Source organism: Butyricimonas sp. RTP31003st1_G1_RTP31003_210430, from assembly GCF_040920905.1.
In the GTDB taxonomy this organism is placed as follows: Bacteria; Bacteroidota; Bacteroidia; order Bacteroidales; family Marinifilaceae; genus Butyricimonas; species Butyricimonas paravirosa.
This window is the reverse complement of sequence record NZ_JBCOSQ010000002.1, coordinates 57,672-115,342: the sequence shown is the minus strand read 5'-3', so window position 1 is coordinate 115,342 and position 57,671 is coordinate 57,672. Positions and strand designations below refer to the sequence as shown.

The following is a 57,671-nucleotide window of genomic DNA, read 5'->3' as shown; positions in this document are numbered from 1 at the left end:
CCGAAAGCGTATTTGGGGAACGTGCGTCGATGATCGATTTTCATAACCCCATCCAAAATTGCCTTCACTGGCTTTAGGCCCAAAGTTGTATTCACGATCGGGGCAAACGGGGTGGATAACGTTCCGACAAGATCTGTATTAGCTAGAATATAGTCCCGGAGTTTCGGTTGTTTTTTGCTATATTTAATTCGAGCTGCTTGGATAATGTCTCCGATTTTCACGTTCGAAGGACAAGCGACTTCACATCTTTTACAGTTAATACAATATTTCAAGGATTCATCATAGAAGTTGAATTTCTTCAACCGTAGGCGTTCTCCATCGGGGCCTGCTTGTTTGGGACCCGGATAATTGGGATTTACTGCTGCTACAGGACAATAAACGGTACAGATCGTACATTTGATACATTGTTCAAAATTGTTGTCGCTGATATTATGTTGTTGGAGATTCATGGCTTCTTTATTTACTTAAAATCTGTTCTGCTATATACATGGCACTCAAAATGGAAACTCCAGCCCCGCATCCCTCTTTCAAAGGATTGAATCCCTCAAGGATTGCCCCGGCTGCATAAAGATTCTCAAAGAGTTTGCCTTCTCGGGTACAACGGAACGTGCTGTCGGTTTTGATCCCGAAAGATTGATAAGGTTGTGTGTCAAACACGTCGCTGTTATACCATTGTGTCCTATTCGGGGTAAATGTTACATCGAGATCAAAAATTGGTTCGTATATTTTTTCTGTACTGGCAATCAATCCTTGGCTGAAATAACTTCCCGTGGCAAGAATAAAATTTTGTCCAACGAAAGGAATGTCCCCATGATTGAAAGAGTAAATCTGTGAAATCCTGTTTCCTTTTATGTCTGCGCGTAAAACATTATCTCCCAGCATGAAAACTCCTCCATTTTGCTGGAAAACAGAACGAAGTTTTTGTTGTGTATGTATACCAGGAACGGAAGGAGGAAGAGTTGGCAAGAGATAGATTGGCTTGTTGATTTCTTTTCGCAAGTAATCTACCACATCTTCCCGATTCAACCCCGTGATCGCGGGTAAAATAATTGAATCACAATCTCCGCTTTCCGCTTTTAGTATTCGGGCTAATTCTTCTATATTTTCCTGCTTGTCAAATACCCGGGCAATATTAACGGAGCGCATCTCTGTCGGATTCTTGCGCAAATTTTCAAGAGCCGGGAAATTGATAGAATGAATACTGCATTTGGCTCCCATTTTTAGGAATTCATCCGCGATGAATCGCGTGTAAAAATCAAGGAATCCCGTGATGTTAAAGATGCCCGGATGCTGGATTGGTAAACATTTTTCGTTTTCGCTTATTAATAAATTTTTAAGCGTGAGCCAGGTGGGCTTCAATGTCCCCATTGGAGTCACTCGATAATGATTCTCTTCGTGATCCCCTTGGGTCGAAATTCCTGCATTTTTAAAAAACTCTTCCGCTTGTTGGGCTAATTCCTTAAACTTGGTTTCGCCAAGCTTGGCATAAGGATGCGTGGGAGCTTGTTTGACAAGTTCGCTTATCGCATCCAATGGCTTTTGGACGCTTGTCCCATCGGGTAAATTATTTAACAAATCAAATGAACCGGAAGAAAAATGCAAAGCACTTTGTCCCGATGATATGATAACACATCGCTGCCCCCGTTGGGACAAATAAATTCCACTGATTAAGCCGGATAAGCCACCACCGATGATGATTGTATCGAATTTCATGTTATTTCTTAGATGATGATGTTAAACCACAAACGCCTTCATAAATCCAGGCCGTATACTCACTCTCGCGTAACGTGTCTCCCCAGGCAATGGGCGACATCCCTTTCCATCTTTCGTTCAAGAAAGAAGCAAGATCTGCTTTGGCTCTATTCGTGCATACTTTATTCATATCGCTCATTAAACCGGCGGCACGACACGCACAAAGTTCTCCTTGGCAGGTTCCCATGCCAACGCGAGTTCTTCGTCTCAAGTCAACCAGATTGTTTACATCCAGCTCGTTTAAGGCGTATTTTGCCTCGCCAACAGAAACCTCTTCACATTCACATATCAAGCTATTGTCTAATGGCGTGTTTTCAGAAAAACGATCGGCCATATCCCCATGCCTGTAAATAGTCGAATTGCGTTGCGTAAGAGGTACGGATATAATTTTTTTGCTAATTTCTTCTATGCTCTCCCTTGAACCAGGAAGCTTTTCCGTGGCTGTCGTACAAATGGCTGAAAGGTTGAGTTTTTTACATATCAAATCTGTTGTCCACTCGGCCATCAACCGGTAGGTCATTAATTTTCCCCCCGTGATTGTGATAAATCCTTCCAACCCGTCACGGGTTGCATGATCCAAGAGCACGATTCCCCGACTTACACTTCGGCCGCTTGGATCGTTGTCAGACGCAACTAGCGGGCGCACTCCGGCATATGCTCTTAATATACGAGTTTGAGCCAGAATGGGTGCCATCTTTTCCCCTTCTCGTAACAGCACGTCAACCTCTTCCGGGGTTACTTTCATGTGATCAATTTCTTCAAAAGGTACTTTACTAGATGTTGTTCCAATGAGGCAGATCGTGTCGCCCGGAACAAGAATGTCAGCATCGGCTGGCTTGCGACACCTGTTCAAGACGATGTTGTTTACTCGGTGTCCAAAAATCAGTAATGCTCCTTTCGAAGGCAGCATATTTATATTAATATCCACAAGTTTTGCTATATTATGTCCCCAGATCCCTCCGGCATTGACAACAATAGTAGCATAATAGGATTTGATTTCGTTTGTTTTATGATCTAGAACTTTTACTCCAATCACCCGATTTTGTTCTCGTATGATCTCGATGACTTCTTGGTATGTGAGTATCGTTGCTCCATGCAGTTTGGCGTCCATCACATTGGATGCCGTCAGGCGAAACGGGTCCACGGCGCCATCCGGTACTCTTACCGCCCCGATAATATCCCGGTTTGCAGATGGTTCTAGACGTAATGCTTCTTTCGGGTCGATGATGTCCGCACGAATTCCCGCCTGCTTACATGCCTCGACAAATTTGGCCTGATAGCTGAGATCATCCTCGGGTAAACTGAGGAATAAACCATCTGTTTCTTCTACACAATGACTGGCAATTTTGCGGAGCGTCATATTCTCTTTGATACATTCTTCTGCGGACTCTTTGTCAGTCACGGCGTAACGGGCTCCACTATGCAATAAACCGTGATTTCTCCCCGTAGCACCGGTAGAGATGTCGAATCTTTCCAATAGAAGTGTCTTTATACCCCTGCGAGAGCAATCTCTGGCAGTTCCGGCGCCGGTAGCGCCACCTCCGATGATTATCACATCAAACGATTGTGTAGTTTCGTTCTGCTTCATGTGTATGAAATTTTATTTTTCACTACAAAGAAATGAATAAAACGAAATATATCAAAATTAAAAAGCAACTTTTTTACTAGAATCGAAACAAAAGAAAAGTATTTTAGTTTCGATTGAAATAAAATAATCTAGAAAAAGAAACATGTGCAGATCTTGTTTCAATAGATTCTGAATTCCATATTAAGAAAACCGAAGGATGTGGTTATTATTTAATTCTTTGTGTTATAGAAATATATGTGAGGTAGTTATGCGAAGAATTGTTACTATAAATATAGTATATGAATTTTGTGTATAATAAATTAGGTATACCTGAGAAATACAAAGAGGAGACAAAAGCATAACGGGAAAATGCTTTGTCTCCTCACATCACCAACCGATTAACATACCCCAATTGCTTGGGGATTTCACCAATAATCGCTATATTTGTAACAAACGATGTACGAAGGTAATACAAATTTGGATGAAAACAAATTTATGTTGGATTATTTTCGACAAAGTAACATAATTTATAGTAATTCTAAATAACACGATATGTCATTTTCAGAAAGATTACAAAAGGTAATGGACGAGCAGGGGTACACAAAATATAAAGTAGCGAAAGCTTTACATATGTCTGCAACAACGATTTCCAACTACTTAAAGAATAAAACAAAACCAGACACCACAAAGTTGGAAGTGATGAGTCGTTTATTGGGAGTAAATCGAAGATGGCTTCTAACAGGTGAAGGTGACAAATATCGTAAGGGTAATGCAGCAATGACGGAAACTTCTGGAGATCTTTCTGTACGGGATAACGACGAACTCACGGTTCGCCATCTTGTAGAAATTGTAGACAAACAGGCGTCCTCATTACAAGCTAGAGATGAAGAAGTCAGAAAGTTAATGACAATGAATGAAGTCTTGTTAGGAAAGTTGACTATCTTGTTGGAAAAATTGTTTGAAAAGCTTTAAGCGTCATACAATATTGGATTATATAAACTCCCTGTAATTTATCTTTGCAAGATGAAATATAGAGATTGCATTTTTGTTTCCTTTCAAATATTGAAATATAATAAAGAGTTTGTTCAGTTACTTATCCGTTACCTTGATTTAGCAAGCTGCAAATATACTTTAAACAATTCTTGTACTTTAAGTTTTACTTTTTAGAGATGAAAGAATTGCTTTTTTATATGTACTCTTGAATGATAAATGATGCAAGAGTAAACTTCATTATATCTAAAATTTGTCAAATGGGAAGTGTTTACTTTATTTCAACTTCTTATCAATTATAAAAAAATTAAGAATTATGCGTAGTACATTCAAGTTGTTATTTTACGTCAAGCGTAACGTTCCCAAAAGTGATAACAGCCTACCATTAATGGGAAGGATAACTATAAACAAGGGAATTGTTCAATTCAGTCTTAAAATGAGTGTTCCCCCTGAATTATGGGATAGTAAGGCAGGGAAAGCCATGGGAAAAAGTGAGAAAGCGAAAGATATAAACCGGCAGTTGGAACAAATTCGGGTAACAATAAACAATCGTTATCAAGAAATCATACAAGCGGGTGGAGGTGTTACAGCAGAACAAGTAAAAAATGCTTATTTGGGAATTGGTATAAAGCAAGACATGTTTCTCAAGTTGTTCGCTTGGCATAATGAATTATTTGCTCGTAAGGTAGGTAACGGTCGAACCTTGAATACGTACAAAAAATATTGTAATCTTTATAAACTAATGCAAGCTTACATTCTGAAAGAATATAATCGTGAAGATATATCATTAAAGGAATTAAATCTCTCTTTTATTAACGGTTTCGAGCATTTTTTACGTACGGTCCGGGGGTGTTGTACAAATACAATTTGGTTGTATATGATCGGAGTAAAGCATATTATCTCCGTTGCACGAAATGAAGGTTTGCTTGTTGTTAATCCATTTGCAGGTTATATGATTAGTCCTGAACAAGTGGATAGAGGTTTTCTTTCGGAAGAGGAATTACAATTGTTAATGAAAGCCCCCATGAAAAATAAATCCTATGAGCTTGTACGTGATCTATTTGTTTTTGCGGCATTTACGGGATTAGCTTATTCCGATATTAAAAATTTAACTAAGAATAACCTGCAAACATTTTTGGATGGCCATTTATGGATCATCACGCGTAGGCAGAAAACAAATGTCGATTCGAATATCCGACTATTGGATGTGCCCAAACGAATAATTGCAAAATATGAAGGCAAAACCGGGGATGATCGTTTATTTGCCGTTCCAAGTAACTGGTCATGTAATAATATATTGAAAAACATCGGTAAACAATGCGGATTCAAGATTAAACTTACTTTCCACGTGGGACGCCACACCTTTTCAACTTCGCTTACATTGGCGAAAGGTATGCCCATTGAAACCGTAAGTCGAATTCTAGGCCACACAAATATAAAAACCACGCAGATTTATGCAAAGATAACGAACGAGAAGGTGAGCAGGGACATGGAACTTCTTTCACAGAAATTAGCTGGATTAGAAAAACAACTAACAGCGACAATCTAGGCTTGTCGTGAACAACAAAAAGGATGAATAAATTTTTGAGGTTTTATCCATCCTTTTTATGATACAAAATACAAGTTAGAATAGCTACTAAGGCATTACCTCTTTATCAATCGAATTTTATTAACATACTTGTATTTAAGTTATTAGGTGGTTGTAAATGGTTTTTACAATAAAAATCTAATAACATGTGGAATTTTTTAAAACCAGCACCTCACAAGGATTTATTACCGGAAGGTAAGATCGACTCGACTTACAAGAGCCTGCGTTGGCAGGTTTTCGTCGGCATCTTCATCGGTTACGCCGGCTATTACATCGTGCGGAAGAACTTCTCGATGGCGATGCCGTTTCTAACAGACCCCGCCGGACCTTACGGGTTCGACAAGGGATCGCTGAGTATCGTGTTGTCGTTGAACGCGGTGGCCTACGCCCTGTCGAAGTTCTTGATGGGGAGCGTCTCGGATCGCAGCAACGCGCGGGTGTTCCTTCCCCTGGGGTTGGTACTGGCGGCCTTGTCCATGATGTTCATGGCCGTGCCGATCGAGCTGTTCGGGGCAAGCACGACTTCCATCGTGATCATGGCGGTGTTGAACTTCCTGGTCGGGTGGTTTAACGGGATGGGATGGCCTCCCTGCGGCCGCGTGATGACTCACTGGTTCTCCGTGAAGGAGCGCGGTACGAAAATGTCTATCTGGAATTGCGCCCATAACGTGGGTGGCGCTCTCGTGGGCCCGATGGCCGTGTACGGGGCCATGTGGTTCGGGTCGTGGTTCTACGGGGTGGACAGTTCAAAGTACTTTATCATTGGTACCTATATTTTCCCGGCGGCGGTGGCCCTGTTCGTGGCCTTGCTGGCGTACGTGTTGATTCGTGACACCCCGCAGTCCTGCGGGTTACCGACGATAGAGAAATGGCGGAACGATTACCCCAAGAATTACAGCGAGAAACAGGAAGAGGTCCTCACCACGAGAGAGATTTTCTTCAAGTACGTGCTGAATAACAAGATGTTGTGGTTTATCGCCATCGCTAACGCCTTCGTTTACATGGTTCGTTACGGTTGCCTGGACTGGGCCCCGACCTACTTGAAGGAGGCGCAAGGGTACGATATTAAAGAGGCCGGCTGGGCTTATTTCGCCTACGAGTTCGCCGCCATCCCGGGCACGCTTGTTTGCGGGTGGTTGAGTGACGTGGTGTTCAAGGGACGCCGCGCCATCACGACGATCATATTCATGGCCCTGGTGGCCTTGTTTATCTTCCTTTACTGGCAGTTCTCGGATAACTACATGATTGTCACGCTATCCTTGATCGCCATCGGTTTCTTCATCTACGGCCCGGTGATGCTTATCGGGGTGCAGGCGCTTGACCTGGCTCCCAAGAACGCGGCCGGGACATCGGCCGGGTTGACCGGGTTCTTCGGGTACTTCTTCGGGACGGCTATCCTGGCGAACGTGGTGATGGGATACGTGGCGGAAAGTTCATTCGGATGGGACGGGACGTTCGTGCTGTTACTGATCGCTTGCGCCTTGTCGATCGTCTTCGTCGGCTTTACTTACAAGGAGGAACAATACCTGGTGCAAAATAGAAAATAATGAATACCAAATAATTCAAATTTAATAAATTATGGTTAATAAATCATGGAGAATTGCAATGGCATGTAGCATAGCCTTGGCTTTCATGTCATGCGAAAATCAGAAATTTAACGACACGTTTGTTGACTCTGAGCGTGTACATGTAGACACCCTATCAACAGAATTACAAAAAGTGCGGGATTACGTTCCCCAGTATGCAGTAGTAGCTCACCGTGGTTCCACGTACTGGACTCCGGAAGAAACCGAAGCAGCTTACCGTTGGGCTCGTGAAATGGGCGCCGATTATCTGGAGGCAGACTTACAAGTTTCTAAAGATGGTGTTATTCTAGCCTTGCATGACACGGACTTAAAACGTACCACAAATATTGAAGATGTTTTTGGTGAAAGATTCCCGGAAAAAACAAGAAGGGAATATTATGACCTTTTAGGTTACAGCGCACAAAAGATCGATTCGTTGATTGACGCGGATAAAAAAGCATTCGTTCCCAACTATCCCTGTTCTTATACTTACTATGAATTGATGCTTTTGGATGCAGGAACTTGGTTCAATCAAGATGCTGTTAGTCAAGAACAAGCCCGTACAGGATTTTCTAGAAATCATCAATACATCTCTACTCTTCAGGACTTGATCATGTATTCCAAAGGATTCAAATTGGAAAGATATGCTCAAGATGCCCCACAACCCACGGGTCATGTAAATATCTGGGGAAATGCTTACCAAAATGAAAGAGTCGTAAAAACGATGGTTGCAACGAATGAAGAATTCAGTAATCCGGTAAACTTCGGTGTAAAAGATAAAGTTGTTCGTTATGGATTCGGCTATGTTAAAGATGATCTCGGCACGAGTGGAAACATCCCCGGAATTTATATCGAATTCAAAGAGCCGTGGTTAAATCCATCTAACTTTGAACAAATGGTATACAACGAGTTAAAAATGGAAAATGTAACCGGATTCGCTGAAAAGCTTAACATGAACATTATCGCCGGAGGTGAAGAACCTGAAAGCAATCCTTTCTACAAAGACGGTAAAATCAACGTTGGTAACACGAATGGAAAAGTTATTCTTCAAACTTTCTCGTTACAAAGTTTAACTCGCGTATGCGACCTATTTGATGGTCAAGTTCCGATGTGTTTCTTGTTATGGAAAGGAACCGGAGCGACAGACTTAACTTACGATGATCCTCAAGGATATGCCTCTTTCATCAACTTGGCAGTAAAATACAAAGCACATTTCATTGGACCCTGCATTGCCGGAGCCCCGAACAATTATCCTGAATTAAATTATCCGTGGCAACACAACTTGATTCACCGTGCAAAAATGAAGAACCACCCGTATTCATTCGATACTTATGACCAAATGGCTAAATATTTCGGCCAATACAACTGGGGTAGTGATGGTGGTTCCCGCTACGAAGCTCCTTACTTGGATGCATTCTTCACGAACCACACGGATATGAGTCTTCAATACATGGTTGACTTTGGTTACAGAAAATCTCCTGCACCAACAGAAATTCCTGATGCTCGCGAGGTACTGGATAATTTAGGTTACGAAAAATAATTTTTAATCGATTATTGTAATGAAAAAATACATATTATTACCTGCCATGATGGTAGCCGCAATGTTATCTACCACTGCAGTGAAAGCCCAAGAAGATGTAAATCCTTTATTGAAATATGTCAATAAAGAAAACGATCTTAAAGCAAGCATCGGTGGTCGTATGTTTGCAGACGTAGCTTATTATCACACGGAATGGACCCCGATGAAATCCGGTGCTGCCATCACGGACGCTCGTATTCATGCCTCTTTAACTTACGGGAAATTGTTTATCTACGCGGACTTCGGTTTCGGGAATGGCGAGTTCAGCCAAAAAAACCTATTCGCACAATATACCTTCAAAGAAAGTTTAAAAGGTATTCACTTGGTAAAAGCCGGTTATTATAACGAGCCGTCAAGTATGAGCATGATGACTAGTTCATATAACTATCACTTTATCAGCCGTCCGTCAGTTTCCCAAGCATTGGATCCGGGCCGATCACTGGGAGCTACTTACAAATTCTTCAACAGACATTTCTTTGCCGATCAAGGTATTTTCTCTCAACTGAAATACAACGAGCAAGAAGAGGGGTACCAGGGATTCAGCTTAAGTGGACGTTGGTTATGGAAACCCATCAACGATAACAACATCACCTTACAATTCGGTACAGGATTACGTTACCAAAGAATTAACGGTGGAGAGGTTTACCAAGATGGCGTTTATAAAACGAACATGCACGTGGCAGCCAATATGCAAACTTACGTGGATGAAACTACTAAATTTTTAAGTTGTGACCTTCCTTGGGCAAAAGATGCCTTCACCATCAGTCCCGAATTCTTATTCAAGAGCGACCGTGTATTTGCTCGCGGAGAATTCATCTGGAAAAAAGTATGGAAAGACCGTGATGATCAAACCTTGTTTGAAAGTCAATTAGGTGGCCAACAAAGTTGGACAAATGTTGAAGGATGGAGAAGTGGAAACAAATTACGTCCCACGATCATGAACGGTGGTTACGTGGAATTCGGTTACCTGCTTTGCGGTAAAGCTTATACCTACGATGACGAATACGGTTTATTAAAAGGCATGGGGGACAAAGGCGGCTTGGAACTCGTAGCTCGCTACTCTTGCACGAACTTAACAGATATTACTGACGGGGACATTTTCTTGATTGGTAATCACAAGTTCTACCCGAACGGAAAAGTTGTAGACTACCCCTATTCCTCTAGTATTGACGGGGGTACCATGCACTCGGTAACACTTGGATTGAATTATTCTTTCAATCAATACATTAAAATCATGGGAGAATATCAATATGCTAACTTGAGTAACGTATATTTCCCGGATGACGAGAATTTTCATCAACTGCAATTACGAGTAATGTTTGCATTCTAATTGTCAGGAAAATTTTAGAAAAAGAAATCACACCAAAAGAGCGTGTCCGCATGGCACGCTCTTTTATTTTAAACCCGGAACAAAATAAAGGGGAAGTAACGGGGAAATAGGCCACTCCAAATATCTCACAAATATTCTATCTAAACAGCAAAGCCAGTTGCTAAACGGGTTTAAAACCTAGGGGACACGTCAATCCCTCTTACTTGATAACTTAACTCCCCCTTAACTCTCACTTCATTCAAAATATAATCAACAAAAGGAAGGGTACGAAAGGAAATATCAAGCCGATAAAAGTATGACAATTCAAGTCATCTCACGCCAATATTTTTCTTTAGAACGGGTAACCGATCGCCAAGTGGAACCTTAAACCATCCTTGAACTTGGGGATATTATAATATCCCGACTTATCCGGATTCTTGTAAGGAGTATGCAAAGCAATTCCCAGATCACCCCGGAGTACGATAAAACCAAAGTCATAACGCAAGCCGAAACCTGTTCCCAAAGCAATCTCTTTTAACAAACCTGCTAACTTAAACTCTCCGCCCGGACGTTTCGGGTCATTCCGCAACAACCACACGTTACCGGCATCTAAAAAGATAGCCCCATTCAGTTGATACATGATTTTGAAACGAAGTTCCACGTTCCCTTCCAATTTAATATCTCCCGTCTGATCCAGATAAGCCGTTTTGTTATCGCTTTCCTGATGATAGCTACCGGGGCCTATTGACCGGATCGTGAACGCCCGGATACTATTCGCTCCCCCGATATAAAATTGCTCGCTATACGGCATCACCCGGGAATTCCCGTAAGCACAACCGATGCCCCCCATAAAGCGGGTTGCCAGAAGAGAGGTTTCCGTTATTTTACGGTACACGATTACTTCAGAGGTTAATTTCAAGAATTGCGAGTAGATATTACCGAACAATTTTTTGTTTTGCCCCTGATGATTTCCCGTGATATATTGTACGGCGGAAAGAATGTTACCTGCTGACATAATCGTATTCTGCCAGTACAATCGATTGGGATTCCGTCTTGTTGCCGCCCTGTCATAAGTGTACGAATAGGACATGGAAGGTATCAACTGATTCTTGAAACTCATCGCTATCGCCGGGTTATTCTCCATCGTTTCATCAAACTCTTTCGAAGTCTGCAACAAATGGGTGTACGTGATCTTCAAAGGTGTTATCGTATGATACACTCGCCACGAGCTTTGAAAATCATAACTGAGAGATCCCGTGAAAGAAAGCATCCGGAAAAAAGTATGGCGATTCAAAAAATCTACTCCTATTTGGAAATTCGTACGTTCGGCAAAATCCTTGCTACTTTTTAGGAAGTTAGGTACCAGCAAGCGAGGCAATGACAAACCGACGTTCACTCCTAACTCGTAAGAATTGATTAACCCGGAATTTGAATTTGTCTTTTTATCCCCAACTTCCCACTCGTAAGCCCCATTCAACTTAAAGGTCAAGTTCTCCCCGCCCCGGAATAAATTCTTATTCGTTATTCCCAACGACAAACCAGGCCCGAGCAAATTATTGGATTTAGAGGAAACATCTACTTCTATTTCCGTCTCTATCGGTAAGTCGTACACGGCATTAATACTAAAGTCTAGACTTCCGAAACCGGACTTTTTCACGCTATCCGCCCGGGTCACGTTCAGGTTGGTATATTTAAAAATTCCAAGCCGGGCCAGACTCGTTTGCGTTCGATTTTGTCGCCAGAACGAATAAGTGTCTCCGGGAAGTAAATGCATGGAACGAGCGAGAACCTTGGGCTTCACGTCCAACGGTTTCGTATATTTCACCTCTATCCCCTTATAAGACAAGGTATCTTGAGTTTCTGACTGATCGGAATTTTCCAGTACAAGTTCCACGTTTCCCACCTTGTACGGTTGCAAGGCTACCGCCGGGATACCATGTTTCAAAGCAATACGAACATCTGCGACCCGCCTTTCCCGTGTCGTGTCGACCAAAAATTCGATATAATCCGATTGGAAATAATAATACCCACTATTCCGGAACATTTTAGTTATCCGGGTTCGCTCATCTTCCATCGTGTACAAATTATACTCTGCCCCGGATTTTAGCAAGCAACCCCGTTGCGTTCTCTGTATCAGACTATCCATTCTCCCCGTCCAGCCCCAAAATTCAACAGTTCCCAGCAAGTAAGCTTCCGGCACGTAAACATTATAACTGATTTTCGCTTTCTTGGGATTCCGTTTGTTCGGAATAATCTCGTAGCTGGATTTCACCCCGAAATAACCGTATTCACTGGCAGCATTCTCCACCACTTTCAAACGTAGTTCCGGTTGTACATCAGAGATTAACACGGGTTTCTTGGCCAATTTTTTGTATAACCAATGTTTTAATCCCTTCTCTTTTTTCACGTTCCAATTATACACCCACAACCCAACCGGAAACGGGGAACGTATGTAAGGAGCATACAACGGGTTATTAGGCGGGAAACCTAACGGCCCGGAAATAGCCGAACTTTTCGGTCCCTCCAACTTTACCCCTTTGGCAGTCTCTATATTCATCTTTTTCACCCCGGTGTATAACACCTCGCCTTCGGTCAACCTCTTCGTCTGAGAACAAGAGCTAACCAATAGCATGAATACTATAATAACAAATAAACTATTTCCCAGACTTTTCATTTTCTATCGGTTCTATTTTGGATTCTACTTGTACTTTCTTTTTACGGCGGAATATATCCATGAATTTTTGGAAATTTTTTCTTAATACCACACCGATACCGGTTTGTGTCACTTCTCCCTCCAAGACGCTCTCGTAGCCCGTGTGCCGGAATATCTTCAGAAAAAAGTTCGGATTCTTTCCAAACACGTACTCGATGGCAATGTCATCCACAAGATTCTCCTCTACTCCCCCGGCCGCGGGGTCATTATCCGTGGAGATTCGCCCCCCGACTTTCACCCGTACCTTATTATTAAACAGTCGTTTCGAAAATTGATAAGAATAATCCGTTTTCTTGGATTCTCCTGCCTCTGACACTTGATTATAGGTATTAATACCAAACGTCAGATCCATGTTCTTCAAATGTTTCCGAGACCATTGATTCAATTCGTTTTCCACGAAATTATTCAGGGCATTATCAGAGGCATTGGACTTTGCCACCGTCCCCGGCCCGGAATAAGTTCCGTAAATCATCATGTTCATCGCCTCCTTTGAACGCTCCTCGGCAGTCATCGCTGCCAATTGGTTCTGTATCGTTATATCCCCTTCCGCAGCAAGATCAAACGTGATGTCCAGCTTCTCCAACGTGTTTGAAATCTTGATCATGGCATTGAACGTCACTAGGCGGGATTTCTGGCTATCATCCGTCACGCTAGCCGAAATTGTCTCCGCGGCCGTTATATTCAAGGTCGGGTTAGCCAGGTCCCCGGTCCATTCCACGAAACTACCGTCTTGTATCTTGAAATCCTTCTGCCCGATCACCGGCAGACCGTAAGAAACGATTCCACTCGTCAGAACGTATCTTCCCACGAGGCGGGTCTCTCCCACCGGATTCAATGTATAAGTCAGATTTCCCCCGCCATTTATTGCTACCCGGTTCTGCCCATTCGACGACAGCAACACATTCAACCCAACTAACGGTGCGATATTCACGGACATGAGCAAATCCAGATTCACGGAACTAACCTGCTGCAACTCATCGGCCGCAGCCAATTGAGTCGTGTCGCTGAACGAAACGAAACGTACAACATCCGCACTCCGGTCCGTCAATTCCAAAGGCGAAGATTTCAACGTGTAATAGACTTCACTATTATCCAACAAGTTAATATTTCCTCTGACCTTCAGATTATCCAGCATTCCTTTCAAGGTTGCAGAGAGATCAACAAACACTTTCCCGTAAACCATGGTCTCCGTATTTTCTTTCACCTTCATGGCTTGGAAATTCTTCGCTTGAACAGAGGCATCCATCTTTATGGCCGAGAAGGATGCGAAATCAACCGTCCCCAATAGTTCTAATCGCTGTTTATTAGGAGCAATCAACCCGAAATGATTAAAATCCAAAAGATTATCATGAATCACGATAGCCGAAGAATCTATCTTAAAAATAGTCCCGATCATCAAAGCTTCTATGGTTCCGTCCTTGAAACGCAAATCTCCATTTATCAATGGTTGATCCATTTGTCCCTTCACCTGAAAAGCCCCGATCATGTCTCCATCCAATTTCATTATACCCGGAGGAGTAAAGGCTCCCGTAACCCGCAAAGGGAATTTAGGGATGTCTATATCCAATGCAATATTTTTATCTTCAACCCCTGTCATTAATCTACCTTTGGTCAAAAGCGCCTTTACCCCATCCACCGACAAGGAAAAATCCACGTCATGCTCTGTCTGTTGCGACAATCGATATTTAATACCTAATCCCAAATCTCCCACACGCTCTTTCCCGTAATAAAATTCATCCACATTGACCGTCCCGTTAACATCAATCACGTTATTTTTGCTATACATCTGCACATCAATCCCTAGCAAACCGGATATATCCGGGATAAATGACAGCGCTTTAGACAAACCGCCCAAATCAACACCTTTAATATCTACAATCAAGGAGGCCGGTTTGTGATCTGCACCTTCTTCCGAAATCAAACGAATCCGCTTGTCTCCATTCAGCAATTGTAAGTTAGCTGCCGGAATTTCCCCTTGTTTCAAACGAATAAAATTGCCCCGGTTTATCTGCCATGAAACATACCCCAAGATAAGAGGATCGGGAGAAATACTCACGCTAAAAGCACTATCCTGCAAAGCAATATTAGCCCCGATATTGAATATTTCCCCTTCCTCGTTCGCGTGTTCACGTATTCTCACGTTTATCTGATCATACTCCACGTTTCCTTCCACGGTCAGTTGGGCCAATCCTTCCAATTGATCTTTAGCCCCGAAAACATCCACACCATAGCGTAAAGCCACATCCTTCTGCTTTGCATACATCAACACACTATCCAGAACGATTCCCTCGATATTCAATCCATAAACCTTCGAACTTAACCCGAAATCATGGGAAACATCTGTCCCTAAATCTATAGCCATTCGTTCAAAACGAATTCCGTTACTTTTCAGGTAACCATTCAATAAATTTTCTTGCTTGGCATCTATGGTTAACCGAAAATCAGGTAACAGTTCGTTCAATCTCACCATGTTAAAATCATGTTTCTCAATCTGCTCAACCAACAATCCGCTAGCTGCACTAAAACGATCGACTAACGTGTAGCCTCCACCATCCCCTTCAAACTTCATGGTCAAGTCTCCCGCCTTGACATCCAACAACGTCTTGTTTCGCAGACCGGAGAAAGTAATATCCAGATTTCCCAACTTACGAGTAACAAGATCCTGCAAAACAATATTCGAAAAATTAGCCCGTAAAGACGATGTACTGTCCGCCTTCAATTCTGCATCAACATTCAGTCCCAAGGAAAAAGCCATATTTTCCGACATAAAATGTAATCCTTTCAGATCTACATTTTTAATATCTCCATTCAAATTTATCTTGTACGCGTTCTCATCTGCCCATAACCGGAATTTCATTCCCAAATTCAATTCCTGATTATCACTCCATAGTTCCCCAGTTAACTCCCGATCCTTCAATGCCGCATCCAAAACGACATTTTTATAATCGTACCCGTTATAATACAAGGAGGCTAATTCAAAATCCACTTTCGCCATTGCCTCTTTCCAATCAAGGCCCCGGCCCGATGCCAAAAGATTAGCCGTGATCGCCCCCAACGAATCATTCGGCATGAATTTATCCAAAGCAAAATCTTTCAAATGAACTTCTGCACGGTAGGTATTTTCTTTCCAACCATAGCCCGCAACAGCACGTAATATCCCATGTCCGGGATTCAACTCCATATCCACTTTTGCCGTCTGATCCGCAATATTAACACCGGTCACTAATGACAGATGATCCGGAATAACCAATCCGGCCTCCCCATCCTCTGACAATAAAGGTGCGAAATACTCTCCCCGATCAACAACAAACGCTATATCTAATTTTCCCGCAACCTTTTCCATATCTGTCACGAATGCCACATTCCCCTCACTCCTCAAAGAAAAACCTCCCGTTGCACCAACATCAAAATGAGCAATATTCAACTGATCGACCTTACCCTTTATCAATCCTGACAAAGAAAAAACTTTATCCGATAACCAATTATTTAACTGATCATTGGAGTCCGGCATAAATAATAGCACATCCCGCCCGGCAATATATCCATCAATCGATAACTGAAAAGGAGTTTCCATGCCGAAATCACTTATCCCGGATTCCGCCCGAACATTCATTTTCAATTGACTATTACTCGTTTTTAAAATCAGATTCGACACGGTAGTCTGTTCACTTTCCAAACTGACCCGACAAGACAAATCTCTCAAATCTAATCCATTTCCTTCCTTGAAACGTAAATTTTGAACAATTGCCGCCACCTCAGTTCCCCGATTGAACACGCTATCCACCTTCAACGAAAGCGCTGATATACGAATTGTTTCCGGAAACCGCTCCGCATCAACAGGAACACTCATCGGTTTCATCAAAAAACGATTATCCTCCAACTCGACCGTCCCTACCCGAACTTGCCAAGGCATACTTTCTTCCGTCGCCACCCCTGCTCCACTTTGCTCCCCAGTAGATTCTGCCATCAGTAAATCGCAAAAACCACGAACCAACATGATTTTCTCCAGCTCAACAGTCTGTTTTTCCAAACCGACATCCATTCCTTGCAGTCGAGCCTCTCCCACCCCAGCATGGAATTCCCCCATAGGCAGCCCCTGTAACTGATAATCAACGCTATCGATTGTTACCTCTCCAACCTTAAAACGCCAGCGAACCGGCTCACTTCCCCCGGTTGTATCAACCACAGACTCCCCATCGCCCAAATTCATCCGGATTTTTCCTCCTTTTAAAGCAACGAAAGGGATCTCTGCCTCCTGTTGGGACAGATTCAACCGATCTACCCGAAGATTCAGTTCCTTCAAAACGACATTCATTTTCAATCCGGAAAGAGAGTCTCCGAAATTAACCGCTGCATTCTCCACGACTAAACGACGAACTTCAACTTCCTTCTTTAAAAGTTTTGTCAATGCAACATTCACCTGAATCACATCGGCATACAGCATCGTGTCTTTTTCCGTCTGTCCCAGATAAATATTTTCAACAGCCAAGTCAAGTGGAAATTTCAACAGAATCCGACCAACCGACAGTTTCATGTCCAAATTATTATTCACGTACTGCTCCGCCTGCCCTTTCACAAAATTCTGGACAGCAGGAACATATAAAAGAATCATGACAAGAACTATCAAAGAAAAAAGAACCAGGATAATTCTCAATATATATTTAAAAAGCTTTCGCAAAAATCTCATTTTCCTTTCTTCATCAAAGATTAATTAATTACAAAATTACAATTATTTCTCCAATTCGACCACTAGGAATAAGGCTTTTACCTCACATTTCCCAATAATACTTTTCCTCTACCCACAAACTGAATGCTTAATTTAACGAACAACTAAACCATAGAGTTACGGAGTTGTGCAAATTTATATGCTGAATATCATTCCCTAAAACACTATCCGACAACACCTTATTCATAACCATTCGAAATAGTGTTTTTTTCTTCATTTTTTTTTCGTAATCTTGCATTTTGGTAGGCGGAATCTAACATTGAATAGAACCTATCATTTATAAATAAAAAATAATACTTATGTCACTTAAAAGAAATGTTCTTGATTTAAGAAAGAGAAAAGAAATTGTTCTTCAAGGAGGTGGCGAAGAGGCGATTAAGAAGCAAGCTGCAATGGGGAAATTGACAGCCCGGGAGCGTATTGAAGCAATTTTGGACAAAGACTCTTTCCATGAGTACGACATGTTCGTTGAGCATCAGTCCAAAGATTTTGATATGGATAAGAAAGTTCTTCATGGTGATGGTGTCATCATCGGTACCGGAACAATCTATGGAGAACCTGTATGTATTTACGCGCAAGATTTCACCGTAGCCGGTGGTTCTCTTGGTTTGATGCATGCTCGTAAAATCACTAAAATCATGGATCATGCCTTAAAAATGCGAGTACCCTTGATCGGAATCAACGATTCTGGTGGAGCTCGTATTCAAGAAGGTGTTGACTCCTTAGCCGGATACGGAGAAATTTTCTTCCGTAACACCCAGGCATCCGGAGTAATTCCTCAATTATCTGTAATCCTCGGTCCTTGTGCTGGTGGAGCCGTATACTCTCCCGCCTTGACCGACTTCGTGTTCGTGGTTGACAACATTTCCAAAATGTTTATTACCGGACCTGAAGTTGTAAAAACGGTATTAGGAGAAGTCGTGACCATGGAAGAACTCGGAGGAGCTAGAGTTCACAGTGAAATCAGTGGTAATGCCCATTTCTTCGCTCATTCAGAGTATGAATGTTTCGAACAGATCAAAAAATTATTGACATTCATTCCCTGGAGTAACGAAGCAAAAGCTAAACCTTTCCCCTCCAAGCCGCCAAGACCGGAATACAAGATCGAGAAAATCATTCCGTCTGACCCCACCCAGCCTTATGACGTGCGCGATGTAATCCGTGCTGTTGCCGATGATTCTGACTTCTTGGAAATTCAACAAGAATTCGCAAAAAACATCGTTGTCGGATTCGGACGTATCGACGGGGAAACTATCGGTTTCGTGGCTAATCAGCCTTCTGTACTTGCCGGAGTGTTAGACTGTGACTCTTCTGATAAAGCCGGACGTTTTATCCGATTCTGCGATGCCTTCAATATTCCGATCGTAACATTCGAGGATATGCCGGGATACTTACCGGGTGTTGAACAAGAGTATATGGGTGTTATTCGTCACGGGGCGAAAGTTCTTTATGCATATAGTGAGGCTACGGTACCTAAGATTACCGTAATCCTTAGAAAAGCATATGGTGGTGGTTATATCGCTATGAACTCACGTCACTTGAAAGCAGACTTTATGTTCGCATGGCCAACTGCAGAAATTGCAGTAATGGGACCGGAAGGTGCTGCCAACATCATCTTCAAAAAAGAGATTATGGCTGCCGAAAATCCGGAAGAAATGCGTAAAATCAAAGTTGCCGAATATCGTGAAAAATTCGCCAATCCTTACGTGGCCGCCTCTAAAGGCTATATCGATTCCGTGATCGAACCCGAGGAAACCCGGAAGATCCTGAAACACTCCATCGAGGTATCCAGCAACAAGTCGGTATTAACCCCGGCTAAAAAACATGGAATTCCTCCATTTTAAACTAAAATTATACCACGATGAGTACACCAAAATACGATTTATTAGAAATCGACGGCTTAAAATATAAAACCCAGTTTACCGAAAAATTTATTAATCGGAAACAATGGGAAAAACCCGATCCGGGAGCCGTTATCACATACATACCGGGATCTATCATCGATTTGTATGTAAAAGAAGGTCAAGAAGTTAAAGCAGGAGATCTACTTTGCCTCTTGGAAGCCATGAAAATGCACAATAAAATCCTGGCTCCCATAAGTGGTACGATCATGAAGATCCATGTCAACAAAGGAGATAAACTCCCTAAAGACGCTTTAATGTTTGAAATAAAATAACTTCAAAGGCTGCCGAATCGGCAGCCTTTGACAAATATCCGATTATGAGTTTCTTCAAAGCCTTGAACATCGTCAAAACCTATGCAAACCACAAGGCATTGGATGACGTGTCAATCAATATCCCGGAGGGAGCCATCTACGGGCTACTAGGCCCTAATGGAGCCGGAAAGACTTCCTTAATTCGAATTATTAACCAAATCACAGCCCCTGATTCAGGAGAAATATTTTTCAGAAATGAACATCTGAAACCGTCTGATGTCAACCGGATTGGTTACCTTCCTGAAGAGCGAGGACTCTACAAAAAAATGAAAGTCGGAGAACAGGCCGTTTACTTGGCTCGCTTAAAAGGAATCAGTAAACACGAGGCGATCGTCCGTCTTAAAATGTGGTTCGAGAAATTCGAGATTGAGGCTTGGTGGGATAAAAAAGTAGAAGAACTATCCAAAGGTATGGCACAAAAAGTACAATTTATCACCACGGTACTTCATGAACCGGAATTGCTGATTTTTGACGAACCCTTTAGCGGTTTCGACCCCATCAACGTTGAATTACTGAAACGGGAAATTCTCGAATTACGCAAGAAAGGAACAACCATCATCTTTTCCACACACAACATGGGATCGGTAGAAGAAATCTGTAGCCATATCGCCTTAATCAACAAATCACGCAAGATCATCGAGGGACCAATCAATCAGATTCGTGAAAAGTATGCCAGTAACACATACCAGCTCAGCTGTCGCTACAACCCGGAATTCTCACCCGCACAAACAATCGGCTCAGAATTCGAGATAGTATCTCAACGTGTCGAAGGAGACCGTCAGGATATTATTTTGCAACAAAACACTTATTGCCCGGCAAACACCCTTTTGTCAAGAGTCCTGCCCCAAACAGACATCATCTCTTACCAAAAGATCATTCCCAGCATGAACGATATCTTTATAAAACTCGTAAAAGAGCAAGCCTAAATAATTTTTAGATTTATGATTTCAAATTTTAAATTAAAATAATTATCCCAGATTGAAAATCAGAATGACGTTTCCAAAACCTCATTTTCAATTTTCAATTTTCAATTTTCAATTAAAATGAACAAGATACTCATTATCATAAATCGGGAATTTACCACAAGAGTCCGTAAAAAGACCTTCCTTGTCGTCACAATTTTTGTCCCGATCCTGTTCGCATTATTCTACGCTTTCCTCATGTGGATGTTACTACGAGACGACAGCCAAGAGCGTACAATTGCCGTTATCAACGAATCAACGTTAGAAACCCCGCTTCAAAAAATCAATAACACGAGTTTCACATATATCGATCAGGAGATACCGGAAACAGACTATATTGATTTTCTGAAAAAGAACGATTTTTACGCCATTACCCGTATCCCGGCCAATGTCATGACCCATGCCGAAATCCCGGTATTCTCAACGTCTCAAGTTCCCATGGAACTGAAAAACGAGATTGCATCACAATTACGCCAGAAAATAGAAACTGTCAAACGTGCTGAAGTGATTGCTAAAACCCAGATGCCGAATTTGGAGACGGAATTGGATGCCACCAAAACCCCCGTACTGGTGAGGACATTACTCGTCACGGACACCGGAGATGCCAAAGAAAGTTCGTCCGAAATCACGTCAATCATCGGACTGGTTGCCGGGCTAATCATCTACTTCTTTATTTTCATGTACGCCTCTCAAGTCATGAAAGGTGTTATCGAGGAAAAAACGAATCGGATTATTGAAGTGTTAGTTTCTTCGGTAAAACCCTTCCAGTTCCTATTGGGAAAGATTATCGGTGTGGCAGCCGTGGGACTTGTACAATTTTTGATATGGATTGTTTTGGGAGGAGGTATTATTTTAATTTCTCAAGCTTTTTTCATGCCGAATCTTGACTTGGAAGCCTTAAAAAATGCCAACGACCTAAATATGTTTGCTCAAGGAACAGAAATTAACCCCGAGCAATTGGCGATCATCCAAAATCTCGTAAAAACTATTGATCCCATGTTTATCTTGAAATTCGTGGGAGCCTTCTTATTCTATTTCATCGGAGGATATTTATTATATGCATCATTATTTGCCGCCATTGGTGCTGCCGTTGATAATGAAACGGACTCCCAGCAATTCATGACCCCTCTGTCTATCATTCTGGTTGTCGCTCTCTACATCGGTGTTGCTGCCATGAAAAGCCCCGAATCACCCATGGTATTCTGGAGTTCTCTCATCCCTTTCACCTCTCCGGTCGTCATGCTTGTACGTATACCGTTCGGTGTTCCTGCATGGGAAATCATCACTTCAATGGGTTTACTCGTCGGATCCTTCCTTTTCTTCACGTGGTTATCCGGTAAGATTTACAGGGTAGGTATCCTCATGTACGGGAAGAAAGTCACCTGGAAAGAATTATACAAATGGCTTCGCTATAAAGCATAAGAAAAGCGACTCGAAAGAGTCGCTTTTTTATTGAGTCCAAGTCTTATTAGATCTTGTGGATTACCATTCCAGAACGAAGTTTCGGCTCGAACCAAGTCGTCTTCGGAGGCATGATATTACCGGTATCGGCAATATTGATCAATTGCTCCATAGAAACAGGGTACAAAGCGAAAGCCACTTTCATCTCGCCATTATCAACACGACGTTTCAATTCTCCCAATCCGCGGATACCTCCCACGAAATCAATCCGTTTAGAAGTACGCAAATCCTGAATATCCAAAATGTCAGCCAATACATGGTTAGAAAGGATTGTTACATCCAATACCCCGATCGGGTCATTGTCATCGTAACTTCCCGGTTTAGCCGTCAGCTTATACCATCTTCCACCTAAGTACATGCTGAATTCATGTAATTTAGCCGGGTGATAAATCTCCGTACCCATATCTTCAACCGTGAAATGTTCGCCCAATTTAGCCAACAATTGCTCTTCAGTCAAACCGTTCAAATCTTTTACAACACGGTTGTAATCAATGATTTTCAACTGATGATCCGGGAAGTGAACAGCCATGAAGAAATTATATTCTTCCGTACCGTCGTGGTTCGGGTTCTTTGATTTGAACTCGGCACCGATACGAGCAGCAGCAGCAGTTCTATGATGTCCGTCAGCAACATACGTGTAAGGAACTTTTGTTGCAAATAATTCCTCCAAACGTTTGTTGGTCTCCGGGCAGTTGATTGCCCAGAAATGATGACCGAACCCGTCTTCCGCCACGAAATCATAGTCAGCTTTTTTGCTCTTCACGATATCTTCAACGATAGCATCAATTTCCGGAACAGCCTTGTAAGCAAAGAATACCGGTTCCAGGTTAGCTTTTACATAACGGGTCAAGATCATACGATCCTCTTCTTTATCCGGACGGGTCAACTCGTGTTTCTTGATAATTCCGTTCATGTAATCCTCACAAGCAGCACAACCTACGATACCATATTGAGTTCTTCCGTCCATCGTCTGGGCGTAGATATAAAATTTAGCATCCTCATCCTGAACCAACCATCCCTTTTCCTGGAACATATTAAAATTCTCCACGCTCTTGTTATAAACAGTCTCGGAGTGAATATCAGTTCCTGCAGGGCAGTCAATCTCAGCTCTGGTAACATGTAATAATGAACGAGGTTTTCCTGCAGCCATTTGTGCGGCTTCCTCTGAATTCATTACATCGTAAGGTAGACACGCCAGCTCCTCACAAACTTCTTGAGATGGTGTACGTAATCCTTTGAATGGTTTTACTATTGCCATAAGTATATTTATGATTTAACGATTTACGATTTAATGATTCCAACCACACAGATCCACGCTTCAAATAGCGTCGTGAAAAATCACAGAATCATAAATCGTAAATCTAAAATTGATTTATTTGTTTACTCTGAATTTCTCGTCACCTTTCTCTATGAAGTTCACGATCTGGTGAGCAGCAGCCAATCCTGCGTTAACGTTAGCCTCTTCTGTTTGAGCACCCATCTTTTTCGGGGTAGCGAAGAAACGGCCTTCGAATTTGCTGAAACAATCACAATCCGGAGCGATATCCGTGATATAGTGGAAATCAGCTCTTTCTTCCATCAATTTAGCCAAACCTTCCTCGTCGATAACTTCCTTACGAGCGGTGTTCACCAAAACAGCACCCTTCGGCATATCTTTCAACAAATTATAATTGATTGATTTCTTGGTTTGTTCTGTTGCCGGGATATGCAAAGAGATGTATTGACACATCTTGTACATTTCCTCAGCTGAATGTAACGGGGTTGCCCCGGCATTTTTGATTTGCTCATCCGTCATGAACGGGTCGAAAGCGTAAACTTCCATTCCGAATCCGCGAGCGATACGTCCAACGTTTTGTCCAACATTTCCGTAAGCGTGGATACCGATCTTCTTACCTTTCAATTCGGAACCTGATTTTCCGTTGAAGAAGTTACGAGCCATGTAAACCATCATACCGAAAGCCAACTCGGCCACAGCGTTTGAGTTTTGTCCCGGAGTGTTCATAGCCACTACATTGTGAGCAGTACAAGCAGCCAAGTCGATGTTATCGTATCCTGCACCGGCACGAACGATTACTTTCAAATTCTTAGCAGCCTCGATTACTTCTTTGGTAGCTTTGTCTGAACGGATGATCATAGCGTCAACATCAGCAACGGCAGCGATCAACTCGTCTTGTGAAGTATATTTTTCTAATAAAACTAACTCATATCCTTGAGCTTCTACGATTTCTCTGATTCCGTTAACGGCAACCGGAGCAAACGGTTTATCTGTAGCGATTAATACTTTAGTCATGATAATTACAATTTTAAATGAAAAAAGATTTACGATTTCAGACCATCATTGCCTTCATTTTCATGAAAGACAATTCAACATCCGAAATCGTAAATCGTCAATTATTAGATATGTTTTGCTTCAAATTCTTGCATTGCAGCAACCAAAGCTTTCACGTCTTCGATTGTACAAGCGTTGTAAGTAGAAGCACGGAATCCACCTACAGAACGGTGTCCTTTCAATCCTACCAAGTTTTTAGTCTTAGCGAAATCAAGGAATTCTTTCTCCAATGACTCGTATCCTTCTCTTAACAAGAAAGGAATGTTCATTCTTGAACGAGAACCTTCTTTTACAACCGGACGGAATACTTTGCTTCTTTCCAATTCAGCATAAAGCATATCAGCTCTTTCGATAGCTAATTTCTCCATAGCTTCAACACCACCCATTGCTTTTACCCATTTCAAGGTTTCTTTCACCCCGAAAATATTGATACATGGAGGAGTGTTGTACATTGATTCTTTATCCACGTGAGTTTTGTATCTCAACATAGTCGGGATCATTCTGTCAGCTACCACGTTGTTCAAGAAATCATCTTTAATGATCACGAAGGTAACACCGGCAGGTCCGAGGTTCTTCTGGCATCCCCCATAGATCATGGCATATTTAGACACGTCAACCGGACGGCTGCAAATATCAGAAGACATATCACAAATCAAAGGTACCGGAGAGGTCGGATCATAGAAAATTTCCGTACCGCGGATCGTGTTGTTTGAAGTGATGTGCATGTAATCCACGTCTGAAGGAATCGTGAATTCAGGATAATAAGTAAATCCGTCAGCCTCAGAAGAAGCAACGATTTCAACTTCACCCCACATTTTAGCCTCTTTAATAGCTGCAGTTGACCAAGTTCCGGTATTTACATAGGCAGCTTTCGTTTTCAAGAAGTTGAAGGGGATCATGCAGAACTGCATACTAGCACCACCACCCAAGAAAAGAACCGAGTATCCTTCCGGAATATTCAATACTTCTTTGAACAAGGCAACAGCCTCTTCGTAAACAGCTTGAAAATCTGCAGAACGGTGAGACACTTCCATGATTGATTGTCCCGTGTTACCGAACTCTAATACTGCTTTTGATACATTTTCCAATGTAGAATCCGGCAATTTACATGGTCCGGCATTAAAAATGTGTTTTCTCATCTCTAAAATATTTAAGTAGATAATTAATTAAAATCTTGTTTGCAATCGCGTTACAAAGATGCAAAATAAGTCCATATAAAAGACTTTTTTCCGTAATTTTTATTCGTTTTTCTTACCGCCTAATAATCAACAGTTTCAACATCTTCGAAAACGTTTTTGCTTCTATAAAAAGACTAAGCACCCGTTCCCGGGTGCTTAGTTATCGTCTAGCTCAAAAGCACCCGACTAAAAGAACGGGGTCTTGACAATTTTAGCTTTCAAAGCTTTGTTTCTTACACGAATGAAGATCTCCGTATCCAGCTTGTGGAAACCACTCTTCACGTATCCCGTACCGATTGACTTTCCGGTCCAGGGAGAAACAGTTCCGGAGCAAACAACCCCGATCTCGTTTCCTTCTGCATCCTCGATCACGTATCCTTGGCGAGCAATACCCTTATCTTGAAGTTCGAACGGTTTCATGTAACGGCTCGGCTTATCTGCTTTCATTTTTTCATGATAAGCACGGTTAATGAAATCATTTCCCGGCACGAATTTCGTGATCCAGCCCAAACCAGCCTCGATAGGAGAATGATCATCGTCAATTTCGTGTCCGTACAAGCAGAAACCTGCTTCCAAACGCAAGGTATCACGAGAACCTAACCCGGCAGGTTTGATTCCGAATTCAGCCCCAGCCTCAAACACGGCATGCCAAAGTTTCTCGGCATCTTTCACGTATGCATAAATCTCGCAACCACCCGCTCCGGTATATCCAGTCGTGGAGAAGATCACTTTATCGATTCCTGCAAACGGGATCTCTTGGAAAGTATAATATTCCATATCTACCACGTTAGCCGTGGTTAATTTTTGCATTGCCTTCAATGCCAAAGGACCTTGAACGGCAAGCTGGCAAATATTATCAGAAGCGTTTTCCAAATCGGTATCCACGTTCATACCTAATTCTTTTGCCCATTTCGTACACCATGCCCAGTCCTTCTCGATATTGGCAGCATTCACAACCAACAAATATTTTTCGGCACTGAAACGATATACCAAAAGGTCATCCACGATACCACCCGTTTCATTCGGAAAACAGCTATACTGGATTTTACCATCCGTGAGAGCTGCCACATCGTTAGAAGTAATCTTCTGTACCAATTCGAAAGCTTTCGGGCCTTTTACCCAGAATTCACCCATGTGAGAAACATCAAATACACCCACTTTTTCACGAACCGTGTTGTGTTCGTCTTTAATACCGGTATATTCAATCGGCATATTGTAGCCGGCAAAAGGAGCCATTCTTGCCCCAAGCTCCTCATGGAAATGTGTAAATGGAGTAGTCTTCATTTTTATATCGTTTAAATATTCATTATATTATAAAGTATAACTATAACACTCCGCAAAGTTAAAACTTTTATTGTTCTTGCCTACCCTTTCTAAAAAAATATTAGCACGTCAATTGAATCTTCGAAATCAGAAACAAACCGCCCGTTAACTTATTTGCAATCTCGGTAAAAATGATTACTTTTGTTCAATTCAACTGTGAATAAATTTACTACATATTAATCCTTAGAAACTAATTGAACAATGATTCTAAAAGTAACAGAACAAAATGGTATCACCATTGTCGAATTCGTAGACGTGACTCGTTTCACGTTAGCGTCGGCTGACGAAGTGAAAACGGAACTCAGACCTTTGTTAAATAATAAAGATTGTCGAATGCTCTTCGACTTTCACGACATTGAATTTGTAGATAGTAGTGCCATCGGTTGCATCATCGCCCTTTTCAAAACAGAGAAAAGCGTCGGCTCCAGCCTAAAACTTTGCAACCTCACGCCGGAAGTGTTGAAAATATTTGAGCTCTTGCACCTGCAAGTGATCTTCGATATCACCGGAACTCGTGAAAGCTGCATGGCAGACTACGTAAAATAAAAGATAAAGCCTCCCTTTCAGGAGGCTTCACTTTTTTATTAAGCTATCGTCAGACAAACACTATCCGATGCAGCCTTTCCATTTTTCGTGGTAGCAAAAGCATACCCTTTCACATTCGTGGAATCCCACTCTTCCGGTAAGGATTCACTCGTGTTCCCGTTCTCTCCACGAGCTCTCAACAAAATAAGCTTACTTCTCTTCAACACGGTTTCGTACAACACGGCATACACCTGATCGTCAGCAGAAGAATAACCTTCCTCGGCCATTTGCATCTCCTGTTCGAAAGAATACATCTTATTCTCCTCACTATACGTCACCGTAACTTTGGGCGTGTACATCAATCCTGATGCCATCCGAAGTCGGGCAAAATCAATCGTTACCATATAACTCTCATCCGCACTCGTAGCTCCCAAGTTCAATGATACGAAGGCATTGGACGTGGTCCCACTCCCGATTCCAATGAATCCTTTACGAATCACGGGAAGCAAACGTCTGGATAACTCGATCAAAGCCTTCATCTTCGCCCGTTGTGCAAGCACCTCCGGCGTAGGCTTATCCTTTCTTGAAAAGATTTTTGCTCTTGCGATATTTTGTTTGTTCATGTAACACATCGTCACGTTACCAACCGACTTCGTTACTTTACCTAATAAATAAGAATTAAATTTTGCCATAACATTAAAATTTAAAAATGAATAAATCAGAAAACTTAAAATGATCCCGCACTCTCCGCATGGGCCCTACACGAAGAATGGAATTTAGAATGTAGAATTAAAATTTAGAATGAAAAGTTTCCCCAAAACAGCGAGTATTCCAACTCTCCCTCTGTTTATAGAGGGAGTACGGCGAAGCCGGGAGGGAGTTCAATCCAAAATTTAAAATCTAAAATCAATAATACCGAATCCAGTCCGCCACCCTCAACGCCGGTCCCGGGTCCACTTTCCTCGACGTCACGTCCGAATGTCCCACGATATCCCCGATCGGGTAAGTAGCTACCAGCAAACCACACACCTCGTTCAACACCCGCATCTGCACGTCCGTGTAGTCATGCCAGTACGTCGGCACCTCTCCCAAATCCTCCGTGTACACCTCCTTCACGGGAACTTCACGCCCACACTCCGCCACGAACTTTCCCCTTTCCAGTCGCAACTGCCCCAAGTTATCCAGCTCGATCCCGATCGAGTAATGATTCAGCTCGTTCCTTCCCCCGTAACTGCTCTTCCCAGCATGCCAAGCCTCGATATTAAACGACACCAGCTGTATCACCTGCCCGTCCCGTCCGATCACCACATGCGCCGAGGACTTCACGTCCTGCCTTACCAAGAATTTTGCCGAAGACATGGCACTAGTACCTCCCGTGTAATGTAAAATAATCATATCCGGCTCTCCTAGCCCCCGTCTATTCTTCGGGCATTCCAGATGAATCACCCCACCACCCATCAACCTGTGATTGACAATTGAAAATGGTGAATTAGAAATTGAAAATACATCCATAATAAAAAATTTAGAATGAAAAAGATTCCGTGATTGCCGATTCGATAATTGGGTGATTAAAATCACTTAATCGAAAATCATTAAATCACTTAATCGATAGGATCTACAATCATCAAATCTAAAATTAGCGTGGCTTTCGTGCGAATGCCTGCATGATTTTTTCCCCGCTTCTCCCCACCACGTACCCGCCCAACCCGATCTCCAGCAAATCCCAAAAACGAGAAGTATCTGAAAGTATCGGTACATTTATAAATGTCCCGACCAAAACAATCGTGGCAAAAGTCAGCATCACCAAAGGTCGCCAAGAACGCTGCAACCAATTTCCCCTCGTCTCCTCCACCACGATACTCGCACGAGCCTGCACCAAATCCCGTTCTATCTCTTGTATCAACTTTTGCAAGTCAGTTTCCAACTGTTTCTTTTCCCTCGCAGGGAGAGTCAGCCGATCCACAAACCGGCTAACCGCATCGACCACATTCGTCACCGGATCTACTCGCAACGTCATAAACAGATGTATTGAGAATTCGAGAACGTCGCTCCATCCGGAGAGGCAAAAAAGCAATACAAATGAGCTTTCACGCCCTTCTCCCGGTCCAACCGAAACTCGGCTCGTCCTTCTTTCCGTGTTGCCACCAAATCCGCCACACACCTCGGCATAAACTCCCGATCCCCGTAAATCACGATCACCCGTAACCGATCTTCCATCTCTTCCAATCCCACGTTCTCATCATTCTGCCAACTCAACTCCACTCCATCACTCGTATCCACCCTTCCTGCCAAATCATAAGCCTTTTGTCGACTTCCCACGGTAAAACGCATCTGAGAAAAATCCCCGACTCTCCCGTTTGCCTTGAACACCTTCAAATTCAACTTCATGAATAAAGCATACCCGTTAGTAGTGACACCTCCCGCTGAAATATTCAGCACCGCACGAATTGCCACCTCTGGGATCCTTTGATAAAACCGGACTGCCGTCCGAAACCTTGATCTCACCGCCTGTTGCTTGCGGGTCTTCGGGTTATGCACGACCATCGGTTGGGCCCGCACGTAAGACTTTCCTTTCCGCTCGCAGAAAACGACATTTCCGACTCGTCCTCTCAAATTGAATAAATTGTCAATTGATGCCATAATTCAAATTTTTAATTCATACTACATTTACTCGTAAACACGTGTTTAATTTCTGAATGCAATATTAGTGCATCCCAAAGACCTGATTACTAGACGTAATAATTATGTCATAAATAATACCTACAAATACCTCATTATCAGCATCCGTTTTTCAGAGACTCGCAAACACACAAATATCCTTTCTTATTCCGAAATAATATCTCTTTTATTTTGCAATAAACTAAGGAATACCTTATCTTTACACTTACAATGCACGTTGTAACAATACACGTTGTAACTCTAAACTATCAAATATGAAATTTTACAATCGCACACTCGAACTAGAAGAATTAAATAGAATCCAAAAACTTTCATTTGAAGAAAACTCACGATTAACCGTGGTCACAGGACGTAGGCGCATCGGAAAAACCAGCCTAATCACAAAAGCCTTAAAGAATCAGATCACAGTATACCTGTTCGTATCACGAAAAAGTGAAGGCATTTTATGTAAAAACTTCGCAGCCACCATCGAAAGTTCCCTAGGAGAAAAAATTGCAGGAGAACTTAACGATTTCAATTCCATTTTCCTATACCTCATGCAACTAGGTACGAGAAAATCTTTCAACCTCGTCATTGATGAATTTCAAGAATTCTATAAAGTAAATCCATCTATATATAGTGACATGCAAAACATTTGGGATGCCTATCGTAAACAATCTCACGTGAACTTAATTGTTTGTGGTTCCATCTATTCTCTAATGCACAAAATATTCTTCGACAAAGAAGAACCGCTATTTGGCAGAGCCGATAACATAATCAAATTATCAACTTTCAGTATTGAAGTATTAAAACAAATCATGCAAGATTACTCTCCAAAATATCACAACGATGATTTATTAGCACTTTACGCATTCACAGGAGGCGTTCCTAAATATGTCGAACTCTTCTGTGACAATCATGCATTAACAAAAGATCAAATGATAGAATTCATGATCAGGGATAATTCTCCATTTATAGAAGAAGGAAGCTTCTTATTAATTGAAGAATTTGGGAAAAATTTCGGGATTTACTTTTCTGTCTTATCTGCAATATCCTCAGGCTTTAACACTCAATCACAAATAGAACAACTAATTGGGGTGTCCAGCGTTGGCGGGTATCTAATTAAACTGACAGAAGACTATAGCTTGATACATAAACAACGCCCTGTCATGGCAAAACCGAATTCCTTAACCGTAAGATATACCATTGAAGATAATTTTTTACGCTTTTGGTTCAAATATATTGACAAAAACAGATCCATCATTGAACTAAAAAATTACGTCGGTCTACGTGAAATAATCAAAGAAGATTACGCCACTTATTCCGGGCTGATCCTTGAAAAATACTTCATTCAAAAATTAGCTGCCACCCATAAGTACCGAGAAATTGGTTCTTGGTGGACCTCAAAATCAGAACAAAATGAAATAGATATTGTTGCTATTGAACTAAAAGGGAAAAAAGCACTTGTCGCTGAAGTCAAAAGACAAAAGAAAAATTTCAAACCACAACTGCTAGCCGAGAAAGTACAACATTTAGCAAACAAAACCTTACCCCACTATTCAATTGAAACAACTTGCTATACGCTAGATGACATGTAATAATAAACGATTGCCGATCTGATCATCCTTCACAAGAATCATCAAATCGGCAATCCTTACCTATCAGAATCCCTCAATCAATCATTTTTTCTTCCCCTTCCATTCATTTCTCTTATCTGCCTCCAGCCGAATCGCCATCACCATCTGGTCTAAAAATGGCGTGACACCTTTCTTTCGGGCAAAAAGTTGATCGATCAACTGTCTGCAATTCGGGAACTCCACCCCAAAAACATTCGCCACCATAGCTGCCAACATCTCTTCATCAAGTAAATTCCCCTGTGGAGAATAAAGTTCCTGCACGAGCGTCAACCCCTCAATCATCTCCAAGATCATCATCTTGTAGGCCTTCGACTTCCAACGAATATCCACCTGTCCCCCCTTCAAGCAACCGAAATCCTTCATTAAAGACATACGCTTACGTAACGAACGCTCCTCTGCCACCACCAACTTCAAAGCCACGTTGATATAACACCGCACCCGTCCATTTTTTTTCAGTCTCGCTATCTCCCGAAACACGTTCCAACCAATATTCCAGACCAATGCGAGTTTGCTCCAACATTCTAACCAACCCCACGTAATCCTTCTCCGTGTCACATAACATCCTGATCTCACTCGTGAATTCCCGGATAGCATCCTCGTACACCCTCGGCTCCAAATTCTCCTTCCAATCCTCCGCCAGCAAAGCGAAAAATCTCGTCATCAATAAATTTTTCATCATTAAACATTTTAGGTATAAAAACAAAAAACCTCGGACACTCACTGCCCGAGGTATATTTTGATTCACAAATGAATCACTAAATCATATATTTTTTAATCGTTCAATTTTAAATCGTAAATCATAAATTAGAAAGTTGTTTCACAACTTTCGCCACTCTCTCCACATCTTTATCCGTCAATGTCGGCCCCGACGGCAAGCACAATCCTATCTCGAACAACCGTTCACTTGTCCCGTTACCATAGAATGGTGCATCCTTGAACACCGGCTGCAAGTGCATCGGTTTCCACAACGGACGGCTCTCTATATTATCCGCATCCAAGGCTAACCTGACATCTTCTCTCGTGAATCCGGCCTCTTCCGGTTCCACCGTGATACACGTCAACCAGTAATTCGAATTAAAACCTTCCCCTTCCGGCTGGCACATCACTTTCACCCCTTTCACCCCGGCCAGCAACTTCACGTACAAGTCATGAATCTCCCGTCTCCGGGCAACGTGTTCATCCAACACGAACATCTGTCCTCTTCCGATTCCCGCACAAATATTACTCATCCGGTAATTATAACCGATCTTCTCGTGCTGGTAATGCGGGGCCTGTTCCCTCGCTTGCGTCGCGTAAAACAAAGCTCTTTTCGCTTTTTCCTCGCTAGGACATATCAAAGCTCCACCTCCCGACGTCGTGATCATTTTGTTCCCGTTAAATGACAGAACCCCGTACTCCCCGAACGTTCCACATTTCCGTCCCTTGTATTCCGACCCCAAGGCCTCCGCCGAATCCTCCAGCACCGGAATCCCGTAACGATTCGCCACCTCCATCACCTCGTCCATCTTCACAGGCATCCCGTACAAATGCACCGGAATAATCGCCTTCGGCAACCTCCCCGTCTTCTCCAACCGATCCTTGATCGCCTCCTCCAACAACACCGGATCCATATTCCACGTCTCCTTCTCACTATCCACAAAAACCGGAGTCGCCTCCAAGTAAGCAATCGGGTTCGCCGATGCCGCAAACGTGAACGACTGGCAAATCACTTCGTCTCCCGGCTGCACTCCAAGCAAAATCAATCCTAAATGCAATGCTGCCGTCCCTGCGCTTAATGCCACCACTTGTTTCCCTGTATTTTTTAATTCTTTATTTTCAATTGATTCGTTTTCAATCAAAAAATCTCCAAGAGATTTTTCAAAAGCATTGACATTCGGTCCCAAGGGAACGACCCAATTCGTGTCAAATGCCTCTTGTATAAATTCCTGCTCCCGCCCACTCATGTGAGCAAGAGATAACCAAATTCTTAACTTCATAAATCTATGTTATAGTATTCCTCTAAATTTATCACCGATCAATTTACATTCATCTCCATCAAACACAATATAGGTAGTATATACTCAAAAAATCAATAGTAACACATTCAAAAAGATACGTTACTTCACAAAATGTCCTTATTCTTTTTTCTTAACTATCCTAACAAAAAATGCAAATGTTTTCATCAATTACAATTTAATCGCAGGATTCCCATACACTGTTGTTCCCAGCTTAACTCTTTTAATAACAAAACTCCCAGCACCTACACAAGCCCCATTCTCAACAACAACATTGTGATTGATAACAGCATTTGTATGCAATGTAACTTCCTCACCAATAACAACACCCCCGACACAAGTCACGTGAGTATCAACACGGGTCCAATTTCCCACACAAACATCATGTCCGATTACGGCAAACGATTGTACTAATACATTTTTACCAATCAAACAATCAGTCCCTAAAATAGCATAAGGAGCAATTATTGCCCCCTCTCCTATTTTTGCATTTTTACCAACAACTGCATTTTTACTTACTAACGTAATAAATTTTCCTCCTTTATGTAGAATTTTTGAACAACAGTTTTTTTTGGTTGCGACATTACCAATCGAACATGTAAAAACATCATCCATCTCTGGGATATAATCAACGATCGTCCCCAAAACAGGAGGATAATTTTCAAACGTATCTAGTTGATGTATATTATCATCCAAAAAACCTTTGATACGAAATTCTACCATATAGCCGATACAATTAATTGCTATATCAAAAAAAGAGCGTCCCATACCTCCCGCTCCAACAATAATCAAATTCTTCATCTATTTACAATTAATTACTTCCATCAAAAGCACTTTCCTCCGCAGATTTATTAAAATTGATATCATCTTTTCGGAAAACTTTTATGATCGTTAACAAAAAGATTTTAATATCTATTTTAAGAGAACAATGATTTACATACCAAACATCCAACTTAAATTTTTCAGTCCAAGAGATTCCATTTCTTCCATGTACTTGAGCCCAGCCAGTAATCCCCGGCCGAACCTCATGACGACGTTTTTGTTCTAACGAGTAAAGAGATAAATATTGAGGCATCAGAGGACGAGGACCAATCAACGACATATCACCTTTAATTACATTTATCAGTTGTGGTAATTCATCCATAGAAGTCATACGAAAAAAATATCCGATCTTTGTCAAACGGTCAGCATCCGGTAACAAATTTCCTTCTATATCTCGTTCGTCAGTCATCGTCTTAAATTTTATCACCTTGAATATCTTTCCTTTTTTACCCGGGCGTTCTTGAAAGAAAAAAACGCCTCTCCCCTTATTGACGAAATGGAGACAAACAATAATGATTAACAGAAACGGCCAAATAACAAAAAGAGCGATTAAAGCAATCGTGAAATCTATTAACCTTTTGAAAAAATACCTATACATAATGTTCCTTACTAGATTATTCTTGCTCTAACACTTTTTTCAATTGTTTCGAAAGCACCTCAAAATCAAAACGTTTTGCAACTTCACGAACCCGTCCACACATCCTATCGTAATTTTCTTTATCAAGGTGATATATCTTCAAAATAGCATCTGCATATTTCCTAGGAGTGTTTAATCCTCCAGCAATTCCAAGTTGATTATCCGTAATTATGTCATCGTAAGCTATGTTAACATTACATACTATCGGTTTCCCTGCTGCCAATGATTGAAATAATTTCCCTGAAGAGATTCCATAATCTCCGAATCCTTTCTGATAATTCAAAATATTCAAATTGGAATGTGACATCACATACGGGACATGACTTAACGGGATACACTCTTGCTTAAATACTACATTTGATATTTCTCTATCTTCACAATATTTCACTAAACGTTTGCGTTGATCTCCATTACCATAAATAAACAAACATATATCCTTATAATCGCTCAATAAAGATAAAGCATCAATAATTTGTTGAACATCATTCACTAAACGTATTGATCCCAAATATACAATTTTGAACAAATATTCATTTTCTATATCTTCATCATTCAGTGAATAGGCTACCTTATTTCGGTCAAAATCGTCAATTGACATTCCATTGTTAATATAATGCACTCTAGATTCATCAATTTTACCTCCACTGGATTTCGTCCAGTGCTTTCTTTTCAGATAATCTATACCACCAGCAAAGGAAAATATAATATCACTTCCTCTTTCATACATTTTACGTTCTTTTGCATAAGCCCATTTTAGCATTGGGTTTCGGACAGAGACAAGATTAAAAATGACAAAAGCTTCTGGCCATAAATCCCAAGCTTCGGCAATATATCGAACTTTCAATTTCCTAGCACAGGTACTTATCCAATAATCAAACGGAGCATGCATATTTTGCAATATCACATCAGGTCGTTCAAATTCATTTCTATGTCGTAATATTTTCCAAGCAAATTCAACAATAGACAACATTCGATCTATCCCATTACCTTGATAATGTCTTACTTTGATATGTACAAAATTATATTCCCCATAAGTCACTCTTTTGTATGATCTTCCATTATCAACAAGATCAATATCATTAACACGCAAGTATCCAGATGAAAAAATTGTAACCTTATACCCTGATTCCTGCAAATAATGCGCAAACTTAAGATGCCTTTCATTAAACTCGAATTCAGGAGGACTTGTATAATAATTTACAATCCAGATATGTTTCTGTAATCCCATATTAGAAGCTATTTAATAATTCCACAACCCTTTTTACATCTTCTATTGGCATAACTGGACTTATTGGTAAACTTAATTCTTCACAATGTATTTTTTCTGTAACTGGCAAGCTAAGTGTACTCCACTCTTTATAACACTCCTGTTTATGAGGAGGAATTGGGTAATGAATAACCGTCTGAACTTGATTTTCAATCAAATATTGCTGCAATTCATTTCGTCGTGAAGTACGGATAGGGAATAAATGAAACACATGACTCTCCCAATTACTAATTTTGGGGGTTACGATATCTTTGTGTTTGATGTGATCGATATAATATCTAGCAATCTGCCTCCTTTGCTCAATATCCTCATCTAAATGTTTTAACTTAACATCCAAGATAGCAGCTTGGATTTCGTCCAATCGACTGTTTCTACCAGTATATTTGAATACATACTTCTTCGATGAACCATAGTTTGCCAGAATCCTTATTGTCCTAGCTAAGACTTCATCATTCGTGGTCACTGCACCAGCATCCCCCAATGCTCCTAAATTCTTTCCAGGATAAAAACTATGCCCAGCTGCATCACCTATAGAACCTGTTTTCATTCCATTATAAACACATCCGTGCGCTTGTGCGTTATCTTCAATTAACTTCAACTTATACTTTTCACATATTTTCCCGATCTCATCCGTGTAAGCACACTGCCCATAAAGATGCACAATTAATATCGCTTTCGTCTTCGAAGTAATCGCTTTTTCAATCAAACTATCATCTATCTGAAATGTATTCAAATCAGGCTCAACCAATACTGGTTTTAATTTATTTTCAGTGATGGCAAGAATTGAGGCTATATAAGTATTAGCAGGTACAATTACCTCGTCATTGGGTTGCATCACACCTATTTCCAAGTAAGCTCGAAATATCCAAATTAAAGCGTCCAAACCATTAGCACATCCAATGGCATATTTTGTACCAATATAGTCAGCATAATCAGCTTCGAATTTCTCATTCTCTTTTCCTTGAAGATACCAACCGGAATTTACTACCCGCAAAATAGCCTCACAAATTTCATCAGTATACTTTGTTGTTACTTTCTGTAAATCTAAAAACTTTACCATACCTCTTTCAATTTAAATAATTCTCCATGACCAGGATAAACTTGTGTTTCTCGATGATAAAGACGTTTTATATTTGCAACACTCTCTTCAAATAAAACTATAGAACCATTCTTTTTATTTATATGTGGTTTATATTGCATGATCGTATCTCCTGTAAACAATTTATCATCGATAGAAAAACAAACAGAACCAGCACTATGCCCAGGAGTAGCTACAAACAATATAAAATAGTTCAACCACATTAACTTATTACCTAGCTCTTCTATTGTATAATCGACCTTCTTCACCACATAATGATACTCTGGATTATCATAATAGAAACTAAAATAAGATTGTCCTTCTTTCGGCAAAGCGATCTTACAGGCTTCTGAACAAATCACTTTAGGCTCATATTTTTCTATAAGTATATTACATCCCCACGTATGATCTGTATGCTCATGAGTTAATAGAATATAATCAACCGTTAATCGATTATTATCTATAAATTCTATTTCATTCAAACACTTTTCACTTGCCGGATCAACAACAATACTTCTTTTCAAAATATCATCATAAATAATATAACAATTCGATGACATTAATTCATTGATAAAACGCTGTACTTTAATCATTTCTCTTAAAAATACAAAAGCATCCCTCCCCATGAATAACCAAGTCCCTGTGCAACAGACAACACTCGAAAATCTTTCTTGATAATTCCGTTTCTTTGAGCTTCGTATAATGCAATAGGGATCGTCGAAGATACCGTATTACCAACTTTTTCAAAATAATGATAATACTTTTCTTCAGAGATTTTTAACTTGCGACGCAAAAGATTAGCCAAATATATATTAGCTTGATGATAAACATGTAAATTTATATCATCCATTACTAAATGATTCTTTTCTAAAACACTCTCAACCAATGAAGGGATACACTCAAGCGAATAATTCAAAATAGCGGGCCCATCCATATAAAGATTATCCGAAGATCGAGGATTTCCAAAATCATCAAACTGCAAATCATTCATTAGAGAACGGTGACGAGCTGCTCCCGTTTTAACAATAAGATTATTAGCCCCCTTGCCGTCTGTCCCAAATACAAAATTTCCAATCTCAGCTATCCCATCTGTACTTATTAATGTAGCTGCTGCTGCATCACCAAAGATTGTACGATTTCCTTTATCACGAAAATGTATATATTTAGAATAAGTTTCTGCAGTTAACAACAATACATTGGTTGCCATACCTCCTAGTATCATACCTTTGGCTATCGACAAGCCATATACGAATCCAGAACAACCTAAATTCACATCAATTGCAGCTATATCATGCGATAACCCCAAACGCTCTTGAACAAGACAAGCTGTTGTAGGTAAAAAATAGTCTGCACTTTGTGATACAAAAATAACATAATCAATGGATAATCGATCTATTCCACAATCTCCAAATAACTTCGATGCTGCATGAACAGCCAAATCACTGGCGGTCTCATCATCTGCCACGACATGTCTTTCTTTTATTCCTATCTTTTTATCAATCTTCTCTACTGTCCACTCAGGAAACTCCCGTTCAATCTGAATGTTATCCAATACTTTATGAGGCAAATAATAAGATATTGCTTTTATGTAAGCTCCCATACTATAACTCGTTTAATTTTAGAATTTCACAATTAGCTATATTAAGAAGTACTGTCCCATAAGCAAAACCGGCTCCTATTGCATTCATAAGAATTAAATCATTCATTTCAATTTTATCTCGATTTTCTACCATGCATAAGGGAATTGACGTGCCAGCCGTATTACCATACTTGTGTATAGAACGTAATAATTTCTCTGGATTAACTTTTACTTTTTTGGCTATAAATCCCATCATAAAATTGTTCGCTTGATGAAAAGCACATTTATCAATCTCATTGATTGATTTATTTGCGAACTCTAAAAGATGTTTAATATCCTTAGGTAATTCTGAAATTGCAAAGCTAAAGACATCAGATCCAACCATTACAACTTGTTCCAAATTACGAACACTTCCATCCTCGTATTCCCTCAATTTAAGCGTTTCTTCAGAACTCGGCATACGACTACCTCCGGCTGGAATAATTACAGAATCAATATTTGAACCATCAGTACCTATAGAGAAATAACTTTCCCCATATTGCACTCCTTTTCCGACAACCGTCACAGTTCCGGCATCACCTAATAACATTCCCGTTGACTTGTCACGTAATGATACCATCTTAGACAAAGAATCTCCAACCATTATCATCACGTTATTAATCGTCGGTAATTGAAGAAAAGAATACGCCATTAATAAACCGTGTATAAAACCAGAGCAAGACATATTTATATCATATACTATTGTCGTTTTTTTTAAACCCAGTTTATCCTGCAAAATAATTGATGTACCTGGAATTTTATAATCAGCAGTTTGACTAACAAAAAGTAAGACATCAATATCTTCTGGCTTGATACTTGTTTCTTCAAATATTTGACAAGCAGACTTATAACATAAATCAGAGGCACACTTATCATTATCCACAAAACGACGTTCTTCAACGCCCGTCGCTTCTATGAATTTTTCAATAGCTTCTTCACTGTAAAATTGGGTCAATGACCTCGTTTTTACAACATGATGAGGTACCGTCGCACTAATAACTCGAATACCTATATTACAAAATTTCAATAACCCCATACTCTTAAGCTAAACAATAACCACCATCAACAAGTAAATTAATTCCGGTTACCCAACTAGATGCATCTGATAACAAATAAATCGCACCATTTGCAATATCTTCCGGAGTACCTACACGTTTTAAAGGGTAACGCCCATACATCGTCTCCTTTAGCTGTTCCTCCGAAAACATCTCATTTGAAAGACCTAAAATGCTAGTAGGTACAAGCCCCGGACAAATAGTATTCACTCTCGTACCTTGGGCCGCAAGCTCCAAAGCTGCTCCTTTCACAAAACCACTCAATGCACCTTTCGTGGTTGAATAAGGAGCCTCTCCAATATTTGCAATATACACACCTGACATCGAAGCGATAAACACAATGGATGCTTCTTTTGACAATTTTTTTTTCTTTAGCAAGGAAGAGGTCAACAAGATCGGAGCAATCTCGTTTATATTAACAATCTCCTCTAATAAAACCCTATTAATATATTTTACACCACATATTTTAGGAATTCCTGCACTATGAACACAACCATTAATAACCGGACAATTCTCAACCAAAGAGTCAATTTCATCTTGTTTCGAAAGATCTGCTTGAATAGCCAGATGACCTGTACCTTCAAGCAGTAATAACGTTTCATTCAAACGTTCTTTATTTCGGCCGGAAACGACAACCCTTCCTCCCATCTTTGAGCATTCGACAGCGATGCCTCTCCCGATTCCAGAAGAAGCACCTGTCACAAGTATCGTTTTCTTTTCCAAGGAAAATGGATTGTATGCCATTATTTTGAAATAACTAAATTATACAAATCCTCAATCGTTTTACTATTACGAATATCTGTTCCTGTTACTCGTTTATCAAATTCTTCATCAACCATGGCGATAATTGAAAGTGCTGTTAACGACCCCCATTCTTCTAGACTTTTAAAGTCCGTTGATGACTGAAATTGTTCAACTGGAGTTTCATCAAACTCTTCTGCAAATCTTTTTACAAATTCTTCTAGTCTCATAAATTAATTATTTAAAGGGTTAAAATTATTATATGTAGGAATTTCCCAAATTGTAGTCACTTTTTTATCGGGATACATGCGATGCACTATTTTTTGAAGTGTATCATCTGTACCAACTTCATAAAACTCATTCACACCATCTTTTACCATATTATGCGTCATATCTGTCCATAACACAGGATGTGTAATATGTTGAATTAAATTATTTTTGATTTCCTCTGGATTCATGTGAGGCAAGGCATCAACGCATTGATAGATTGGAACTCTGGGTTTATTAAATTTTGTCTCCATAATAATCTTACCTAACTCCTCTCTTGCTTCATCCATGTATGGCGTATGAAAACTACCACCAATAAGAAGTGGTACTGCTTTCTTTGCACCTTCTTTTATAAATGCTTTACAAGCGTGCCGTACTCCTTTTTTAGAACCCGATATCACGACTTGCCCGGGACCATTATAATTAGCAAAATAAATAGGTTCTCCTGTTTCCTCCCAAATCTCTTTAATTCGACGAGTCACGTATTCATCTGAAAGACCAATAATTGCTCCCATACTCGTAGAATTCTTCTCACATACTTTTTGCCCAATTAAAGCCCTATTCAAAACTAAATTCAATCCATCTTCAAAACTAATTGTTTCGTTCACAACCAATGCTGCAAATTCTCCCAAAGAGTGCCCTGCAACAATATCCGGTTTTAATTCTTGTTGAGTTATTGCTAATATTACCTCGTACAAGAAAACAGCAGGCTGTGTATTTCTCGTTTCCATTAATTCGTTTTCATCCCCTTCGAACATTACATCGGTTATTCGACGACCAAAAAAATCATTTGCCCTTTCAAACAAAGCTTTCGCTTTTGGATAATTAATGTAGAGTTCTTTTCCCATTCCTTGCTTCTGACATCCCTGTCCAGGAAAAATAAATGCTTTCATACTAATTATTTTTCGTTTATAGGTAATAGTATCAATTCCAATTTAGTTTTCACATCATTAAATACGTTTCGACCATATTCATAATAGAAATTTAAATCATCACTTCCTGTAAAATCAACCTTCAAAATTTTATGAAATTTAACCACTTTCCGATTCCGTTTTCTTATATCACCTAACATACAATCAATTCCTAACATATTAAAAGCGATATCAAACTGTATTAAAGTAGCTAAGATGGGAAGCTCTATTAAACACCCTTTCTTGAACACAAAACTTCCTCCCACAGCTTCTCTTTTCATATCATCAATATTATAAATTCTGTTCACCCCCACGGACTCGCCTTCGTAACTATAAATAAAATAGTACTCTTTGCCACGTTCCTCTCTCAATTTATAATTCCTTATCCATTCAACTTGTTGAAGTACATCTAATGATGTTTCACTTATATAGCGCCCCAATCGAGAATCCGTACGCAAGCCTAAAATAAATTGGGCATCCTTCTCTTCAACAAATCGAACTTCCAATCCATATTTTTCAAGTTTAAAATTTGAATTTAACTTATTCATATTCTCACCTTATATATTATTTTTTAATTTTGTTATTATGTTCATTTTGTATCTTAGATAAACATCATAATCATGAATATAATCATTTGCATCATAAACCATTGAAGCTAGCACGAGACAAACAGCACCAGAAGAGAAGTTGCGCAATTCTCGCCATACACCCGGAACAACAAGCAATCCTTGGTAAGGACGATTCAGTGTAAAGGTTCTTTTTACATTACCATCATCAAGTACTACATCAAAACTTCCACTAGTAGCAATAATAAGCTGCTGTAATTCTTTATGCGCATGCGCCCCTCGTTCCTCTCCTCCTGGAATATCATATAAATAATACGCTCGCCTAATTTCAAAAGGTATGGTATTATTATTTTCAACAACTGTAATATTTCCTTTCCGATCGCTATGATGTTTATCTAATTCAATAATGGTACAATCGTAAACATTACTTCTTTTCATTAGTTATATAATTAATGTAATTGTTATAATTTCGGACATAGTCATTTTCATCGTATTTACTCGATGATAATATTAATGCCAATGAATTGGTTGAAAAATTATTCATTTCTCGCCATAAACCATTTGGCACATACAAACCATAATAAGAACGGTTCAAAGAAAAAATTTCTTTCTCATCCCCATCATCTAACAACACGTCAAAACTCCCTGAAAGTGCTATAATAAATTCTTGATTATCCCTATAAGCATGCCCTCCACGAACTTCTCCTCCCGGAACATCATAGATCCAATAAGCTCTTTCAATCTTGAACGGCACATGTTTAAATTGTTCAACGAATGAAAGATTTCCTCTTTTATCAAGAAATTTTGGCAATTCTATTACTCTACAATCCGATACTTTCATTATTATAATCTATTTAAAATTTTCACATACACATCTGCCTGCTTTTCCCAATTATATTCTTCTATAACGGCACGTCTTCCGTTTTGTCCCATTTGATAGGCTTCTTCTTTATTTTCTATCAAGAAACGAATAGCATCTCTTATCTGTTCGACATTATTAGGATTCACACAAATACCACAATGATATTTCGCAACCATTTCTCGATACATGGGAACATCTGCCAATAAAACTGGTAACGCAGCTTCCATACTTTCAAATATTTTAATTACGCCCCAAGAACCATCGTTATTACCAAAATCACGAAAAACATTAGCAATAGTTGATCTAGCAAATATCTTCTCTAAGTCCTTTAATGTAAAACCATCTATAAATTCAACATTTTTCCAATAGGGCATTTCTTTTATCCACGAATAATTATCATCTATTTTACCTGCCAAAATGTAATGTACCGAGGGAAGATTCTCCAACGCTTCAAAAACATTTTCCTGCCGACTAGTTTCATATACAGTCCCCTCGTAACACATAACATCTTTTCTAAGAAGGTAATCTTCACGAGAAAGATGATAATCTATATGAACTCGAGGAAAGTTTGTTAATAAATATGATTTTGATATACCCCATTTCTTTTTTACAACATCCAAAATCCAAGGAGTTACGATAAAAATAGCATCGTATTTTTTTAAATACGTTTTCATCATGTACTTATAAAACACAGAAACTCCCCTTCTCAAAAATTGTGGAATGTAATTCTTATCCCTAATCATATCAGGATAATACTCCCGCATATTAAACACCACTCTCTTCCCATGCTTTTTCAAAGCTCCTACAATCAAAATTAATTCCGGATCCGAGATCTGGTACACATCTGCATTGACATTCAATGCCGATTTTAATAATATTTTCCTCGTATGCAAAAAACGAGCAAATCGATTTTTGGGTTTAAAACCAGTAGCAATAATTTCGATCCCATCAAGAAACTCATTAGGCTTATTGTCACAAACAATATACGTCACTTTATACCCGGCACTTACAAGACTTTTGCCTTGCCTCTCAAACATTAACACATCATACCGGGAGTACAATCCTGTTAGAAAACAAAAATGTTTCATTTACTCAATTAAAAAAGAAAAAATTATACGGAAGATAACAATTTCGACGTCCAACAAAATCTGGATGGGAAGCATTTACGGTCAACGCATATATATATAAAGCTAAACCAAGTAAATAAAAAATACATCTATAGTTTTTTACCCTTTTGTAATAAGGCACGATCAAACAAATATACAACAAGAAAAAAACAGAAAAACGTGAAGCCATATTCTGTTCAAAAGAAAATAATTGCATCAAACAACAACCAATATTAAAAATTGAAAGATAAATGTTTAATCTTTCATCATTAGTGGGAAATAATTGTTTATAGCACAATAAGTTTATTACATTTATTGTATAAAACACTATCGGAATCTTATTCATGCCAGAAGAACTCCCCGTTTCTGCATATTTAACAAAACTTTCTGCACTACTACTAAAAACGTCTGAAGCACCAATCAATAATGAAAGATTAGGAATAAACAAATCAATTACAATTGAATTCAATACAAAAGAAAATGCAAAAAAAACAATATTAACTTTATTACTTACATGAACAAAACATGGTATTATAAATAAAATTGCAAATAAAGAGGCTACATGAATATTAAATGCAATAAATAACCCTATAAAAAATGGAACAATTTTTTTCTCCTTTATTAAGAAAGTTGAACAATAAACCATAATAGATAATGCCAGAAAGAAACGGTCGATTACTAAGGAAGTAAGAAAAAATAACGGAAAAGTTAAGAATATATAGATCGATATAGGAAAATCATCAGATAACCTTTTTAATGCCTTTATCGAAAAAAACATGGAAAAAAAACCAACAACAAGAAAATACAACTGTGGAAACTTAATCTCATGAGCGAAAAAACCTAACTGCCTTGGAATCCATTCAAATCTCTCTAATCCATAATCTGCATTCTGAATTAAAGAAGTATAATTCCAATAATCCCATCCCACTGAATATCTGCATCCTACAAAAAAAGCTAAAAGTGATATTAAAATAAATGACGCTTTTCGTATATTAGTACTAATACTTATCACCCATACTATCAATAACAACAATAAATATGGAAAAAGCTGTAATAATATCATCATGCTTTCAAATACCTTGTTTTGATTATTTCTTTATAAATCTTGAAACCTTCAAAAGCGAATATTCCAGAAAAAACTAAATAAGTCATCCCAAACACAATGCTAACAACTAATATTGTTAAGATGTGACCAATTGCTAGTTGAGACATGATTAAATATAATACCAAACCAAGAAAAATCGACAAGAAAAATGAAGGAAATAAATCCAGCATTTGTTTTTTCAAGCCGTAACCTATTGTTCTACCACTCAGAAATGATAATATCCCGCTGCCAATATAATTACCCACAACATGACCACCTAACACTCCCATAACTCCAAACTTAATTCCTATGATCATTAACAACAATTTAATAAAATTTATAACTACTTGAGAAAATAAAAACAAATTACCGCAACCTACAGACTTCAAGACACTGAAATTAGTATGTATTACAGAATTAATAAGTCCTGCAATACATACTAATTGTAAAAAAGGAATGGCCGGAGCCCATTTTTCTGAATACAGTAAAATAATAACTGGTTTTGATAAAATACATAAGAGTGTTATTAAAGGAAATGCTATGTATGTTATTGCAATTAAACTCTTCCTTGTACTATGAACTAAAGCACTATTTTGATCTTGAAGTTTTGATAATACAGGAAAAAGAACTTGGTTTACAACCATTGAAATTGAATAAATCGGAATCTGCCCCAATGATTTTGCTTGTGAATAATAACCTAATGTCTTTGCTGTATAGCATCGACCTATCACGAAAGACTCAACATTGGCAAAGATACTTTCTACCAAATTAGATAAACCAACTAAACTTCCATACTTAAACAAAACTTTAAAAGATTTGAAACTAAATTTGAAATTCATTTTCCAATTCCCATTAAACCAATACAAAAGACACAAAGAACATTGTAAAACAATATTTTTAATTACCAAACTCCAGACACCCAAACCTCCATACGCACAAATCACGGCAAACACGACACTTATAATGTTGGAACTTATAGTTATTATTGCTAATTTTTTAAAAGATAACGCTCTATTTAAAAGCGCAGAAGGAATAATATACAACGCCTGTAACATTATAACAATACACTCTATTCTCAGCATTGGTCTCAATATAGGGATATCAAAATATCTACTAATATTTGGTGCCAAAAGAAACAACAAGCAAAATAAACCGATTGATATAAACAAGTTCGTAGTAAAAACTGTTGAACAATCTATATCTTTAATTTCCTTTTTTTGAATCAACGCAACCCCTAAACCACCATCTATTAATATATCCGCAATAGAAGTAAAAATCAATAAAAGTCCTATACAACCATAATCATCTGGAGATAACAATCTTGCTAAAATGATATTACCGATAAAACCTATAATTAAAGCACCTCCCTTCTGAAATGCAGTCCATACTATTCCAGTTATCATTTTATATTTCAAAGATTGTTCTTGCATACTACTTACCGATTCTTATAGATCAATTCATAATATTTTTCATATTCACCACTCGTAATACAATCAATCCATTCTTGGTGTTCCAAGTACCAACGGACAGTTTTTTCAATTCCCTCCTCAAATTGTAACGATGGTTCCCAACCAAGTTCACATTTCAACTTAGTCGAATCAATGGCATACCGTAGATCATGCCCGGGCCTATCCGAGACATATGTGATCAGAGCATCACTTGTACCTTTGGGATTCTTTAATAATCTGTCAACAGTCTCAATAACAACTTTTATCAAATCTATATTTTTCCATTCATTAAAACCTCCAATATTGTAAGTATCAGCAATCTTCCCCTCGTGGAATATCAAATCAATTGCCCTAGCATGGTCTTCCACAAATAACCAATCCCTAACATTTTCTCCTTTACCATAGATAGGAAGCAATTTACCTTGACGAATATTATTAATAAATAACGGGATAAGCTTTTCAGGAAACTGATAAGGTCCATAATTATTTGAGCAATTAGTTACGATAGTTGGCATACCATAAGTATCATGAAAAGCTCTAACAAAATGATCACTTGATGCTTTACTTGCTGAATAAGGACTATGGGGATCATATTTATTCGTCTCTTTAAAAAGAACTCCATCAAAATCTAAGGTTCCATAGACTTCATCCGTTGAAATATGATAAAAGCGTTTCCCTGCGTATTTTTCTGATAATGCTTCCCAAGTTAATTTAGCAGCTTGTAATAAAGAAAGAGTCCCCATCACATTCGTCAAAGCAAAAGTAAATGGATCCCTAATACTACGATCTACATGACTCTCTGCAGCCAAATGAATTACACCATCAATTCGATATTTCGCAAATACCCACATCACTTTTTCAAAATCACATATATCCGCTTTTATGAAAGTATAATTGGGTGCACCTTCGACGTCTTTGAGGTTCTCTAAATTCCCAGCATAAGTCAATTTATCTAAATCAATAATATGATAATCAGTGTATTTATTAACAAACAAACGAACAACATGACTTCCTATAAAACCAGCACCGCCACTAATTAAAATACTGCGTTTATAACCCATACTCATACTAATTCATTGATTACTCTTAAAAGATATTGACCATACTGATTTTTTTTCATGGATTCCGCCATCTTTTGCAATTTATCGGCATTTATCCATCCTTTCCGGTAAGCTATAGCCTCTAAACATGCTACTTTTAACCCTTGGCGCTTTTCGATAACTTCTACAAAAATAGAGGCATCTGCCAGAGAATCGTGAGTTCCAGTATCCAGCCAAGCAAATCCACGCCCTAATAGTTGAACCTTCAATTTTTTTTCTTGCAAAAATTTCTGATTTACAGTCGTTATCTCCAGCTCCCCACGATCTGAAGGTTTAATATTTGTTGCAATATTTACAACTTCATTTGGGTAGAAATATAATCCGACAACGGCATGATTCGATTTTGGATTTAATGGTTTCTCCTCAAGACTTAATACATTTCCCTCTTTATCAAATTCTACAACACCATAACGTTCCGGATCATTAACATAGTAACCAAAAACAGTAGCTTTTTGTTCTTTCTCAGCCCTGAGTACTGCATCTTCTAACACAGGAGTGAACCCTTGTCCATAAAAAATATTATCACCCAAAACCAAACAAGCACAATCTTCACCAACAAATTGTTTTCCAATAATAAATGCTTGTGCAAGTCCATCCGGACTTGGTTGTTCAGCATATTCAAAGCGTACACCATAATCAGAACCATCTCCCAATAATCTTTGAAATCCGGGTAAATCTTGAGGAGTTGAGATAATTAATATCTCTCGAATACCAGCTAACATCAGCACTGATATTGGATAATAAATCATCGGCTTGTCATAAATCGGTAATAACTGCTTGCTTACCCCTTTGGTTATAGGATATAACCGAGTTCCACTTCCTCCTGCTAATACTATTCCTTTCATCATAAAATTCTTATCCGTTAAAAAAAGACATCTCTGTTTTGCTATAATTATCAAATACCCACTCTGCTAATACCTCAAAACTATTTATTAATAAATAAGTATCAACATTCGAAACTCTATCTATATACAAACTAATTAATTCATTTTCGACTTGCATATTACAGGCTTGCAAATATTCTCGCTCTCCTGCCTGATAATACTCCGGATCATCACTTAAAACATTTTCATAAAACAACATCGCCTGCCAATTCTTACGAGGAAATTTTCCATTTTCACGCCCCTCTTCCAACCACCGTCTCACGATATTCCCTGCAGCCACCTTGCATTCCTCATCATTAGCAAAATAGAAACAATGACATAACAAACGACATATATTTGATGTTCCACCTAAGCAAATAAGTTTTTTCACGTCTTCCGTAGCCAACAAGGCATACGCAACCTCCAACCCCAAATCCACCAACGGCATATCATCATATATCTGATAGGCATCCAACAAATCGGAGACATACCCGGCACGTTCATCACAGGGTAACGTTGCATCCCTCACTAACTTTTCTAATTCTCTCGCAATCTCCTGTATCCGCAAATAATTATCCCACCACGTCCCATATTCTTCTTCCAACCAAGGATAAACCCGGACAATTGAACAAACAGACAAATATCCATGTAATAAACCGGACAGAGCCGAAGGCGGACACGAGTTCACACGAATCTTTCCTACCCGCTTGTACAAATCAATAAAAACATTCATGTCCATAACTACTCAATTTTCTCCAAAAAAGATCCCGGAATATAAGAAGTTGCGATAGAGACAACTCCTTCCAATCGTACAATCACTCGTTTATGCCCTTTGATGCGAAGTAATTCCCCTTCAAGCCCGGTTAAGGGACCTTTGATCACTCGAACTCGATCACCATGTTTCAAGTTCTTATTCACCAATTCAATAGATTCCGGGGAAAAATCCAACAAAAACATGAAATCTTCCATTTGTTTATCAGGAACAATCAAAGAATGCCGATTTTCCCGATCTTTTATATAACAGATATTCAAAGCATAATCATTAATTAGGGAAAAACTCATTGTACGACTTACTCGAATAAAGATTAGCCCGTGAATAAGAACCACCCGTATTTTCTTTTTCCCACCCGGAGTATCCCGAACCTGTTCATTCATGGGTAGAAAATTTTCTATCCCAAGTTCATCTAATCTTGATTTTATAATTAATTCCTGGTTTACACGAACATAAGCCGCATACCAGTGCAATTCATGACTTTCATCCATTGAAATGTTCTTGATTTTACAAGGTCTGATTAGAACCTCATTTTTCGAATATATTTATGAAACGATTAAATACGCTTCGCGCACAAACCCTTAATTCGGGTTCTAATTAGTTCCATGCGTTCCGGACACCACACTTAAACAGTCGTAATGCTGCGGAAACTGTCCCGTGTAAAAACATACACTCATCAAAACTTGCATTAGCAAGTAATCGAACAAAAAACGACAGAATTGATATTATATTAGAATCAAATAACGATCGTTTAATAATACGCAAATTTAACCAATAAACTCAACAAATACAAACAAACACTCATTTATTAATCACAACTGTTAATCAGCTAGTTGCGCTTATTCCTTCTTGGAGAAAATTACATGCAGAAAAAATGTCAACAAACGATCAATTTATGATGGGAAAGAAAATTGCATACCTTGACCGCAATGAATACAACTACGGTCCCGCCCCGGAAATTGAAAAAGTCTTAAGAAACTTTGATCCGGACAAATTATGTTTTTACACAAGAATTTACGATGAAGGCAAAAAGAGTATTCTATCCGATTACATCGCCGAACTATATGATATTCCGGAAAAACAAGTCATTTTGGGATATGGTGGAGAAGATATATTAAAACAAGTCGTTCACTACTTCCTATCCGGTGGCCAAAAACAAAAAACACTATTAATCCCTAAATTTTCATGGTGGTACTACAAATCCATCGCGGACGAGGTAAACGGACGAACCGTCTTCTACCCGCTATTCGAGGACGGAAACACGTTCAAATATGATATTCAGAGCATCCGGGAAACGGTAGAACGGGAAAACCCGGAAATCGTGTTAATTGCCTCCCCGAACAATCCGACCGGAAATTCCTTGTCAAAAGAAGAGTTACACGAAATCCTCTCCTTTATTCCCCGGGAAACAGCCATTGTCATTGACGAGGCTTACGCATCTTTTAGCAATAAAGACACGTCATACATAAAACCACTCATTGAAGAGTTTCCGAATTTACTGATCATCCGGACCCTCTCCAAGTTCTACGGACTTCCCGGATTACGTCTCGGCTTTGCCTTTATCGGGAAGAATTTGTCCTCGTTCTTGAATTACAGCACGAAATATTTAGGTTATAACCGACTTTCCGAAGAAATCGGTATTGCCGTATTGAAAGCAAACGATTATTACCAGAACGTGGCAGACCTCATGGCAGAAGACCGGGAAACCTATATGCGGGAAATCGGTGCCTTGGAAGGATTCAAAGTGTATCACTCGGAAGCAAACTTTATTCTGGTGAAATACCCGATTTCATTAAAATCCCAATTACAGGATGCGTTCAAAGCGAAAGACCTAATCATCAAATTCATGAACGAGGAAGATATTAACACGCACATGCGGATCACGTTGGGAACCCAAAAACAAAACCGTTTGGTGATAGACACCATCAAAGAAGTCGTGTCAACCCCATCCTAACCCGGCAACGTGTATGAAAGCTATAATCCTTGCCGCAGGCATTGCCTCCCGGTTACGACCGCTCACAAACGATCGGCCGAAATGCCTGTTAAAAATAGGCAATCGTTCTTTGTTGGAAAGAACGATTGATGCCTTATTGGAAAATAATATCCGTGAAATTGTTATCGTTACCGGATACTTGCATGAAATGCTGGAATCTTTCGTGCAAACTCGCTACCCTTCTTTAAGCGTCAAATTCATCCACAATGAACTTTACGCCACCACCAATAACATATATTCCTTGTGGCTGGCATTACCCGAAGTTCAACAGGAAAAAGAAATTATTCTACTTGACAGCGACATTTTATTTGATCCGCTCATGATAAAAATATTACGGGATGCCCCTCATGCTAACTGCCTGGCACTGGACAGTCATAAACTCGGGGAGGAAGAGATCAAAGTCATCGTAAACGGGAAAAATCAAATCACAGAACTCAGCAAAACGTGTTCCATAGAAAAGGCCATTGGTGAATCCATCGGCATTGAAAAAATATCTCATGCCTATCTCATTGCCCTACACGAAGAACTGGAACACATGATCCTACACGAAAAACTGGATAATGTTTTTTATGAATTAGCCTTCGAACGCTTGATTGCACGAGGACAATATTTCTATCCGGTGGACACGAGCGCCTATTTCTCCATGGAGCTTGACACTCCCGAAGATTTTCACGATGCCATCAATCGAATACCCAAACACCTACAAGCATGAAAATTGTACTATTTTGCGAACAAAAATACGCGATAAATATTTTACAACCTCTCGAAGTCGAGGCCAATAAAGAAGGGGGACATTCCGTGATATGGTATGTTCAACCCAAAAATATCCCGGACTTTCCGTTAAAAGACGAGGTGAAATGGACAAACAGCATACAGGAAATCTACGATTTTTCCCCGGATGTCCTATTCGTTCCCTGCAACATCGTTCCCTACTATTTACCGGGAGTGAAAATACAAATCTTTCACGGCTACGCTGCCGAGAAAAAGGATCATTGGGTAATCCGCCGTTATTTTGACACCTATTTTACCCAAGGCCCATTCTTCACGGAAGGCTTTAAAGCACTTGCCAAAAAATACAAGGATTTTGAAGTTGTAGAAACAGGATGGCCTCGCCAAGACTGGATTTATGAAAATCTCCACACTTTTGACACTGAAAAAAACGCACTACTCCGAAAGCACCAGAAAAGCAAATTGGCCTTGTATGCCCCAACCTTTTCTCCATCGTTAACTTCACTGCCATTCATAAAAGAGGGACTGGAAAAATTAGCCCGGGAAAAAGATGTCTTACTTATTCTGAAATTTCACCCGTTAACCCGGAGTGAATGGATGGAAGAATACAGGCAATTGGCAGAGGAACATGAAAATATGCTTTGGGTAGAGGATCACAATATCACGAAATACCAGATCATGGCCGATGTCATGATTAGTGACACCTCTTCGACCGTGTACGAATTCCTGCTACTCGACAAACCAGTCATCACGTACAAGACCATTGCCAAAGATATTTACTGGCTGGATATTCAACATCCGGAAGATCTTCCCGACGCCTTCGATCTCGTACTTCAAGATACCGTACTCGCCTCAAAACGCAAATGGATCATCGACAACTACGACCCCTATCTGGACGGGAAAGTTTGCCACCGTATGCTTGACGCCGCCAGAGACTATATCTCCCGCCACGGAGTACCCAAGAAACGAAAATTAAATCTTTGGCGTAAATACACCAGTATCAAGAAGTTCGGCAAAGTCAAAAGAAGATAAACTAACTCTTCTTCTTGGCTTTCCGTTTGAGTACCAGCTCGTCGTGGGCATGAGTCCACTCTTTCAACAAACGGGTCATTTCCATCGCGTCCGAATGTGTCAATCGGGCATATTCGTCCGCGATAATATCAATCATATCATCTGTTGCATTCAAGCGGTAAAAGTTCTTCAATCCCACCAACGGGGAAATCGTCATGAACTTGATCCGGTTCAAGTCAACCAACATAAAATGAACCCGTTCACCCTCTCTCCGGATCAACGTGTTCCCCGGTGAATGGTCGATAAAATAGATAGATTGCGTGTGAAAATGATACGTGAACCGAGTGAACTCCCGTAAAATAAATTCCAGATCAGCCGGACGTTTCACCCGCAAATCCCGAAAAGTATAATCATACTCTTCCTGCCGGGAAATATAAAAACTACGGGTTACCCCGAAGATATTCCGATAAACGATATAAGCAATCGGTTCCGGGGTATCCACACCCCTCTCCAACAACGTATTCGCATACTCGAACGAGCGTTGAGCCTTTCCCTTCCGCACGTAAGCATATGCGAATTGATTAATGACATTGGGTTTCTTAAAGGATTTCACGTTAAAACGTTCTCCTTCCACGTCCAATATCTTAATCACGTTCCGCTTGTTATCAATGACCTCTCCTTCCCGGTCAAAACGACGAGGAATATCCAGAATGGCCTTTTCCAATGACTTATATTTCGGATTAATTTGGTAATCAATCATTTTACCCGCTCGTAATTTATAAACGTGTAATCACATTCATTTTTCTCATCCGCCTTCCCCACTTCTCTCGCAACCTCTCTCCAAACTTCGGGGTCAACAGACGGAATCACTGTATCGCCCTCACATTCCTGATGGACAACGGTAAGATACAACCGGTCTGCTTTATCCCACAACTTCTTGTAAATCGTCCCGCCCCCGGTCACGAACACCTCGTCTTCATTTTTCGTTAACTCCAAAGCTTCCTCCACGCTATGCACGACCTCGCATCCAGCGGCCTCAAATTCCGGATTCCGGGAAATAACAATATTCCTCCGGTTAGGCAATGCCCGACCGATCGACTCGAACGTCTTCCGTCCCATTAATATCGTATGCCCCGTGGTCAAAGCCTTAAAACGTTTCAAATCAGCCGAAAGTCGCCATATCAACCCGTTATCCCTTCCGATAACATTATTCTCTGCCGCTGCTACTATTATTGATAAAACCATCGAATTAATTTTAGATTTAATGATTTATGATTTTAGATTCCAACCACACAAAGCCAATGCTTTTTGATTTCCAACTTTAAACTTTTAGTTTTTAACTTTTACCTTTTAGCTTTCTCTGGCAGAGGGAGAGTTCGAATACTCCCCGCCTTCAGGAATCTTTTCATTCTAAATTTTAAACTCTAAATTCTACATTATACCGATATCGCCCCCTTTATATGTGGATGCGGGTTATAATCGCACAACGTGAAATCTTCGTATTTAAAATCGAATATGCTTTTCACATCCGGGTTGATTTCCATCCGGGGTAAAGCACGGGGTTCACGTGTCAACTGCAATTTCACCTGTTCGATATGATTCAAGTAAATATGCGTGTCACCCAAGGTATGTACAAATTCTCCCGGTTTCAAACCGCACACTTGCGCCATCATCATGGTCAACAAAGCATACGAGGCAATATTAAACGGCACGCCTAAAAAAGTATCGGCACTACGCTGATACAATTGGCAGGACAATTTCCCGTTAGCCACGTAAAACTGAAATAACGCATGACAAGGGGGCAATGCCATATTTTCAATATCCCCGGCATTCCATGCACTCACGATCAACCGACGGGAATTCGGACTATGCTTGATGTCATGCACCACTTGGGAAATCTGATCCAGAGAAGTCCCGTCCGGCTTAGGCCATGAACGCCATTGGTAACCATAGATATGTCCCAATCCACCCTCTTCATCTGCCCATTCATCCCAGATACTCACCCCGTGATCGTGCAAATACTTCACGTTCGTATCGCCGTTTAGGAACCACAACAACTCGTATATAATTGACTTCAAGTGCAATTTCTTCGTGGTCAGCAAAGGGAAACCTTCTTCCAGGTTAAACCGCATCTGGTGACCGAACACGCTAATCGTTCCCGTCCCCGTCCGGTCCTCCTTCACCGTCCCCTCCGTCAAAATTCTATCCAGTAAATCTAAATATTGCCTCATAATAATTGAAAATTGAAAATTGAAAATTGAAAATGCGCTATTCAATTTTCAATAGATGATAGAACAAAGATAGCCTTTAAATTTTAAATTCTAAACTTTTCTCACGATCATTAGCCCGTGACGAACAGGCAACAGGATATTCTCCACCCGGCTATCAGCCTGCACCATTTCATTAAAGTCCAATATACCTTTCGTTTGGGCATCCGGTTTCACCTGCGGGTCCGCCACCTTGCCATCCCACAACACGTCATCCGCGACAATGATTCCCCCGTGACGAACCTTATCAAACACCAAACGGTAATATTCCGAATATTCCCGTTTATCGGCATCGATAAACACCAGATCAAACATTTCATCCAGCGTGGGAATAATCTTGCAAGCATCCCCCACGTGAAAAACGATACGCTCCTGCAAACCGCTTTTTTCAATATATTGGCGAGTGAAATCTTCCAACTCATCGTTCACGTCGATCGTGTGCAGCACTCCCCCTTTCTCCAACCCGGAAGCCATCGAAATAGCGGCATACCCCGTGTATGTCCCGATCTCCAGCACCCGACGGGCGCCAATCATCCGGCATATCATTTTCAGGAACTGCCCTTGCAAATTCCCGGATAACATTCTCGGACGCAATACATTCAGATGGGTCGCCCTTGACAACTCGGCCAACACCTCCCCCTCCGGCTCGCTATGCGCCAGTATATATTGTTCCAATTCAGCATCCATTTCCAACATGACAGTCTCTATTTATATAGTAATACAGATTGCTTCTCCACGTCGAAGACCTCCTTCGCCACCCGGATCAGCAACTCCGGTGTAATTTCCTCGATCTGGGTATAAATATCTTCAAGACTATCCACCTTATCGTAAATCAAGAAACTCTTCCCGATCGACAACATCAAGTTCTCGTAATTCTCCGACGAGATCGCCAGTTGCCCCACCATCTGAGCCTTTGCCCGTTTCAACTGCAAGGGTCCCAACTTTTCTTCATACAAGGCCCGCATCTCCTTCTTGCACAAATTCAGACACCATTCGGCATTTTCCGGGTCACAACCGAAATAAATCATGGATACCCCCGTGTCCGAATAAGGCGTGTACGACGCCTCGATATTATAAGCCAAACCGTACTTTTCACGGATATTCAAATTCAAACGGGAATTCATCCCCGTCCCTCCCAACAAGTTCATCAACAGCGATAAGGCCAATCGGTTATCCTCTGTGTAATCGTAAGCGATATTCCCGATAATACAATGACTTTGGTGCGTGTCCCGATCCATCTCCACGAAACGGGGAGTGTAAATCTCCGGCTTAATCCGAGCCTTCAACGGAGTTCCGGCCTCGTAAGGCGAAAAATACTTTTCCACCAGACGCACCAACTTCTCGAACGGGATATCCCCGACCGAGCTAATCACCATCCGGTTCGGGAAATAATTACGTCTCAC

At 40.0% G+C, this 57,671-nt stretch carries 55 protein-coding genes (2 of these 55 cut by a window edge); 14 read left to right on the top strand and 41 right to left on the bottom strand.

The window, feature by feature from the left end; translation table 11 throughout:
* The 3 genes in view from glpC to glpA are tightly spaced (at most 7 nt apart) and all read right to left on the bottom strand, a layout consistent with a single transcriptional unit that may run on beyond the window.
* A protein-coding gene (glpC, locus tag AB5542_RS01220) for an anaerobic glycerol-3-phosphate dehydrogenase subunit GlpC (RefSeq protein ID WP_087421612.1) crosses the window boundary here: on the bottom strand, nt 1-449 show its 5' end (the start). It extends 769 nt beyond the left edge of the window; 449 of the gene's 1,218 nt are visible here — the first part of the coding sequence; its start codon is at nt 447-449; its stop codon lies off the left edge, out of view.
* Nucleotides 450-456: 7 nt separating this feature from the next.
* A complete protein-coding gene (gene glpB / locus AB5542_RS01215; protein WP_118305836.1) occupies nt 457-1,713 on the bottom strand; it encodes a glycerol-3-phosphate dehydrogenase subunit GlpB in 1,257 nt (418 codons plus the stop codon).
* Nucleotide 1,714: 1 nt separating this feature from the next.
* Nucleotides 1,715-3,340, bottom strand: a complete 1,626-nt coding sequence (gene glpA, locus AB5542_RS01210; protein ID WP_118305835.1) for an anaerobic glycerol-3-phosphate dehydrogenase subunit A — start codon at nt 3,338-3,340, stop codon at nt 1,715-1,717.
* 531 nt (nt 3,341-3,871) lie between these two features.
* Between glpA and AB5542_RS01205 the strand changes: the two genes are divergently transcribed.
* The 5 genes from AB5542_RS01205 (at nt 3,872) to AB5542_RS01185 (ending at nt 10,371) form a co-directional block, all read left to right on the top strand.
* On the top strand, nt 3,872-4,291 hold the full coding sequence (locus AB5542_RS01205) for a helix-turn-helix domain-containing protein (RefSeq protein ID WP_118305834.1): 420 nt from the start codon (nt 3,872-3,874) through the stop codon (nt 4,289-4,291).
* A gap of 334 nt (nt 4,292-4,625) precedes the next feature.
* Nucleotides 4,626-5,858 (top strand): site-specific integrase, encoded by a 1,233-nt coding sequence (locus AB5542_RS01200; protein WP_118305833.1) that lies wholly within the window; start codon nt 4,626-4,628, stop codon nt 5,856-5,858.
* 185 nt (nt 5,859-6,043) lie between these two features.
* On the top strand, nt 6,044-7,444 hold the full coding sequence (pgtP, locus tag AB5542_RS01195) for a phosphoglycerate transporter protein PgtP (protein WP_087421611.1): 1,401 nt from the start codon (nt 6,044-6,046) through the stop codon (nt 7,442-7,444).
* A gap of 31 nt (nt 7,445-7,475) precedes the next feature.
* Nucleotides 7,476-9,002 carry a glycerophosphodiester phosphodiesterase family protein gene (locus AB5542_RS01190; RefSeq protein WP_087421610.1) on the top strand — a complete coding sequence of 509 codons (1,527 nt, stop codon included), beginning with the start codon at nt 7,476-7,478 and terminating at the stop codon, nt 9,000-9,002.
* Nucleotides 9,003-9,021: 19 nt separating this feature from the next.
* A complete protein-coding gene (locus tag AB5542_RS01185) occupies nt 9,022-10,371 on the top strand; it encodes a porin (RefSeq protein WP_027201626.1) in 1,350 nt (449 codons plus the stop codon).
* A 331-nt stretch (nt 10,372-10,702) separates the two neighbouring features.
* On the opposite strand, the gene AB5542_RS01180 is transcribed toward AB5542_RS01185, so the two are convergent.
* Nucleotides 10,703-13,024 (bottom strand): BamA/TamA family outer membrane protein, encoded by a 2,322-nt coding sequence (locus AB5542_RS01180; protein ID WP_279040681.1) that lies wholly within the window; start codon nt 13,022-13,024, stop codon nt 10,703-10,705.
* Nucleotides 13,005-17,675, bottom strand: a complete 4,671-nt coding sequence (locus AB5542_RS01175) for a translocation/assembly module TamB domain-containing protein (RefSeq protein WP_279040679.1) — start codon at nt 17,673-17,675, stop codon at nt 13,005-13,007. The genes AB5542_RS01180 and AB5542_RS01175 overlap by 20 nt, the downstream gene beginning before the upstream one ends.
* 413 nt (nt 17,676-18,088) lie before the next feature.
* Between AB5542_RS01175 and AB5542_RS01170 the strand changes: the two genes are divergently transcribed.
* The 4 genes from AB5542_RS01170 (at nt 18,089) to AB5542_RS01155 (ending at nt 22,388) form a co-directional block, all read left to right on the top strand.
* Nucleotides 18,089-19,633, top strand: a complete 1,545-nt coding sequence (locus AB5542_RS01170; protein WP_087421607.1) for an acyl-CoA carboxylase subunit beta — start codon at nt 18,089-18,091, stop codon at nt 19,631-19,633.
* A 17-nt stretch (nt 19,634-19,650) separates the two neighbouring features.
* A complete protein-coding gene (locus AB5542_RS01165) occupies nt 19,651-19,965 on the top strand; it encodes a biotin/lipoyl-containing protein (RefSeq protein ID WP_087421606.1) in 315 nt (104 codons plus the stop codon).
* Nucleotides 19,966-20,009: 44 nt separating this feature from the next.
* Nucleotides 20,010-20,930, top strand: coding sequence for an ABC transporter ATP-binding protein (locus AB5542_RS01160; RefSeq protein ID WP_118305549.1), 921 nt, complete (start codon nt 20,010-20,012; stop codon nt 20,928-20,930).
* A gap of 117 nt (nt 20,931-21,047) precedes the next feature.
* Nucleotides 21,048-22,388 carry an ABC transporter permease gene (locus tag AB5542_RS01155; protein ID WP_279040675.1) on the top strand — a complete coding sequence of 447 codons (1,341 nt, stop codon included), beginning with the start codon at nt 21,048-21,050 and terminating at the stop codon, nt 22,386-22,388.
* Nucleotides 22,389-22,434: 46 nt separating this feature from the next.
* On the opposite strand, the gene AB5542_RS01150 is transcribed toward AB5542_RS01155, so the two are convergent.
* From AB5542_RS01150 to gcvT, 4 genes are all read right to left on the bottom strand, one after another.
* Nucleotides 22,435-23,685 (bottom strand): DUF1015 domain-containing protein, encoded by a 1,251-nt coding sequence (locus AB5542_RS01150; RefSeq protein ID WP_087421603.1) that lies wholly within the window; start codon nt 23,683-23,685, stop codon nt 22,435-22,437.
* 114 nt (nt 23,686-23,799) lie between these two features.
* Nucleotides 23,800-24,717: a 3-phosphoglycerate dehydrogenase gene (locus AB5542_RS01145; RefSeq protein WP_279040673.1), complete on the bottom strand. Its 918-nt coding sequence runs from the start codon at nt 24,715-24,717 to the stop codon at nt 23,800-23,802.
* Between the two features lie 104 nt (nt 24,718-24,821).
* Complete coding sequence (gene serC, locus AB5542_RS01140; protein WP_087421601.1) at nt 24,822-25,895, bottom strand: 3-phosphoserine/phosphohydroxythreonine transaminase; 1,074 nt, start codon at nt 25,893-25,895, stop codon at nt 24,822-24,824.
* Nucleotides 25,896-26,120: 225 nt separating this feature from the next.
* Entirely contained in the window at nt 26,121-27,218 is a 1,098-nt protein-coding gene (gene gcvT, locus AB5542_RS01135; RefSeq protein WP_087421600.1) for a glycine cleavage system aminomethyltransferase GcvT, read from the bottom strand.
* A 240-nt stretch (nt 27,219-27,458) separates the two neighbouring features.
* Here gcvT and AB5542_RS01130 point away from each other — a divergent pair, with 240 nt between their 5' ends.
* A complete protein-coding gene (locus AB5542_RS01130; RefSeq protein ID WP_368242957.1) occupies nt 27,459-27,803 on the top strand; it encodes an STAS domain-containing protein in 345 nt (114 codons plus the stop codon).
* Between the two features lie 38 nt (nt 27,804-27,841).
* Here AB5542_RS01130 and AB5542_RS01125 read toward each other — a convergent pair whose 3' ends face one another.
* The 4 genes from AB5542_RS01125 to AB5542_RS01110 form a co-directional block, all read right to left on the bottom strand.
* Nucleotides 27,842-28,474 carry a hypothetical protein gene (locus AB5542_RS01125; RefSeq protein ID WP_279040671.1) on the bottom strand — a complete coding sequence of 211 codons (633 nt, stop codon included), beginning with the start codon at nt 28,472-28,474 and terminating at the stop codon, nt 27,842-27,844.
* Between the two features lie 214 nt (nt 28,475-28,688).
* The gene (locus tag AB5542_RS01120; RefSeq protein ID WP_118305553.1) at nt 28,689-29,294 is read right to left on the bottom strand and encodes an N-acetylmuramoyl-L-alanine amidase; all 606 of its coding nucleotides are present in this window, start codon (nt 29,292-29,294) and stop codon (nt 28,689-28,691) included.
* A 124-nt stretch (nt 29,295-29,418) separates the two neighbouring features.
* A complete protein-coding gene (locus AB5542_RS01115) occupies nt 29,419-29,799 on the bottom strand; it encodes a 3TM-type holin (protein WP_279040669.1) in 381 nt (126 codons plus the stop codon).
* Complete coding sequence (locus AB5542_RS01110; protein WP_118305555.1) at nt 29,796-30,422, bottom strand: DUF6266 family protein; 627 nt, start codon at nt 30,420-30,422, stop codon at nt 29,796-29,798. The genes AB5542_RS01115 and AB5542_RS01110 overlap by 4 nt, the downstream gene beginning before the upstream one ends.
* A gap of 293 nt (nt 30,423-30,715) precedes the next feature.
* Between AB5542_RS01110 and AB5542_RS01105 the strand changes: the two genes are divergently transcribed.
* Complete coding sequence (locus AB5542_RS01105; RefSeq protein ID WP_279040667.1) at nt 30,716-32,038, top strand: ATP-binding protein; 1,323 nt, start codon at nt 30,716-30,718, stop codon at nt 32,036-32,038.
* 81 nt (nt 32,039-32,119) lie between these two features.
* Here AB5542_RS01105 and AB5542_RS01100 read toward each other — a convergent pair whose 3' ends face one another.
* The 23 genes from AB5542_RS01100 to AB5542_RS00990 form a co-directional block, all read right to left on the bottom strand.
* A complete protein-coding gene (locus AB5542_RS01100; RefSeq protein ID WP_147344506.1) occupies nt 32,120-32,515 on the bottom strand; it encodes a hypothetical protein in 396 nt (131 codons plus the stop codon).
* Nucleotides 32,454-32,753: a hypothetical protein gene (locus tag AB5542_RS01095; protein ID WP_118305558.1), complete on the bottom strand. Its 300-nt coding sequence runs from the start codon at nt 32,751-32,753 to the stop codon at nt 32,454-32,456. The genes AB5542_RS01100 and AB5542_RS01095 overlap by 62 nt, the downstream gene beginning before the upstream one ends.
* 121 nt (nt 32,754-32,874) lie before the next feature.
* Complete coding sequence (locus AB5542_RS01090) at nt 32,875-34,053, bottom strand: DegT/DnrJ/EryC1/StrS family aminotransferase (protein WP_279040663.1); 1,179 nt, start codon at nt 34,051-34,053, stop codon at nt 32,875-32,877.
* A gap of 189 nt (nt 34,054-34,242) precedes the next feature.
* The gene (locus tag AB5542_RS01085; protein WP_279040661.1) at nt 34,243-34,872 is read right to left on the bottom strand and encodes an acetyltransferase; all 630 of its coding nucleotides are present in this window, start codon (nt 34,870-34,872) and stop codon (nt 34,243-34,245) included.
* A gap of 10 nt (nt 34,873-34,882) precedes the next feature.
* Nucleotides 34,883-35,491, bottom strand: coding sequence for a sugar transferase (locus AB5542_RS01080; protein ID WP_279040659.1), 609 nt, complete (start codon nt 35,489-35,491; stop codon nt 34,883-34,885).
* 16 nt (nt 35,492-35,507) lie between these two features.
* Nucleotides 35,508-36,758: a glycosyltransferase family 4 protein gene (locus AB5542_RS01075; protein ID WP_279040658.1), complete on the bottom strand. Its 1,251-nt coding sequence runs from the start codon at nt 36,756-36,758 to the stop codon at nt 35,508-35,510.
* Nucleotide 36,759: 1 nt separating this feature from the next.
* The gene (locus tag AB5542_RS01070; protein WP_279040656.1) at nt 36,760-37,857 is read right to left on the bottom strand and encodes a DegT/DnrJ/EryC1/StrS family aminotransferase; all 1,098 of its coding nucleotides are present in this window, start codon (nt 37,855-37,857) and stop codon (nt 36,760-36,762) included.
* A complete protein-coding gene (locus tag AB5542_RS01065; RefSeq protein ID WP_279040654.1) occupies nt 37,851-38,468 on the bottom strand; it encodes an MBL fold metallo-hydrolase in 618 nt (205 codons plus the stop codon). Before AB5542_RS01065 ends, AB5542_RS01070 begins: the two co-directional genes overlap by 7 nt.
* A gap of 5 nt (nt 38,469-38,473) precedes the next feature.
* Entirely contained in the window at nt 38,474-39,475 is a 1,002-nt protein-coding gene (locus AB5542_RS01060; protein WP_279040653.1) for a ketoacyl-ACP synthase III, read from the bottom strand.
* Between the two features lies 1 nt (nt 39,476).
* A complete protein-coding gene (locus AB5542_RS01055; protein WP_279040651.1) occupies nt 39,477-40,529 on the bottom strand; it encodes a 3-oxoacyl-ACP synthase III family protein in 1,053 nt (350 codons plus the stop codon).
* Nucleotides 40,530-40,533: 4 nt separating this feature from the next.
* Entirely contained in the window at nt 40,534-41,271 is a 738-nt protein-coding gene (locus tag AB5542_RS01050; protein WP_340279917.1) for an SDR family NAD(P)-dependent oxidoreductase, read from the bottom strand.
* A 20-nt stretch (nt 41,272-41,291) separates the two neighbouring features.
* Nucleotides 41,292-41,519, bottom strand: coding sequence for an acyl carrier protein (locus AB5542_RS01045; RefSeq protein ID WP_279040648.1), 228 nt, complete (start codon nt 41,517-41,519; stop codon nt 41,292-41,294).
* 3 nt (nt 41,520-41,522) lie between these two features.
* Nucleotides 41,523-42,449 (bottom strand): ACP S-malonyltransferase, encoded by a 927-nt coding sequence (gene fabD / locus AB5542_RS01040; RefSeq protein ID WP_279040646.1) that lies wholly within the window; start codon nt 42,447-42,449, stop codon nt 41,523-41,525.
* Nucleotides 42,450-42,454: 5 nt separating this feature from the next.
* Complete coding sequence (locus AB5542_RS01035) at nt 42,455-43,015, bottom strand: GNAT family N-acetyltransferase (RefSeq protein WP_279040644.1); 561 nt, start codon at nt 43,013-43,015, stop codon at nt 42,455-42,457.
* Nucleotides 43,016-43,024: 9 nt separating this feature from the next.
* Entirely contained in the window at nt 43,025-43,471 is a 447-nt protein-coding gene (locus AB5542_RS01030) for a sugar 3,4-ketoisomerase (RefSeq protein WP_279040642.1), read from the bottom strand.
* Complete coding sequence (locus tag AB5542_RS01025) at nt 43,458-43,874, bottom strand: sugar 3,4-ketoisomerase (RefSeq protein WP_279040640.1); 417 nt, start codon at nt 43,872-43,874, stop codon at nt 43,458-43,460. Before AB5542_RS01025 ends, AB5542_RS01030 begins: the two co-directional genes overlap by 14 nt.
* A gap of 2 nt (nt 43,875-43,876) precedes the next feature.
* Entirely contained in the window at nt 43,877-44,983 is a 1,107-nt protein-coding gene (locus tag AB5542_RS01020; protein WP_279040638.1) for a glycosyltransferase, read from the bottom strand.
* Between the two features lie 4 nt (nt 44,984-44,987).
* A complete protein-coding gene (locus tag AB5542_RS01015; protein ID WP_288215313.1) occupies nt 44,988-46,067 on the bottom strand; it encodes an EpsG family protein in 1,080 nt (359 codons plus the stop codon).
* Nucleotides 46,064-47,515: a lipopolysaccharide biosynthesis protein gene (locus tag AB5542_RS01010; protein WP_279040634.1), complete on the bottom strand. Its 1,452-nt coding sequence runs from the start codon at nt 47,513-47,515 to the stop codon at nt 46,064-46,066. The genes AB5542_RS01015 and AB5542_RS01010 overlap by 4 nt, the downstream gene beginning before the upstream one ends.
* Nucleotides 47,516-47,520: 5 nt before the next feature.
* Nucleotides 47,521-48,594 carry a dTDP-glucose 4,6-dehydratase gene (rfbB, locus tag AB5542_RS01005; RefSeq protein ID WP_279040633.1) on the bottom strand — a complete coding sequence of 358 codons (1,074 nt, stop codon included), beginning with the start codon at nt 48,592-48,594 and terminating at the stop codon, nt 47,521-47,523.
* 2 nt (nt 48,595-48,596) lie between these two features.
* Complete coding sequence (gene rfbA / locus AB5542_RS01000; protein ID WP_279040683.1) at nt 48,597-49,478, bottom strand: glucose-1-phosphate thymidylyltransferase RfbA; 882 nt, start codon at nt 49,476-49,478, stop codon at nt 48,597-48,599.
* A 10-nt stretch (nt 49,479-49,488) separates the two neighbouring features.
* Nucleotides 49,489-50,235 (bottom strand): hypothetical protein, encoded by a 747-nt coding sequence (locus AB5542_RS00995; RefSeq protein ID WP_279040631.1) that lies wholly within the window; start codon nt 50,233-50,235, stop codon nt 49,489-49,491.
* A 2-nt stretch (nt 50,236-50,237) separates the two neighbouring features.
* On the bottom strand, nt 50,238-50,759 hold the full coding sequence (locus AB5542_RS00990; protein WP_279040630.1) for a UpxY family transcription antiterminator: 522 nt from the start codon (nt 50,757-50,759) through the stop codon (nt 50,238-50,240).
* A gap of 407 nt (nt 50,760-51,166) precedes the next feature.
* Between AB5542_RS00990 and AB5542_RS00985 the strand changes: the two genes are divergently transcribed.
* From AB5542_RS00985 to AB5542_RS00975, 3 genes are read left to right on the top strand one after another with little or no spacing between them, the layout of a single operon-like run.
* Nucleotides 51,167-52,222, top strand: a complete 1,056-nt coding sequence (locus AB5542_RS00985; protein WP_279037893.1) for a pyridoxal phosphate-dependent aminotransferase — start codon at nt 51,167-51,169, stop codon at nt 52,220-52,222.
* Between the two features lie 13 nt (nt 52,223-52,235).
* On the top strand, nt 52,236-52,973 hold the full coding sequence (locus AB5542_RS00980; RefSeq protein ID WP_279037875.1) for a phosphocholine cytidylyltransferase family protein: 738 nt from the start codon (nt 52,236-52,238) through the stop codon (nt 52,971-52,973).
* A complete protein-coding gene (locus AB5542_RS00975; protein ID WP_118304370.1) occupies nt 52,970-54,022 on the top strand; it encodes a CDP-glycerol glycerophosphotransferase family protein in 1,053 nt (350 codons plus the stop codon). The genes AB5542_RS00980 and AB5542_RS00975 overlap by 4 nt, the downstream gene beginning before the upstream one ends.
* Before the next feature lies 1 nt (nt 54,023).
* On the opposite strand, the gene AB5542_RS00970 is transcribed toward AB5542_RS00975, so the two are convergent.
* From AB5542_RS00970 to AB5542_RS00950, 5 genes are all read right to left on the bottom strand, one after another.
* On the bottom strand, nt 54,024-54,761 hold the full coding sequence (locus AB5542_RS00970) for a hypothetical protein (protein WP_279037873.1): 738 nt from the start codon (nt 54,759-54,761) through the stop codon (nt 54,024-54,026).
* A complete protein-coding gene (locus AB5542_RS00965; protein WP_118304372.1) occupies nt 54,758-55,246 on the bottom strand; it encodes a dihydrofolate reductase in 489 nt (162 codons plus the stop codon). Before AB5542_RS00965 ends, AB5542_RS00970 begins: the two co-directional genes overlap by 4 nt.
* Before the next feature lie 191 nt (nt 55,247-55,437).
* Nucleotides 55,438-56,232: a thymidylate synthase gene (locus AB5542_RS00960; RefSeq protein ID WP_087421035.1), complete on the bottom strand. Its 795-nt coding sequence runs from the start codon at nt 56,230-56,232 to the stop codon at nt 55,438-55,440.
* A gap of 90 nt (nt 56,233-56,322) precedes the next feature.
* Nucleotides 56,323-56,964, bottom strand: a complete 642-nt coding sequence (locus tag AB5542_RS00955; RefSeq protein WP_279037870.1) for an O-methyltransferase — start codon at nt 56,962-56,964, stop codon at nt 56,323-56,325.
* An 8-nt stretch (nt 56,965-56,972) separates the two neighbouring features.
* On the bottom strand, nt 56,973-57,671 hold the 3' portion of the coding sequence (locus AB5542_RS00950; RefSeq protein WP_279037868.1) for a M16 family metallopeptidase. It continues 519 nt past the right edge of the window; the window shows 699 of its 1,218 coding nt (coding positions 520-1,218); the start codon falls outside the window, past its right edge; its stop codon occupies nt 56,973-56,975.

Coding starts and splice junctions, on each gene's coding strand:
- glpB (WP_118305836.1), bottom strand. CDS start 1,713: ATGAAATTCGATACAATCATCATCGGTGGTGGCTTATCCGGCTTAATC.
- glpA (WP_118305835.1), bottom strand. CDS start 3,340: ATGAAGCAGAACGAAACTACACAATCGTTTGATGTGATAATCATCGGA.
- AB5542_RS01205 (WP_118305834.1), top strand. CDS start 3,872: ATGTCATTTTCAGAAAGATTACAAAAGGTAATGGACGAGCAGGGGTAC.
- AB5542_RS01200 (WP_118305833.1), top strand. CDS start 4,626: ATGCGTAGTACATTCAAGTTGTTATTTTACGTCAAGCGTAACGTTCCC.
- pgtP (WP_087421611.1), top strand. CDS start 6,044: ATGTGGAATTTTTTAAAACCAGCACCTCACAAGGATTTATTACCGGAA.
- AB5542_RS01190 (WP_087421610.1), top strand. CDS start 7,476: ATGGTTAATAAATCATGGAGAATTGCAATGGCATGTAGCATAGCCTTG.
- AB5542_RS01185 (WP_027201626.1), top strand. CDS start 9,022: ATGAAAAAATACATATTATTACCTGCCATGATGGTAGCCGCAATGTTA.
- AB5542_RS01180 (WP_279040681.1), bottom strand. CDS start 13,024: ATGAAAAGTCTGGGAAATAGTTTATTTGTTATTATAGTATTCATGCTA.
- AB5542_RS01175 (WP_279040679.1), bottom strand. CDS start 17,675: ATGATTCTTTTATATGTTCCTGCTGTCCAGAATTTTGTGAAAGGGCAG.
- AB5542_RS01170 (WP_087421607.1), top strand. CDS start 18,089: ATGTCACTTAAAAGAAATGTTCTTGATTTAAGAAAGAGAAAAGAAATT.
- AB5542_RS01165 (WP_087421606.1), top strand. CDS start 19,651: ATGAGTACACCAAAATACGATTTATTAGAAATCGACGGCTTAAAATAT.
- AB5542_RS01160 (WP_118305549.1), top strand. CDS start 20,010: ATGAGTTTCTTCAAAGCCTTGAACATCGTCAAAACCTATGCAAACCAC.
- AB5542_RS01155 (WP_279040675.1), top strand. CDS start 21,048: ATGAACAAGATACTCATTATCATAAATCGGGAATTTACCACAAGAGTC.
- AB5542_RS01150 (WP_087421603.1), bottom strand. CDS start 23,685: ATGGCAATAGTAAAACCATTCAAAGGATTACGTACACCATCTCAAGAA.
- AB5542_RS01145 (WP_279040673.1), bottom strand. CDS start 24,717: ATGACTAAAGTATTAATCGCTACAGATAAACCGTTTGCTCCGGTTGCC.
- serC (WP_087421601.1), bottom strand. CDS start 25,895: ATGAGAAAACACATTTTTAATGCCGGACCATGTAAATTGCCGGATTCT.
- gcvT (WP_087421600.1), bottom strand. CDS start 27,218: ATGAAGACTACTCCATTTACACATTTCCATGAGGAGCTTGGGGCAAGA.
- AB5542_RS01130 (WP_368242957.1), top strand. CDS start 27,459: ATGATTCTAAAAGTAACAGAACAAAATGGTATCACCATTGTCGAATTC.
- AB5542_RS01125 (WP_279040671.1), bottom strand. CDS start 28,474: ATGGCAAAATTTAATTCTTATTTATTAGGTAAAGTAACGAAGTCGGTT.
- AB5542_RS01120 (WP_118305553.1), bottom strand. CDS start 29,294: ATGGATGTATTTTCAATTTCTAATTCACCATTTTCAATTGTCAATCAC.
- AB5542_RS01115 (WP_279040669.1), bottom strand. CDS start 29,799: ATGACGTTGCGAGTAGATCCGGTGACGAATGTGGTCGATGCGGTTAGC.
- AB5542_RS01110 (WP_118305555.1), bottom strand. CDS start 30,422: ATGGCATCAATTGACAATTTATTCAATTTGAGAGGACGAGTCGGAAAT.
- AB5542_RS01105 (WP_279040667.1), top strand. CDS start 30,716: ATGAAATTTTACAATCGCACACTCGAACTAGAAGAATTAAATAGAATC.
- AB5542_RS01095 (WP_118305558.1), bottom strand. CDS start 32,753: ATGAAAAATTTATTGATGACGAGATTTTTCGCTTTGCTGGCGGAGGAT.
- AB5542_RS01090 (WP_279040663.1), bottom strand. CDS start 34,053: ATGAAGTTAAGAATTTGGTTATCTCTTGCTCACATGAGTGGGCGGGAG.
- AB5542_RS01085 (WP_279040661.1), bottom strand. CDS start 34,872: ATGAAGAATTTGATTATTGTTGGAGCGGGAGGTATGGGACGCTCTTTT.
- AB5542_RS01080 (WP_279040659.1), bottom strand. CDS start 35,491: ATGTATAGGTATTTTTTCAAAAGGTTAATAGATTTCACGATTGCTTTA.
- AB5542_RS01075 (WP_279040658.1), bottom strand. CDS start 36,758: ATGGGATTACAGAAACATATCTGGATTGTAAATTATTATACAAGTCCT.
- AB5542_RS01070 (WP_279040656.1), bottom strand. CDS start 37,857: ATGGTAAAGTTTTTAGATTTACAGAAAGTAACAACAAAGTATACTGAT.
- AB5542_RS01065 (WP_279040654.1), bottom strand. CDS start 38,468: ATGATTAAAGTACAGCGTTTTATCAATGAATTAATGTCATCGAATTGT.
- AB5542_RS01060 (WP_279040653.1), bottom strand. CDS start 39,475: ATGGGAGCTTACATAAAAGCAATATCTTATTATTTGCCTCATAAAGTA.
- AB5542_RS01055 (WP_279040651.1), bottom strand. CDS start 40,529: ATGGGGTTATTGAAATTTTGTAATATAGGTATTCGAGTTATTAGTGCG.
- AB5542_RS01045 (WP_279040648.1), bottom strand. CDS start 41,519: ATGAGACTAGAAGAATTTGTAAAAAGATTTGCAGAAGAGTTTGATGAA.
- fabD (WP_279040646.1), bottom strand. CDS start 42,449: ATGAAAGCATTTATTTTTCCTGGACAGGGATGTCAGAAGCAAGGAATG.
- AB5542_RS01035 (WP_279040644.1), bottom strand. CDS start 43,015: ATGAATAAGTTAAATTCAAATTTTAAACTTGAAAAATATGGATTGGAA.
- AB5542_RS01030 (WP_279040642.1), bottom strand. CDS start 43,471: ATGAAAAGAAGTAATGTTTACGATTGTACCATTATTGAATTAGATAAA.
- AB5542_RS01025 (WP_279040640.1), bottom strand. CDS start 43,874: ATGAAAGTATCGGATTGTAGAGTAATAGAATTGCCAAAATTTCTTGAT.
- AB5542_RS01020 (WP_279040638.1), bottom strand. CDS start 44,983: ATGAAACATTTTTGTTTTCTAACAGGATTGTACTCCCGGTATGATGTG.
- AB5542_RS01015 (WP_288215313.1), bottom strand. CDS start 46,067: ATGATGATATTATTACAGCTTTTTCCATATTTATTGTTGTTATTGATA.
- AB5542_RS01010 (WP_279040634.1), bottom strand. CDS start 47,515: ATGCAAGAACAATCTTTGAAATATAAAATGATAACTGGAATAGTATGG.
- rfbB (WP_279040633.1), bottom strand. CDS start 48,594: ATGGGTTATAAACGCAGTATTTTAATTAGTGGCGGTGCTGGTTTTATA.
- rfbA (WP_279040683.1), bottom strand. CDS start 49,478: ATGAAAGGAATAGTATTAGCAGGAGGAAGTGGAACTCGGTTATATCCT.
- AB5542_RS00995 (WP_279040631.1), bottom strand. CDS start 50,235: ATGGACATGAATGTTTTTATTGATTTGTACAAGCGGGTAGGAAAGATT.
- AB5542_RS00990 (WP_279040630.1), bottom strand. CDS start 50,759: ATGGATGAAAGTCATGAATTGCACTGGTATGCGGCTTATGTTCGTGTA.
- AB5542_RS00985 (WP_279037893.1), top strand. CDS start 51,167: ATGGGAAAGAAAATTGCATACCTTGACCGCAATGAATACAACTACGGT.
- AB5542_RS00980 (WP_279037875.1), top strand. CDS start 52,236: ATGAAAGCTATAATCCTTGCCGCAGGCATTGCCTCCCGGTTACGACCG.
- AB5542_RS00975 (WP_118304370.1), top strand. CDS start 52,970: ATGAAAATTGTACTATTTTGCGAACAAAAATACGCGATAAATATTTTA.
- AB5542_RS00970 (WP_279037873.1), bottom strand. CDS start 54,761: ATGATTGATTACCAAATTAATCCGAAATATAAGTCATTGGAAAAGGCC.
- AB5542_RS00965 (WP_118304372.1), bottom strand. CDS start 55,246: ATGGTTTTATCAATAATAGTAGCAGCGGCAGAGAATAATGTTATCGGA.
- AB5542_RS00960 (WP_087421035.1), bottom strand. CDS start 56,232: ATGAGGCAATATTTAGATTTACTGGATAGAATTTTGACGGAGGGGACG.
- AB5542_RS00955 (WP_279037870.1), bottom strand. CDS start 56,964: ATGTTGGAAATGGATGCTGAATTGGAACAATATATACTGGCGCATAGC.